The organism is Corynebacterium sp. H127, assembly GCF_037482665.1.
Lineage (GTDB): Bacteria > Actinomycetota > Actinomycetes > Mycobacteriales > Mycobacteriaceae > Corynebacterium.
Window position 1 is genome coordinate 1 of record NZ_JBBHKY010000013.1, and the last position, 40,902, is coordinate 40,902.

Here is a 40,902-nt window from a genome sequence, read left to right on the forward strand (position 1 = left end):
CCGACAAGGTCGACACCGAGGTGCCTTCCCCAGTAGCCGGCACCATCGTAGAGATCCTTTTCCAGGAAGACGACACCGTCGATGTCGGCGAAATCATCGTCCGCATCGGCGACGGCTCCGCACCAGCTGAAAAGCCAGCTGCCGCACCGGCTGCTAAGGAAGAAGCTCCACAGCAGGAAACACCGAAGGAAGAAGCTCCTAAGCAGGAGGCTCCACAGCAGGAAGTTGCAGCCAAGGTTGAGGCGCCAAAGGCTGACAATAGCGATGCTCCATATGTCACCCCGCTGGTACGCAAGTTGGCTGATAAGCACGGCGTCGACCTCTCCAAGGTTGAGGGCACCGGTGTCGGTGGCCGCATCCGCAAGCAAGACGTGCTCGCTGCAGCCGGCCAGGGCGACGCTCCTGCCGCTGAGGCACCTAAGGCTAACGTTTCCACCAAGTCCGTTGACCCTGAGAAGGCAAAGCTGCGTGGCACCACGGTTCGCGTGAACCGCATCCGCGAGATCACCGCTGTCAAGACCTTGGAGTCACTGCACGGCGCCGCTCAGCTCACCCAGCTGCACGAAGTTGATATGACCCGTGTTGCTGAACTGCGCAAGAGCAACAAGCCTGCGTTCCAGGAGAAGCACGGCCTGAATCTCACGTACCTGCCGTTCTTTGCTAAGGCAATCGTTGAGGCACTGGTTTCTCACCCGAACGTCAACGCGTCCTACAACTCCAAGACCAAGGAGATCACGTACCACCCAGCAGTGAACCTGGGTATTGCCGTCGATACGCCTGCCGGCCTGCTCTCCCCTGTCATTCACAACGCTCAGGACATGAGCCTGCCGGAGTTGGCTAAGGCCATCGTCGACATCGCAGACCGCGCACGCAACAACAAGCTCAAGCCAAACGATCTGATGGGCGGCACGTTCACCATCACGAACATCGGCTCTGAGGGTGCGCTTTCTGACACCCCTATTCTGGTTCCGCCACAGGCTGCCATGATCGGCACCGGTGCCATCGTCAAGCGACCTGTCGTAGTTACCGAGGACGGCAACGACGCCATCGCTATCCGCCAGATGGTGTACTTGCCGATGACCTACGATCACCAGCTGATCGACGGCGCAGACGCTGGTCGCTTCATGACCACGGTTCGCGATCGCCTGGAGAACGTAGACTTCACCGCTGATCTCGGCCTCTAAGAACGATTCTTCGCTCCCAACTTGAGCGCCCCGTTTTGCTTCGAAACCACAAATTCGAAAGTCAAAGCGGGGCGCTTTTGTGCGCGATAACAGGCATAAGTGTTGATTTTCTTAAAGCCCCAACTCGTGTCCGTTCGCGCATATACAGTGGGTTTTAGAACGGTTTCCGTTAACCCGTTGTCTATTGGAGAAAGTGCAGGAAGTTGCATGTCAGCGAACTGGAGTGATCCCACATTCGTCGAACGCCACCTCGGCCCCGATGAGGCAGAAGCACAGGTGATGCTGGACGCGCTCGGCTATGGCAGCCTAGCGGACCTCGTGTCAGCGGCCCTGCCCCACGGTCTGGCCTTCGCTGACACGCCTGAGCTGCCGGAGCCGATCAGTGAGCACGACGTGCAAGCACGCCTCCAGGAACTAGCGAGTCGCAATATCCAGCGCAGGAACTTCTACGGCCAGGGCTATAGCGACACCATCACCCCTCCTGTGATCCGCCGTGGGGTGCTGGAAGATGCCGGTTGGTACACCGCTTATACCCCCTACCAGCCGGAAATCTCCCAAGGGCGGCTCGAGGCATTGCTCAATTTCCAGACGATGATTGCAGACCTCACCGGCCTGCCCATCGCGAACGCATCGCTTCTCGACGAAGCAACGGCCGCCGCCGAAGCCGTCGGCCTGATGAGTCGCGCAGTGCGAAAGGGGCGTCGGGTGGTACTCGATGCACGACTGCACCCCCAGATCCTCGTCGTAGCCGCAGAACGCGCCCGCGCACTCGACCTCGAAGTGGAAGTGTCCGACCTGAGCCGGGGCCTCGTTGGTGAGGACCTCCTCGGCGTTGTGATCGCCTACCCAGGCACCGAGGGCGATGTCTTCGACCCCACCGAGATCATCGCGGATATCCACTCTCGCGGCGGATTGGCCACCGTTGTCGCTGACATCCTGGCACTCGTCGTTTTGAAGTCTCCTGGCATGTGTGGCGCAGACATCGCAGTTGGCTCTAGTCAACGCTTCGGCGTGCCGCTGTTTTATGGCGGCCCGCACGCAGCTTTTATGGCAGTGACGGACAAGCTGAAACGACAGATCCCCGGAAGAATCGTCGGTGTCTCCATCGATGCTGCCGGTGCTCCTGCGTACCGGCTGGCATTGCAGACTCGCGAGCAGCACATTCGACGTGAGAAGGCCACCTCGAATATCTGCACCGCACAGGCATTGCTTGCTGTCGTTGCATCGATGTACGCGGTCTACCACGGCCCGGCTGGATTATGGCGTATTGCTACCCGGGCCCATGATTTGGCATGTCAGCTTGCCCAGCTTCTCACCGAGGGCGGGGTTCGCGTCCTGCACAAGCAATTCTTTGACACGGTCACGGCGTATGTCCCCGATGCCGCTGCCGTTGTTTCCAGAGCAGATGATGCTGGCTACCTCATTCGCCGCATCGGTGCTGACAAAGTATCCATTTCCTTTGGTGAATCCGCCACCACGGACGATGTATTGGCGTTGGCCTCCTTTTTCGGGGTGCCCGCCCACCGGCTGCCTGAAGCAACCACGAGTCCGCTTGCGGGGCTGCGCAAAGAGGGCGAGCTGCTGAGTCATCCGATCTTCACTTCTGTCCACTCCGAGACCCAGATGATGCGGTATATCCGCAAATTGGGCGACAGAGATTTAGCCCTAGACCGCTCGATGATCCCGTTGGGCTCTTGCACCATGAAGCTCAATCCAACGGCTGGCATGGAGACTATTTCTTATCCCGGCTTTGCCAATATCCATCCCTTCGCGCCGGAGGATAATGCCACCGGTTGGAAGGAGCTCATCGCCGAGCTCGAGGAGTGGCTGGCCAAGCTCACCGGCTATGCAAAGGTATCTGTGCAACCGCCTTCCGGCGCGATGGGCGAGTTGGCCGGGCTGCTCGCTATCCGACGCTTCCATGTGTCGAACGGTGACGAGGGGCGCGACATCGTGCTGATCCCGCAGTCTGCGCATGGCACTAATGCTGCTTCTGCAACTCTCGCGGGTCTCCGCGTCGTTGTGGTTGGCACTGCCAACGATGGTTCGATCGACATGGCTGACCTGGATGCGAAGATTGCCCAGCATGGGGCATCGATTGCAGGCATCATGATCACTTATCCTTCCACCCACGGTGTCTTCGAAGATACGGTGCGGGAGGTGTGCCAGAAGGTCCACGAGGCGGGCGGACAAGTGTACATTGACGGCGCGAACATGAATGCTCTCACCGGTATCGCCGGCCCCGGTGAGTTTGGCGGGGATGTCTCGCACCTGAACTTGCACAAGACTTTCACCATCCCGCATGGCGGCGGTGGCCCTGGCGTCGGACCAGTGTGCGTGGCTGAGCATCTGGTGCCATTCTTGCCGGGCGACGCACTCGCCCACGATCCGCTCTCCCCAGTGGCAACCTCGGCTGGTATCCCGGTAGCGGGCGCAGTTCACGGCTCGGCTGGTGTGCTGCCCATTCCCTACGCTTACATCGCGATGATGGGGGTTGCAGGGCTGCGCCGGGCTACGGAGACCGCGATCCTTAACGCCAATTACATTTCACATCAACTGCGTGATGCATTCCCAACGCTGTACACCGGCGACAACGGGCTTGTCGCGCATGAGTGCATTCTTGACCTGCGCGAGCTGACGGAGAAATCCGGGGTGACGGCTGCGGACGTCGCCAAGCGCCTAGTGGACTATGGATTCCACGCCCCAACGCTCTCTTTCCCGGTGGCCGGCACCCTGATGGTGGAACCCACCGAGTCGGAGGACCTTGCTGAGCTTGATCGCTTCATTGAGGCGATGCGCAGTATTCGAGCTGAGATCGACGAAGTAATTTCCGGTGCGGTATCCCTCGAGGATTCAGTGCTGCGTAAGGCTCCATTTACTGCGGTGGCGATAGCCGCGGATGACTGGGATGAGAAGTTCACGCGCGAGCAGGCAGCTTTCCCGGTTCCGGGCCTCCGACAGACCAAGTACTACCCCGCTGTACGACGCATCGATGAGGCCTACGGCGACAGAAATCTCGCGTGCTCCTGCCCGCCGCCCGAGGCTTTCGACCTTTCGCAACAAGAAGGAGGCGAGTAATGCACAGCCCGCTGCATGCTGCACACGAGAAACTGGGAGCCATGTTCACCGACTTCGGTGGCTGGGAGATGCCCTTACGCTATGACAATGAACTAGCTGAGCACCGCGCGGTGCGTGAAAATGTTGGGCTCTTCGATCTCTCTCATATGGGAGAGATCCGTGTCACCGGAGACCAGGCTGGAGAATTCCTTGACTTTGCGTTGATTTCACAGCTCTCGGCCCTCGCTGTGGGCCGCGCGAAGTACACCATGATTGTCGCCGAAGATGGCGGCATTATCGACGACCTGATTGTGTATCGCCTGGGCGAGACGGAATACCTTGTTGTCCCCAACGCGGGCAACGCTGCAGCGGTTTCCGCAGCGCTGGCAGAACGCGCGACAGCTTTCGATGTCACGCTCAGCGATGAAACCTCCGGCACCGCCCTCATCGCAGTGCAAGGGCCGCGCGCTGCGGATTTGCTGGCAGGAATTGCAGATGAACCGGATACGCTGCGCCAGTTGAAGTACTATGCCGCGATGCCAGCTACAATTTCCGGCCATGAGGTGCTGCTGGCCCGCACGGGTTACACCGGAGAAGATGGATTCGAGCTCTTCATTCCGAACGCAGCTGCGCAGACTCTGTGGGAGGCCCTGCTCAAGGCTGGGGAGCCTTTGGACATGCTCCCCTGCGGCCTCGCGGCTCGCGATTCGCTCCGCTTGGAAGCTGGGATGCCCCTCTACGGTCACGAGCTGTCCAAGGACCTCCACCCTGCTGATGCCGGTTTGGGAGTCTTGGTGAGCAAGAAGAAGTCCCCGGACTTCTTCGCCGCAGACGCACTCCTGAACGCCCCGGAACCTGCGCGTGTGCTCATAGGGCTGCAGGGGACCGGTCGCCGCGCGGCGCGAGCTGACGCAGCCGTGTCAACCCCTGGTGGCGAGAGCATCGGTGTGATCACCTCCGGCCAGCTTTCCCCGACGCTCGGTTACCCGATCGCCTTGGCGTATGTGGATCGTGCATACGCTGCTGAGGGAACCCAGCTGGAAGCAGATATCCGCGGCAAAAAATACCCGTACACTGTGGTCAAGCTGCCATTTTATACCCGACGATAGTAACTCGAAAAAGGAGAACCCATGTCTAATCTGCCCGAGAATTTTTCTTACTCCGAGGACCACGAGTGGATTTCCGCGAGCGCTGACGCAGCTGCCGGCACCACTGTCAAGATGGGAATCACCGAATTCGCCGCCAAGGCACTCGGTGAGATTGTGTACGTGGACCTGCCAGCGGTAGGCGACACCGTCCAGATCGGCGAATCCTGTGGCGAAGTCGAATCCACCAAGTCTGTCTCCGACGTGTACTCCCCTGTCAACGGCACCGTCGTCTCGGTCAATGAGGCGCTCGCTGATGCTCCAGAGACCGTCAACTCCGATCCCTTCGATGCCGGTTGGCTCATTGAGGTGGAAGTCACCGAGGTAGGACCGATGATGACCGCTGCCGAATACGCGGCGAAGAACAAGATCTAAAGCTCGCCGGCAGGCCTAGATTCAACCAGTGGCCTGTCGGCGGCTCCTCACGGGGTTGTATTCTTGATATCCATGACAGCCCCGCGTGACCCCTTCACTCCAGCAGACATCTCGATTCGCCGCGATACCGCGCCCATTGACGTCGTTAAGCTGGGCTTGCAGGACTATGAAGAGATGTGGCACCGCCAAGCCGACATTGCTGCTCAGCGCGCGGCGGACGAGGTACCTGACCAGCTTCTCATGCTGGAGCACCCCTCGATTTACACCGCAGGCAAGCGCACCCAGCCAGAGGACCGCCCCACCAACGGGCTGCCGGTAATCGATGTGGACCGCGGTGGCCGGATCACCTGGCACGGCCCCGGCCAGCTGGTGTGCTACCCGATCATCAAACTACGCGACCCAGTGGATGTGGTGGACTATGTGCGAAGAGTCGAGGAGGCGTTGATCCAGGTAGTTCGCCAGCTCGGCGTTGTGAGCGCCGGGCGTATCGACGGCCGTTCCGGCGTGTGGGTCCCCGCAAACAACGGCAAACCCGACCGCAAAATTGCGGCGCTCGGGGTCCGGGTCACCCGCGGCGTCACCATGCATGGCCTCGCCTTGAACTGCGACAACACCCTGGAGTACTACGGTCATATTGTCCCATGCGGCATTTCCGATGCCGATGTGACAACCCTGTCTGAGGAATTAGGCCGCCAGGTGAGCGTCGCGGAATGCATCGCACCGCTTAGTACCGCGCTCATCGACGCCTTCGAAGGCCGACTCATTGTGGCAGACCACACCTTTGCCACTGCGCCTGATCCTTGTAAGGGCCTGGGCAAGCGCCAAAACTGAGGTGTTTGAACTTGCTCAACCATAAGTTGTAGGGTGGGCAACGTGACTGTTGCACCTGAGGGAAGAAAAATGCTCCGTGTCGAGGCCCGCAATGCCGAGACCCCGATCGAGAGCAAACCACGCTGGATTCGCACTGCTGTGAAGACTGGGCCGGAATACCAGGATATGAAGGAGCGAGTTTCCGGGGCCTCGCTACACACCGTCTGCCAGGAAGCCGGCTGCCCTAATATCCACGAGTGCTGGGAATCCCGCGAGGCTACCTTCCTCATCGGTGGCGACCAGTGCACGAGGCGCTGCGATTTCTGCCAAATCCACACCGGAAAACCAGGTCCGCTGGATCGTGACGAGCCACGACGCGTCGCCGAGTCCGTGCGCGAAATGGAATTGAACTACGCCACCATCACCGGCGTGACTCGCGATGACCTGGAAGACCAGGGTGCCTGGCTCTATGCAGAGGTTGTGCGCCAAGTTCATGCCTTGAATCCCAACACTGGTGTGGAAAACCTCGTACCCGATTTCTCTGGCAAGCCTGATCTGCTCCAAGAGGTTTTCGAGGCCCGCCCGGAGGTTTTCGCGCACAACATTGAAACCGTGCCCCGCATCTTCCGACGCATCCGTCCGGCGTTCCGCTACGAGCGTTCCCTGGACGTTATCCGTCAGGCCCGTGACTTCGGTCTGGTGACCAAGTCCAACCTCATCCTCGGCATGGGTGAAACCTCCGAAGAGATTCACGAAGCACTGCGCGATCTTCATTCCGCAGGCTGTGACATCATCACCATCACCCAGTACCTTCGCCCGGGCATCAAGTACCACCCGATCGACCGCTGGGTAAAACCAGAGGAATTCATCGAACACGCCGATTATGCCCGTGAACTCGGCTTCACTGGCGTCATGTCTGGCCCGTTGGTGCGCTCCTCCTACCGCGCAGGTCGCCTCTACGCGCAAACCATCAACGCCCGCGGCCTTGAGCTGCCGGAGAACCTAGCTCACCTGGCGGAGACCTCCGGTGGTTCCGCTGTCCAAGAGGCGTCCTCGCTTCTAGAAAAGTACGGCGCTTCCGAAGACACCCCGATACTCACCCGCTAATCTATTCGTCCTCGGAGCACAGATAGTCGGCCGTGCCGTGCGGATCGGCCATGAATTCGAGGTACCCCGCCACCAGGTCGCAGGAATCATAGTTGGCGGGCACAACCCCGCTGTCGGTGATCTGCCAGATCTCCGCACCAGGAACCGCCAGCACAATCGGTGAGTGCGTGGCGACGATGAACTGGGCTCCCATCTCCGCCAACACCGCAATCCGGGCCATGAGTTCCAGTTGGGATTCCGGAGAAAGCCCTGATTCTGGTTCGTCAAGGAGGTACAGCCCTCTGCCGTGGAAGCGCTCCCGCAGCAGCTTCAGGGTCATTTCCCCGTGTGAAATTGGCAGCAGCGGAGCGGTTCCGCCTACCTCTTTGTCTAGGTAGATAGCCAACCGGTAGGTGGATTCGCCGCGGAGGAAATAGCCGTCGCGCGGATTCCGAACCCGCTGCAGTGTCAACCATTGATGCAGCTCGGACACTGAATTCTCGGCGGAAAACAGGGTATCGCGGGATCCACCCTCGGCGTTGAAGCCCATCCCTACGGCCATGGCCTCGACGAGAGTAGATTTTCCCGAGCCGTTCTCCCCCACCAAGAAGGTCACCGGGCTTTTAAAGCGCAATGGCCCGGCGCGCAGCAATCCTTGTACCACGGGCAAGTCCGCTATGTAGGTATCGCTGCCTAGCTCCCGTAGTTCAATACCAGCGAGAAACCTCATCCTTGCCTCCGCACTTTTTCGATAGCGCACCGGACTCGCTCTGTCCGATGGGCGAAGAAGTCGGTAGTAGCGGTGACCAAGGGGTGGTCGTCGTAACGCACGCGTTCCAACCCGGCATCTAGGTGATAGATCTCCGCTCCCGGCACTGCAAGGAGTATCGGTGAGTGCGTGGCGATGATGAACTGCCCGCCACCCCGTGCGATGCGGGAGATATAGCCGAGTAACGCCATCTGGTGCACCGGGCTCAGACCAGCTTCGGGCTCATCCAGGATGAACAGCCACTTGTTGAAGAAGTACTCGTCAGCCACCGCCATGATCGACTGCCCATGAGACATTGCATGCACATGATCGCATACCTCATAGTGAGTCTCGGAACGCAGGAAGTATCCTCCGAGCAGTGGTTTCGATCCGGTCATGTACAGCCGCGAATGTAGCTTTGAGGTAGTCCACTCGGTACCGCGGGTGAAATCTGCCTGCGGCCCGCCGGCGGCGTTGAAGCCGAGTCGGCAGGCAATCGCCTCGATCAGAGTGGACTTGCCGGAGCCGTTCGCACCGGTGAGAAATGTGACCGGATGTTCCAGCCGCCACCCGTCAGCTAGGCTCAGCTGGCTGACGACTGGCAGGCTGGCCGAGTAGTCCCCCACTCCAGCTGGGACTGCCCGAATCGAATCAACGAACATACCCGCCTATTCTACGTACCCTTCACATTCAGTACCTGGCGCAGTTTGTGCCGTACCTTCACCAACGGGGCCGCATCCAGCATGACCTGATCGATGTTCTTGTAGGCATCCGGGATTTCGTCGACGAACTCTTCCCCCGAACGGTGCACAATATCTCCCATGCGCGCCTCCAAATCCGCTGCGGTGAAGGCCGCTCTGGCGGCAGTGCGCGACATTAGGCGGCCGGCACCGTGCGGCGCCGAACGCAGCGCATCCGCGTTCCCGAGCCCCTCGACCACATAGGAAGCGGTGCCCATCGAACCGGGGATAAGCGCCAACATGCCACGGTCGGCGCGAATCGCTCCCTTACGGGTCAGCCAGACGTTCTCACCGAAGTGCTCCTCCTGCACGGTGTAGTTGTGGTGGCAGTTGATCCGTTCTGCCTCCACTACGGGCGCACCCATCAGTTCACCCAACGCGTAGGCGAAACGGTCCATCATCTCTTCCCGATTGAGGTAGGCAAAGCGCTGTGCCCAGTTCAAGTCCCGAATGTAGGAATCGAACTCCGGGGTGCCTTCTGAGAGGTAGGCCAGGTTCGGATCAGATACCTCCCGGCGCCGGATCCGCATATCGGCCTTCGCTGCGCGGATATGCTTCTGCGCAATTTTGTTGCCCACACCGCGAGAACCGGAGTGCAGGAACATCCACACCCGGTCCACTTCATCCAGACACAGCTCGATGAAGTGATTTCCGCCGCCGAGCGAACCAAGCTGCACCTTCCACTTCGGCGAGTGCTCCAGGTTAACTCCGCCTTCCGCAGCCAGGTCCTCCAGTTCCCGCACGCGGTTCTTGGTGGCGGTGAAACGCACCTTGGTGTTGTAGTTACCCGGAGACAGCGGAATGATGCGCTCGATGTCGTCGCGAAGCTGGATGAGGTCTTTGCCGGCCAGATCCGCGGCGCTGAACTCAGTGCGCACGCCGATCATGCCACAACCAATATCCACGCCGACGGCTGCCGGGATGATCGCACCCTTCGTTCCGAAGACAGTGCCGATGCTCGATCCCATACCCACGTGTGCATCAGGCATCAACGCCACGTGCGGGTAGACGAACGGCAATTCAGCGGTGATCGCGGCCTGGCGCAGCGCCTCATCCTCCACGATCGATGCAAAGTTGATGACTTTGCCGGTACACATTGTGTGCCCTTTCTGTGTTGGGCGCCGCTTGTCGACGGCCACAGCCCCGCACCCCTAAAACACAAAAGTGCTGCTCTGTCCATCGACAGGCAGCACCGAAATGAAAAATTCCAGGACTAAATCCACCTGTCAGGGATCGAAAATTCGCCCTGTAGGTGCTTCTGGAGGGAAGACACGATGTAGCTCATGTACTTCTTCCTTTCTGATTGATAGTCCAATGGGAAATAGTTGCAGATTCTGCGTAGTTGCGCAATACCCCGAACTTTAAATGCCGAACTTCCCTGGATGTCACCCGTTTTCATTAACTGTGATCTGGGAAGTTCGGCAAAAGGAGTTCCGCATGAAGTCACTCCCCCAGCAACTCCGCCACAAACTCACCAGTATCACCAAGAAACTCCCTGGTGAGCTGGACATTCTCACACTCGTCGAAAGTCATCGCAGCAATCCCGGATTCAGATATCTGGTAGATCCTGGCATCCGGCACAGCGAGTAACACCGGAGAGTGAGGGGCGATGATGAACTGCGCTCCAGCTGCGGCCAATTCATGAATCCGGGCCAGCAATGCCAGCTGGCGCAGCGGGGACAGTCCAGCCTCTGGCTCGTCGAGGATGAACAGCCCGAAGCTGTGGAAGCGATGCTCAATGATTTGGAATACTGACTCCCCGTGGGACATGGCATGCAAGGACTTACCGCCGGGCGGTGGCATGCCACCTCGCGCATTGGCTTGGCGATCATATTCTGATGCGATGTTGTAGTGGGTTTCTGCACGGAAGAAGTAGCCATCCCGGGGTTTGCGTCTCCGGACAAGTTCCAGAGAGGAGTGCAGGTCCGATGCTGTGTTCACTGTGCCAAAGTTCATGTTCTTTGAGCCGCCTTCAGCATTGAAGCCCAGTGCTACCGCGATGGCTTCCACCAGAGTCGACTTGCCCGATCCGTTCTCGCCCACGATGAAGGTCACTGGGACGTCGAAAAGCATGGGCTCACCGGAGAGCAACGCCCGAGTTACGGGTAAGTCGCGAATATAGCTGTGGCCGGGATAGTCGCGGAGACGAATGCTGCGGAGAAACACACCCACCAAGTTTAGACATTGCTACAACGTGACCTAAAGTATTAGACATGGCAGACGCAAAGAAAGCTCAGTTGAAGGCCGCTGATAAGGAAGCAAAGGCCGCGAAGCGCGCACAGCGCAAGCAGAATTACTCCCAGATGTGGCAAGCATTCAACATGCAGCGCAAGAACGATAAGGCTCTTGTGCCGCTGATGCTCGCGTCGATTCTGGGCATTGGCCTGGTATTTTTCGGTATCGGACTGCTGATTAACGCCGAGTGGTGGATGCTGCCAATCGGCTTGGCGCTGGGTTTCATGCTCGCCATGTTCATCTTCACTAAGCGCGTAGAGAACTCGGTTTATGACCAAGCTTCTGATCAGCCTGGCGCTGCCGGCTGGGCGTTGGAGAACCTCAAGTCTGGTGTCGGCATGGCATGGCGGACGAAGACGGCGATCGCCGCGAACAACCACATGGATGCGGTACACCGCGTCATTGGTAATCCTGGCATCGTGTTGGTTGCTGAGGGAGATAAGTTCCGGGCTAAGCAGCTCATGGCGCAGGCTAAGCGCCGCACCGCCCGCGTGGCCGGAGACACCCCAATCTACGAAATGTACGCCGGGGAGGGTGAGGGCCAGATCCGCATTCGCGACCTCCAAAAGGAGCTCATGAAGCTGCCACGCAACTTCAAGAAGGATCAGGTTTACGCACTCGCGAACAAAATCGAGGCCATGGATGCTGCCGGCAACATGGGACAGCCTGGCCTGCCAAAGGGCCCCCTTCCGAAGGGTGCAAAGGTCTCCGGAATGAACCGCCGTGCGCGTCGTCAGTCAGAGCGTGGAAAGTAGCTTCAAAAGTGGCACTATAGAGATGTGCACATCCTCGTAGAAAATCAACTATTAGCCCTAGTCGTCATTATGGCGTTAGGGCTTTTGTTTGGCCGGATTCGGATCGGTTCTTTCAAACTAGGGGTGGCGGCGGTCCTCTTCGTGGGCCTAGCTTTCGCCACCGTCGAGCCGCAAATCACACTGCCGCCGATCGTCTACGTGGTGGGACTAGCGATCTTCGTGTACACCATTGGTCTTGAGGCGGGACCTGACTTCTTCAGCTCGCTGCGCACCACTGGTTTGAAGCACAATGCCTTCGCCCTTGGAGTAATCATCGCTACCACGGCGTTGGCCTATCTGATGGTCAAAATAGCGGGTATACACCCCGCCACCGCTACGGGACTCTTCACCGGCGCACTGACCAACACTCCGGCGATGGCCGCCGCGAAGGAGTCACTGCCTGCGCTTTTCGACGCCACCGAGCTCGCGCACATCACCGGACTGCCCGTCGTCGCATATTCCCTGGCCTACCCTCTTGGTGTGCTCATCGTGATCCTCGCTGTGGGCATCTGCGGGAAGCTGTTCCGGGTAGATCACCACGCCGAAGCGGTAGCCGCGGGCGTTGCAGTGCAGGAACTTGTTACCCAGCGCATCCGAGTAGAGAATCCAGATCTGCCGGCTATCACGAATATTCCTTATGTTCTCGAGTTGGCGGTGATCATCTCCCGGCGGGAACGTGGCGGTGATCTCCACATCCCAGATCTTGGCGATCGCGCGCGAGTAGGCGATGTGCTCAGCGTGGTGGGTACCGAAGAGGAAATCAAACGCGCCATAAAGCTCATCGGCACGCCGCTTCCTGGAGAACCCACGCACGATAACGGCCTTGACTATCGCCGCATCTTTGTTTCGAACCCAGATGTTGTGGGTATTCCGCTGGCTAAGCTGCGCCCTAAAATGTCTGACATGCTGATCACCCGCATCCGGCGCGGTGATGACGACATGGTGGCAACGCCTGACATGACGCTGCACTTGGGTGATCGTGTCAGAGTGGTCACCACCATCAGCAAGATGGACCGAGCGACCAAGCTCTTTGGCGATTCCTACAAAAACGTCTCCGACATCAACTTGATCCCGCTTCTTATCGGCATCACGCTGGGTGTGCTGGTTGGCATGATCGCGCTCCCGTTGCCCGGTGGAATGACGCTGAAGCTCGGCAACGCCGGTGGCCCCTTGTTGGTGGCACTCGTCCTCGGTGCGCTGGGACGCACTGGCCCTATTGTCTGGCAGGCCCCGTATTCTGCAATCCAGGCGCTCCAATCGCTGGGAATCACGCTGTTCTTGGCGGGCATCGGGACTACGGCAGGAGCGGGTTTTGCGGAGGCGATGTCTGACCCCGCCTCATTGCTGGTCATCGGACTCGGCGCGCTGCTCACCCTATTCGTGAGCGTGGCGACTCTCGTGGTGGGCCACAAGGTGCTGCGGATCCCCTTTGGCCAAACGGCAGGCATCTTGGCTGGTCTGCAAACCCATCCGGCTGTCCTGGGCTACGCCAGCGATCAGGCGAAGAACGAACTGCCTGCCATCGGTTACACCTCCGTGTACCCCTTGAGCATGGTGGCCAAGATCGTGGCCGCCCAAGTGCTCCTGTTTGCCTTAGTCTGAGGCAAGCTATCCCAGAATCACCGCAGTGCCAGTAGCGCGGTCGTGCAGGCCGCGGCCATCTGAGTCCACCATGATTGGGGGCAAGATGAACACCGTCAACGCAGCACGGATAAGGGCACGCCACAAGCCGACGCGCTCCTCGGCGTCGACACGCGCCACCCCCATCTTCATCATCGCTTGCCCTGGAGTGCGGGCGAAGAGCCACACGCTGATCACCGAGATGACGACAAAGATCACCAGGGTCAGTGTGGACACCCCACCAAAATCGGCTGTGTAGTTTCGGATGATTATGGCGATGAACATGGCAAAGAACCAGTCCAGGGTGATGCCACCGCATCGCCGGAGGACGGAAGCCAAAGCGCCGTTGCCCTTCTCAGGGAGCCCCAGTTTTTCCCCGGGCCACTTACCAGGGCCGAGTTCATCATAATCGCCAGGGATTTGAGGCCCCTCAATCCAACTGCGCTTGGGTTCAGACATACCTAGCAATCTATCCGTGAACGAAATGAGCGCGCAATTTCACCTAATTCTGTGGGAACTTTGTACACTGGATCTATGCGCCAGTGAATAATTTTCCGGCGCTTTAGCCTATGCATGCGTAGTTTGTGTGTAGTTCGATAATTACCAGCCCGGCCCGATGCGCGCGCCAACCGTCATCGGACCACACCCGCGAGGAGCACCACGTGGCATTTGAAAACGTCGCAGATGTAATCAAGTACATCAAGGACGAGAACGTCGAATTCCTTGATATTCGATTCACCGACGTCCCCGGCACGGAGCACCACCTCTCCATCCCGGCCTCCATGTTCGATGAAGAAGCAGCGGAAGCGGGACTGGCATTCGACGGATCGTCCATTCGAGGTTTCACCACCATCGAAGAATCCGACATGAATTTGCTGCCGGATGTGAAGACCGCGATGATTGATCCTTTCCGTGCGGCCAAGACGCTGAACATGAAGTTCTTCGTCCATGATCCGTTCACCCGCGAGCCGTTCTCCCGCGACCCACGCAACGTCGCCCGCAAGGCTGAAGAATACTTGGCATCTACGGGTATCGCTGACACCTGTTTCTTCGGTGCTGAGGCCGAGTTCTACCTCTTCGATTCCGTCCGCTACCACGCCGACACCAACGCAGCCTTTTATGAGTTGGATTCTGATGAAGGCTGGTGGAACCGCGGCGAGGAGTACAACCTCGATGGCTCCCGCAACCTGGGCTATAAGAACCGCATCAAGGGCGGCTACTTCCCCAACGCGCCTTACGACGGCGTCGTAGACCTGCGCGATGACATGGCTAAGCACCTGAAAAATGCTGGCTTTGAGGTCGAGCGCTTCCACCACGAGTGTGGTGCTGGCCAGCAGGAGATCAACTACAAGTTCAACACCATGCTGCACGCCGCGGATGATCTGCAGACCTTCAAATACATCATCAAGCAGACCGCACGCGCCGCCGGCAAGTCCGCCACCTTCATGCCAAAGCCACTGGCTGGCGATGCCGGCTCCGGCATGCACGCGCACCAGTCACTGTGGAAGGACGGCAAGCCGCTATTCCACGACGAAAACGGCTACGCAGGCCTGTCCGACCTAGCTCGCTACTACATCGGTGGCATCCTGCATCACGCAGGTGCTGTCCTTGCGTTCTCCAACGCTACGCTGAACTCTTACCACCGCCTGGTGCCAGGCTTCGAGGCTCCCATCAACCTGGTGTACTCCCAGCGCAATCGCTCCGCTGCGGTGCGTATCCCAATCACCGGCTCCAACCCGAAGGCTAAGCGCATTGAGTTCCGCGCTCCTGACTCCTCCGGCAACCCATACTTCGCGTTCGCAGCGATGATGATGGCCGGTCTCGACGGCATCAAGAACCGCATCGAGCCACACGCTCCCGTGGACAAGGACCTCTACGAGCTCCCACCAGAGGAAGCAGCAAGCATCCCGACCGCCCCGACCTCCCTCGAGGCTTCGCTGGCCGCGCTTGCCGACGACCATGAGTTCCTCACCGAAGGCGACGTTTTCACCGAGGACCTGATCGATACTTACATCAAGTACAAGTATGACCGCGAGATCACCCCGAATCGCATGACCCCAACCCCGTTGGAGTTCGAGCTGTACTACGACGTATAGGATTCGCCCCTTAACTTAAGGCCCCGCAGTTTGATTTGGATCACTAAAGATCCGCAAACTGCGGGGTTTTTCGCGCCGTGGCTACTATCATACGGGGGTATTTCTGGGACACGTCGTCTGATTGCAGCACTTTTATTAGCTCTTACCTAAAGAATCAGGTGAGTACCATTGCCATTATTGAAAGGAACACATGTCAATTCGAACCCCTCTCAGTCGCGGTGTAGCGCTTGTCGCAATCACGCTGGCCGGCCTATCCCTGACCGCCTGCGGAAAAGATGACGCGCCTGCAAAGCCTGTCAAGACTTCTACCCCGGCAGCCAGCAGCTCCGCTAAGCCAACCACTACCTCGGCTAAGCCAAGCGCATCTGAGACCGCACCAGATGCCGCAGGTGGCCAAGAGCCAGCTAATTCCAACACTGGCAACAGCAACGCCGGCGGGAATGCTCCAGCACCAGTGGCACCAGCTCCACAGCCGGCACCAGCAGGAGATGCAGCACCGGCACCAGCAGCGCCTGTTGGTGAAGCTCCAGCTCCAAACAATGGTGGCATACCTTCCCGTGAAGGTGTCCCTCCAGTAATTGGCGACGATGAAACTGCGACACCGGAAGCTCCCGCCCCAGAAGACAAGCCAGAAGACAAGCCTGCAGACAAGCCTGCAGAAACACCAGCACCACCGGCTGAGCAGGGCGAGAAGCCAGCACAGTAGTTTTTTAGCTTCAGAGCAGAACTTCTGCGTTTTTAATCCGGGTGCTCTTTCGCAATTTCAGCGAGAGGCATCCGGATTTTTTGATCCCAAAATCGACATGACTTCGGGCCAAACGGGGCCGAAAACTGCAGATTTTCTAATCGTGACCAACTGTTGATTTTTGCCACGCAAGGGCAAAAATTATTCAAATAAATTCCCTGCATCGCTCGAGAAACTGCAAAAGTCACAGAACCGTAACATTGGCGGTTTTTGCGCTTTCACAGCCGTGTGATCAGCACAAATTCGTGGCAAGCCGTGAGCCGAAATGGTTAACGTTGGAATCACCGACATCGGGAAGCACCGATTAGCCAAATGAAAGATCGCAACGGAAATCCGACAGGAAGACCGAGAGCGGAACGATGTCGGGAGAGACAAAGAAGATTCAACAACAGTACGAAAGAAAGGCACCGAAAGATGAATAACACTAAGAACATTCAGGACCTGTTCAACGCGACTGCTTATGACAACACCGGCGACAAGCTTGGCGATGTCAAGGAAATCTTCGTTGACGATAAGACCGGTCAGCCAACCTTCGTAGAGGTCGGCCACGGCCTGTTCGGCCTCGGCTCCTCCCTGGTTCCGCTGCGTGGCCACAACTTCTCCGGCAACGATCTGAAGCTGGCTTTTGCTAAGGACCGCATCAAGGACGCACCTGACATGGACGTCAACAACGCTCTCACCCCAGCTGATCAGGAGAAGATCTACCGCCACTACGGCCTGTCTGATGTTAAGGACGTAGAGACCTACGGTGGCTACAACCACTCCGATCGTGACCGCGAGCTGCACACCGAAGGCTACGAGCGCGACCGTGCGGGCGTTGCCGGTGCTGGCGTAGCCGGCGCGAATGTAGATCACGATCGTCGCGACCTCAACGCTGGCGACTCCGAATCTCTGGTCCGCTCCGAGGAGCGCCTGTCCGTAGATAAGGAAAAGGTCAACACCGGCGAGGCTCGCCTTCGCAAGTACGTGGTTCAGGACACCGAGACCGTTGAGGTTCCGGTTACCCGCGAAGAGGTCCGCGTCGAGCGCACCCCTGTTAATGGCACTGCACGCGAGGGCGGCATCTCCAACGCTGGCATCGGCGAGGAAGAAGCATCCGTCACCCTGCATGAGGAGCGCGTCACTGTAAACAAGGAGACCGTCCCGGTGGAAGAGGTTCGCCTGGAGAAGGATGTCGTACGCGACACCGAAACCGTTTCCGAGGACGTTCGCAAGGAAAAGATCGACGTTGATGGCGTAGACGTCAACAAGAATGGCCGCGACTTCAAGTAAGTCAAAAGCTAACCCTGCGCATTAACTAATGGGGTCGTAGTCTTAGGGCTACGGCCCCATTAGGCTTTCCTTCCATCGCCCTCCAGGAGCAAAACCATGAGCACCGAAAACAGTTCCGATCAAGTAACTCCCGCCCCTGCGGAGAAACCAGACGTAGAAGTGCAGCGCCATTTCGGACGCGAGCTCAAAGACGAAGTTAACTCGAGCGAGAATCCAGCTAGTGCTGCAGGCAGCGATACCGAAGTAGAACGTCACTTCGGCCGCGAAATTAAGTAACCACGGCAGGTGGCGGTCTAAGCTGGAATACCATGAGCCGGGACAAGATACGTCAGTTGGAGCAAAGATTCGGGTTGCAGTCAGCTCGGATCGCCGAGGAGTTCAACGGCGTCGCGCTGTACGCGTTTCGGCACAAGGTGCAGGACCGCTATGTGGTCACCGTGTGTACTGTCGGATCCGAGCAAGAATACAGTTGCACAGTTTTTGAGGCGGATCTCCCCGCTGCGGTAGCAACTTTACGCACGGTATTCCTCCGGACGGACGGCCCCTGGGTACCGGGGCGCGTCTGGCTGAACGATGTTCCTTTCCTCGCTGGCACTCGCATCCAGGGCATCGTAGTAGGCGAAGGCGTGCTAGCCCCGGTATTCGCACTTACAGAGCCAGAAGCCGTGCTGGTGGCTCGGGAATCCATCGCCGCCTTGACGATCACCCTAGGGCGCGACCCCTTCGCACTCTGCGACCTTGATAGGGAAAACGCATTAACCGACATCTCTGATGAAGAGCTAGCCGGCATCCAAGTGATCACAGCCAAGCTCGCCACTAGCGCTCCGCTGCGTCGGCTCGAATACACCACTTTCGGCAAATTCGTCGCCTTGACAGAGGAAGAACCCGCTGGGTACGCCGATGATCCGGACAATTTTGAGTTCCGCTCAGCACTTGAGCTACTCCCCCGCGTCCACGGCTCCCGCCTGTTTTTCCGCGCTCCGAAACCGGGAGAAACGCTTCGTTACAGCGTGCAGGGCTGGGAGTATTCGGTATCGTAGCTTCCTATGGAACGCATCACAATCACCGCAGTCGTTTTATGCGCAGCTCTCGCCCTCAGCTCATGTGGCGCCAAGGATGAGCTGGGGACTGCGGACGCACCGGAGACGTCGATAAGCAGCTCAAGCGCACTGCCCTCGGACAAACCTACCTCCACGGTCAATCAGGGACCTCCGCTGCAAACTAGCGGCAGCTTTGAGATGAATGGCCCGGCATCCGTCGTTGGGGCGACGTTCGATGAAATGCCGTATGAGCTTCCGCTGAACCCTGCCGGCCCGCAGGAAACAATGGTGCGCTGGGTGAAAGGGTGGGGTGTTAACCCTTCCCAAGCCGAACAGGGCACGATGTACGTCCTGGGGCACGCGTGGGGTCAGCAGAAACTGGTCTTCAACTCGATTTCAGAGGTAGTGACCGCAGACGTCGACCTGAATCAGCCAGCCGAGCAGGTCACTGCTGTTTCCGGAGGCACCGTGGGGCGCTACTCATCGGACGTTCTCAATGGCTCCCGTATCACCCTGTCTGATGCTGCTGGCAACCAGCGCGAATGGATCGTTGACAACGCCTGGCTCGTGGACAAATACGAGGCCATTGAGGATCAGGAGCTCATGGACGAGCACAAAGCCGGACGCATCGTCCTGATCGCATGCTCCGTGTCAGGAACGACGGATCTCGGTTACAACGTCATCGTCTCAGGTCACCTGGCATAGATGACTACTAGCGGCTTCGATCCCCGTAGCCAGCTCAGCCGAACCGCGCTCATCGTGTGGACCGCTGCAGTCCTGGTGTACGTCATGGCGATCACGGGTAGAACTTCCATGGGCGTAGCTGGCGTCGCCGCGGTGGATCACTTCCATATCAACGCTGCGCAGCTAGCGGTATTTACTTCAGTGCAGGTGGGCACCTATGCGCTGGTGCAGATTCCGATGGGTATTCTAATTGACCGGTTCGGAGCGCGGCGACTGCTATTTGCCGGGGCACTCATCATGGCGATCGGCCAGATCATCCTCGGGCTGACTACTTCCTACTCCGTCGCGATTTTCGCGCGCGTACTAGTCGGGGCCGGCGATGCCTCCGCTTTTCTCTCGGTCATGCGTATCCTGCCGTTTTGGTTTCCGCTCAAGCACACCCCGCTCTTCACCCAACTCACCGCCGCCGTCGGCCAGGCCGGCCAGTTTCTTTCTGCGGTGCCCTTCTTAGCGTTATTGGGCGCATCCGGTTGGCGACTGGCCTTCCTGTCCCTGGGCGGGATCGGGGTATTGGTGGCGCTGGCTGCCAACATCCTCATTCATGACAGCCCAACGGAAGTACGCACTAAGCGCACCGGCTCGCTTCTCGACGTCCTGCGCCTACCGGTGTGCTGGATGGGATTTTTCAACCACTTCACCATGCTGATGCCCCTCATCGTATTCAACCTGCTCTGGGGTATGCCAACGATGACGCTCGGTATGGGACTCGATGAATCTCAAGCAGCTTCTGTGCTTGTCATTAACACTATTGTGACGATTCTTGCAGGTCCGCTTCATGGCATCATCTCCGCACGCGCCGGTCGCAAGCGTGAACTGTTTTCCCTCGGATACACCGTGCTGCTGTTGGCATCGATGATCGCCTTCTTTATGAGCACCACACCGCGCGGCTTCCTAGCGATAGCGACCCTCGCCGGCCTACTCGGGCTGCTCGGCCCCGCAGCCAACTACGGCTTTGACACCGTGCGAGAGTCCTTACCGCATGCAGTGGTCACGACAGGAACTGGGTTGGCGAACATGGGCGGCTTTAGCGCCGCGATGATCTCCGCTCAGGGCATCGGCCTGTTGTTGGCGCACTATTCTGATGGAGTCTGGACCTGGGCGGATTTCCGCATCGCCTGGTGGGCGGTGTTCGTAGTTTGGATCATCGGCATCATTGGGCTAGTGCTGACCCGGGCCCTGGCGCTGCGCAGCCCAGGACCCGCCGTCGAGAGTTGATTCCCCCTGACGTTAGCCAGCGGTGGTCTCAGCTGGTGTTTCTAGTGCCGTGCCTTCGGCACCTTCCCGCTTGCCGCCGTGATGTCCACGCTCGCCACCTGGGGCACGATCGAGCCCCTTAACTTTGAGTGCCTGCGGGTCGAGCAGGCCGGCATCAAAAGCCTTCAGAACGGATTCCTTGTCCGCAGCAGTCAGCTTTCCTTCGGTGACAGCGGCATCAATGCGGCTGGACAGGTCCTCCCGGACCGCAGCCTGACGTTCGCTGTGCATCTCAGCCATCGCGGACGTCACCGTGGCCTTATCGATGCCTAAGGCGTCTGCCAGCGCCTGATCCCGATCCTGAGCATCAGACTGTCGAGCCGTATCCATCGCCTCATGTAGTTGCTCTTCGCTGACTCCGAGACGCTGCGCCAAACCGTCCTTCCCGTCTGGCTGTTGCTGGGTCGCGGGGGTATCGGGCTCGGCGGCGAAGGCAAACGCTGCAGTGCCAGTTAGGGCTGCAAGGCCAATTCCTCCGGCGGCAAGGATCTTTGCGGTCATTGAATTCGCGCGCATGGCGGTTCTCCTAGAAGTAATCTGCAAACAAGCACTGTTGGCGCACTCTGAGTTGGGGTGCGTGAAAGCGGTGAGAAGAGCTTTCCTTGTTGCTGGTTTCTACTTCACTCCCGGAAACTAAGACCAGGTTGCCAAGCGCATCTGAAGCAGCCATGAATGGCTGCCAGTTTACTGCGCAGTCTGAAAATTTAGCTCTTACGCTGCGAATTCTTTAGGATCAGCGAGTCAATTACATTACGGACGGCTTCCTCACCCAACACTTGTCGGACGGTGTCCCGCACGGCATCAGCTCCAGCAGAGATGTGCGGACCCGCCACCTCCTCGGCTTCAACTACTTCCGGACGGATGACTTCGCCCATGTCGATGGTGAGTTGCTCGGCGTCGACACGTACGACGGTGTCCATGCTGACTCCTGCAGCTTGGGCTGCGTCGACGAGCGCGGCGAGTTCAGCGAGTGTGGCACTGCCGAGGTCTAGTGACATCGAGATTCCCATGACTTGCTCCTTTGATCGTTGCCTGTACGCCCCAGGCTAACCCAAGTTAACGGTCCAAGGCAGGCTCGCCCCAGAACACCTCGTCCACCACGGCGCGAGCCCGGCGCGTGGTCTTGAGATAATGGTCAAGGAACTCCTGCGAGCGGGACCGCCCCCACCCCGCAGCACCAGCTACCGAGGCTAGGTGCGGGCCCGATGGTGGCAGTTCATCCGTGCGCCGCCCCCTCGTGAGCACCAGCGCGTTACGTGCGTTCGTCGCAGTCAGCCATGCCGTCCGGAGTGTTTCGACTTGCCAGGAGGCGATGATCTCATGCTTTTCGATCACATCGAGTGCCTCCAAGGTCGATGGGGTACGCAAGTCTGGGTACTCGTGGGAATGCAGCATCGTTAGCAGCTGCACGGTCCACTCGATGTCCGTCAGCGCGCCACGGCCGAGTTTGGTGTGCATGTTGCGATCCGCGCCGCGCGGCAACCGTTCATTATCTACCCGAGCCTTCATCCTGCGGACTTCCTGCACGGTCTTGGGCGAGGCGCCCCCCTTCGGGTAGCGGAATCGTTCGATCATCGCAATAAAGGCAGTGCCCAGGGGCTCATCACCGGCGATGAAGGCCGCTCGCAGCAAGGCCTGGATCTCCCAGGTCTCGCCCCATCGCTCGTAGTATTGCTCGTAGGATTCCATCGTTCTCGCCACCGCACCCGAGCGCCCTTCGGGACGAAGACCGAGGTCAACCTCAAGGGAAGGGTCCTGCGAAGGCTTAGCTAGTCGACGTCGAACATTGTCACACACACCGATGGCCCATTTGATGGCCTCGTTTTCTTCTGCACCAGCATGCGGCTGGCACACAAACATCACGTCTGCGTCCGAACCATAGCCCAGCTCTTGGCCACCAAGACGCCCCATACCAATTACGGCGATGCGGGCCAGAGGCTCCTCCCCTTCCGGAGTGGCTGCCGCTATCTCGGCATTGAACGCAGCCTCCAACACCGCATCCCACACTCGGGAAAGGCTGACGCACACTTCCTTCACATCCATCAGGCCCAACAAATCCGCCGCAGCGATCCGAGTGAGTTCCACTCGCCGCAGACTGCGGGCCACCTTTACCGCCTTTTCTGGATCCGGGTGGCGGGAGGCCGCGGCGACCAATGAGTTCGAAACGGTGTCAGGGTTGGACTGCAACAGGTTAGGACCATGGGCACCATCACGCAGCAGTTGTACCGCGTCGGGAGTAGCCAATAGCAACTCGGAAATATATGGCGATGTTCCCAGGATATGCATGAGACGCTGCCCCACAACTCCCTCATCTCGCAGCATCCGCAGGAACCACTGTTTCTCATGCGCAGCATCGGAAAGCTTCCGATAGTTCAACAATCCCGCATCCGGGTCTGCAGTATCGGCCAACCAGCCCATGAGCGTTGGCAGCAGCATCGCTTGGATCTTCGCCTTGCGCGAGTTTCCGGCTGCCAGAGCGGTCAGATGCTCGTAGGCACGCTCTGGGAAGTGGTAGTTCAAAGCAGCCAGCTGGCGTTTTGCAGCTTCCGAGGAAAGTCGTAGCGTGTCCACGGACAATGCGGCCACGGATTCCAGTAGCGGGCGATAAAACAGCTTGGAGTGCAGCGTGGAAATGTTCATCCGCACCCGGCGGAATTCCTCTGCCAGAATCTCCGCGCTCTTCCGGGCGCCCGTGCCCACCGTTCCAGTTGCCCTTGCTAACCAACGCAGGTTATCTTCGTCTTCTTCGGGCGGCATGGTGTGCGTCCGGCGCAGCCGCTGCAATTGCAGGCGGTGCTCCAGTAGCCGCAGATACTCGTAGTCCTCAATGAGGACGTGCCCGTCTTCGCGACCAACATAACCGGCGTCGATAAGCGCCTGCAACGCGTCGATTGTGGAGCGGACGCGGAGCGACTCGTCACTGCGGCCGTGCACCATTTGTAGCAATTGCACTGCAAACTCAACGTCGCGCAGCCCCCCGATGCCCAACTTTAACTCGCGTTCCCGCAGCTCCTGAGGCACATGCTCTATCACACGCCGACGCATCGCCTGCACATCCGCCACGAAGCTGTCTCGTTCGGAAGCCACCCACACCATCGGGTCGAGCTCTGCACGATACGCCTCGGCCAAGGGTAAGTATCCCGTCATCGGGCGGGCTTTGAGCAGCGCCTGAAACTCCCAGGTGTGCGCCCAACGCTTGTAGTACGTGACGTGGGATTCCAGGGTGCGCACCAACGCGCCGGATTTGCCCTCCGGGCGCAGGGCAGCGTCCACCTCAAAGAATGATTTCGACCCGATCCGGATCAGCTCTCCAGCTAGCCTCGTGGTTGCCTCGTCGGCAGGCTCCGCAATGAAGACCACGTCTACATCAGAGATGTAGTTCAGTTCGCGCGCACCGCACTTACCCATGGCCATCACCGCAAGCTGAGCCGGCACTTCTTCGCCATAAACTTTGCGTACTCCCACCGCCAACGTGGCTGTGAGTGCGGCGTCGGCCAGATCTGCCAACAGCCCCGAAATCACTGCAAAAGGAACTGGCGGTTGCCCCGGACGACGCGAATTAAAGGGGTATGTGCCAGCCACATCGTGAGCGGCAATGCGCATCAACAAACTACGGTAGGCGATTTTCAACGCGCGCTCTTGTTCGGCCGTGGCCGCGGCTGCCCGATAAGTACCCGGGGTGCTGCAATCAGCCTGGGCGCTATCCCCCGGAACCCCGGCAGGTTCTGCGGCCACACTAGCCAGCATCTGCTGCATCAGCTCCGCTGAGGTTGGCAATGGCAGCTGCAACAAGGTCCACAGTTCCGGATGCGCCACGAGGTGATCGCCCATAGCCCGAGAGGCCCCTAGTAGCGCGATCAGGCGCACCCGGAAGGCTAGATCATTACGTAAGGCGGTATCGAAAGCCTCCCATTGTCCCAGGGAAACCAAGCACTCCTGCAAGCGCACGATGTTATTGAGAGCAAGATCGCCGTCACCAGCTCCGGACAACGCCCACAGCACATCCAGGGACTCGGCGTTGTACCAGCCCAGCTGTTCTAAATCAGCAACTGCTGTAGCTGCCTGCAGGCTGAGCGCGCCCGGGGTGGGCAAACTGGACCGGGAGGAACGAGGGCTGGACATGTGACTCCTTGAATCGCGCTTGCGCGGCTTATTTCGAGATGAGTGCCGTACCGAATTAGTAACCGAGGTCTGTGCGTAGCTCCCACGGGGTAACCTGCGCCTGGTAGTCCTTCCACTCCCGCCACTTATTGCGCAGGAAGACTTCAAAGACGTGCTCGCCGAGTGAGTCGGCGACGAGTTCCGATTTTTCCATCAAGATCAGCGCCTGATCGAGGCTTTGTGGCAGATCTTCATATCCCATGGCGATGCGCTCACGACGGGTGAGCAGGGAAATATCGTCCTCTGCGGGATCGGGCAACTCATATCCCTCTTTGATCCCTTTCAGTCCGGCAGCCAACAAGACCGAGTACGCCAGGTAAGGGTTCGCAGAGGAATCCAGGTTTCGGATCTCGATGCGCCGGGAGTGCACTTTGCCTGGGCTGTACGTCGGCACGCGCACCAGCGCGGAGCGGTTGGAGATACCCCATGTCGCGGCGGTCGGGGCCTCATTGCCGAACATCAACCGTTTGTAGGAATTCACAAACTGATTGGTTACCGCCGAGATCTCTGGCGCATGGTTAAGGATGCCCGCGATGAACTGCTTCGCGGTACGGGACAGGTTGTACTCGTCGTCTGGATCATGGAAGGCATTGGTGTCCCCCTCGAACAGGGACATGTGCGAATGCATCGCTGATCCTGCATGCTCTTGATAAGGCTTAGGCATGAAGGTGGCATAAACGTTGTTTCGACGTGCCACCTCCTTAACCAGGTAGCGGAACGTCATGATGTTATCGGCCATGGTCAGCGCATCTGCGTAGCGCAGATCAATTTCTTGCTGACCGGGGCCGATCTCGTGGTGAGAGAATTCCACCGAAATGCCCATGGCTTCTAGTGCGGCGATGGCATCGCGTCGAAAATGCGGCGCCTCGTCATGCATGGCTTGATCGAAGTAGCTACCCGAGTCGGTGGGCTCCGGTGGCGAACCGTCTGCGGGGAGATCCTTCGTCAGGTAAAACTCGATCTCCGGGTGGATGAAGCAGGTGAAACCTTCATTCGCGGCTGCGTGAATGTTGCGGCGCAGTACCTGGCGCGGGTCCGCCCAGGATGGCTCTCCATCGGGCATCGTGATATCGCAGAACATGCGAGCAGAATGAGGTTCCGGGTCATCGTGCTCGAAGGGCAGCACCTGGAAGGTCGACGGGTCAGGACGCGCGACGGTGTCGGATTCGGAGACGCGGGAAAAGCCCTCGATCGCGGAGCCGTCGAAACCGATACCTTCCTCAAACGCTGCCTCAATCTCCGCAGGCACCACGGCCACGGATTTGAGGTATCCCAGGATGTCAGTAAACCAGAGGCGAATGTAGCGGATATCGCGCTCTTCTAGCGCCCGGAGCACAAATTCCTGTTGGCTATTCATAGCTACAACAGTACGTATTCTGCGCCTGCAGATGCGTAGAACTGCCAGGAGATACCGGGCGTGCGTTTTCTTCGATAAGCTTAAAGACGAACTCACCTGCGAGTTTTCTTTTGATTCGTGCTCGCAGTTCCGACGTTAGTGCAGGCAGGTACCCCCATGAGCGATTCAACCCAGTCCCTTTCCACTGCGATGGAAGTCGAAGTGAAGTACGCGGCATCGCAGACCACCGAGGTCCCCGAGCTCGCGCTTATCGACGGCATCGCTGCGGTCTCCAGCACCGCAGTGCACAACTTGTCCGCCCGCTATTTTGATACTGCGGATCTTCGCCTCACCCGGTCGAAGATCACCCTGCGGCGCCGCACAGGCGGCAAAGACGCTGGTTGGCATCTAAAGCTGCCTGCGGAGCACGGACGAATGGAAATCGCACTACCACTGGGTGCGGAGTCTGAGCAGGCCCCGGCCGAAATCCTCAACCCAATTCGGGCCATCGTGCGAGACCTGCCGCTGCAGGTCATTGCACAGGTAGATAACGAACGCCACGAGAGTGTGCTGGCAGATGACTCCGGTACTCCGCTCGCCGAGTTTTGCGATGATCACGTCACCGCTTGGTCTCTTTTGCCTGCTGGAACCAAGCAAATGTGGCGGGAATGGGAGCTGGAGTTGACGCAGGAAGCCTTAGAGCGCGAGGACACCTCCTTAAATGCGCAGCTGCTCCAGTCCGCGCACCAGGTGTTCCAGGAGGCGGGAGCGGTCGCTTCGGACAGCCCCTCCAAGCTCGTGGCGGCGCTGGGCAATTCCATCAACTACGCTCCCCTGCCCCCGGCTATGGCGGAACTCGATCCAGATACTGCGGCCCATGCCGTGGTCAACGCGTTGCGGATCAACCGTGACCGGTTGTTGGAAGTCGATCCAGCCGTGCGCCGTGATGACTATGATTCTGTGCACCAAATGCGAGTGGCTACTCGCGAGCTACGCAGCCTGATGCAGACCTTTGAAGGCATCCTCGTTGGCGAGGAATACCTGGAGCTAGAAGAAGAACTCAAGCTGCTCGCAGCCACCCTGGGTGTGGCACGAGACGCCGAGGTGGTGGCCGAGCGTTTCCAAATGCTCATCGGCTTGGACGACGACCACATCATCGATGAGGCTGCCAGCACACACTTGGAAAATGACATGCAGCGCAAATACGAACGCGCACATCGCACCATTGTCCGAGTGCTCAATTCCAAGCGCTACTTCGCCTTGCTCGCAGGTTTGGAAAACCTCATCGCGCATCCACCGCTGGCCAGTGCAGAGCAACGTTCTGAGGTCGAGGAAGATGTCACCAAGGAGCAGGTGAAGTTTGAGGAAGAATCCGCCCTATTCGAGCACCTAGACTCCGCCTACAAGAAATTGATGAAGCGCCACAACGTGGCGGTTTCTGAATGGGAAGAGACGGAAACCCCGCTGCGCGAGCGGGAAGAGAACTTCCACAACATGCGGAAGGCAGCGAAGAAGCTGCGTTATTCAGCTGATGCCGTAGGTCGTGCCACGGGACTCAAGACCAAAGATCTGTACGCCGCATGTAAGAAGATGCAGTCCGTCCTGGGCGATTTCCAAGATTCGGTGACTTCACGTGATGAGCTGCTCGCGCTGGCGACATCGGCACGCAAGCATGTGGAAGACACCTTCGCTTATGGTGTGTTGTACCAGCGGGAGCGCGAGTTGGGAGCGGAAGCGTTACGCGGATACGCCGAGGCGGCGCGTGACATCGAAAGCGCCTATAAGAAGTTGGCAAAGTCCAAGAAGCGGGAAGCCGCGCGGACTGCGGCCAAAGCCAAGAAGTCCGCGCGCTAACTCCTACTTGTCTTTGTCCCAGGCTGGGGTGACGCCCCAGTCGTCGTCCTTCTCGTCGTAGTTGTCGGCGGCCTTCGTGCGTTCGGCTGCCTTCGCTAGCGCTTGTTCAGCCTCTTGACGGGAAGCATAAGGCCCCATCCGGTCGTCCCAGGAAAGCTCCTGCCCCTGCGCCACCTGGCCACTCGATGGGCTGTAGTACCACTGCAGATCTGCGTCGTCCATGACAACTCCTTCAATCAATCGGGAAACGGGTGACCTCCACGGTACTTGTTTTTCGGCCTTCACAGGCTCTCGGCAGCGCCCTTCAGTAAAGTGGTAGCCACTTGTTAGTAACCACGTTTCATCTGAGCCAAGGAGCCTTGAAATCCATGCCGGTGTGGCCCTCCCCCGATTCAACGATTTCCGCGAGAATCTCTGAGCTGCATCAAGCGGCTTATGATGCCACCGCGCCAGAGGTCGCCACTGCGCCCGCCACGTGGACTCTTCTCGGTGAGCACACCGATCAATTTGGCGGCATCGTGATCAGTGCCGTCGCCGACCACCAGGTTGCCGTTGCTGCCAGCCCGCGTGACGACGACACCGTCATGGTCACCCTGCACGGGCATGATTGCACCGGCGAAGCACTGTCAGTCACGGGCGGTATCACCCTCGCGGAGATCGCCCAATACGCTGCTTCCCAACAGCACATCGATGGCATTGATACCCCGCCTCCGAGCCAGCTTCCCCTCGGTGGGATCGAAGTACGTCTTGCCGGTGTGGTGTGGTCCATGGTCAATCGCCAATACCTCAGTCGCGACACCAAGGGCTTTAATATCACCGTGCTGTCTGAAATCCCAGCCGGGGTGGGATTGGGCGATGACCTCGCCGCGGAGGTGGCGTTCGCGAAGATCCTCATTCAGGGCTCAGGCCACAAACTCGACCCGCCACTGTTGGCACGGTTGGCTGAGCTGTGCGCGTCCTCGGCAAGCACCTTTTCGACGTCCGCAGCGCCCCGCGCTCGATACACCACTGCGCTGCGGGGTGCCCCGAGTTCCTACAGCATCGTGGACTACGCGGATGATTCTGTAACTAAAGCACCGCTGCTCCGGGAGTCTGCTAAAGACTTCGGTGTCTTCTTGGTTGTGCCACCAATTGCTCCTTCCACCACAGCAAATATCACTGAGCGCTCCGCTTTTCTCGCCGCCGCAGCCGCAGCCTTTGGCGTCGATAATCTGCGTCGGCTACCGGATGCCGCGCAGCGCGTAGCGCAATGGCTCACCGCTGTACACCAGGCCTCGGGGCCAGACGGGTTGCCTGCCGTCACTGAGGCCTCAGGGTGGCTGAGCTTTTATGAGTCGGAGACTGCTCGGGCCGCGCAGGCAACGATGGCACTGCGGGCACGTAAAGTCCCAGAGGTACTACAGCTAGTCAATGATTCCCAAGCAGAGTTAAGCAGCTTGTACCATGCTGTTCCGGAGCAGGAAGCAGCGCTCGTTAAGTTGTGTAGAACTCGCGGAGCAGCCGCAGCCCGCAGCTCTTACGCTGGGGTGAGCAGCGCAGTCCTCGTTCACGCTGAGCAACGCAAATGCGAGAACCTCATCGCTGATCTTGCCGAGGACGGCCTGCTGGTCATCCGTCTCAGTAGCTGCTAGGCGGGCCAGGCAAAGGACACTGTTCGCGCAGCGATATCGGCGTCGACAAGCCGGACCTGAACCTCCGTCGCTTCTTCGGGGGTGCCAGCGCAGCCACACAGCATTGGTGGTTGTTCCAGGAAGATCCGGCACTTGCTCTGCTCGGGAGTAGTAGCCAGAACCACGGCGGTGAACGTATCTCCAACGTGTGGTTTGAGCACGGTTGCTTCCGTAAGCCGGAGGCAGGCGCGATCCACGTTGCCGGCCAAGGCCGTGGTACGTCGCATGGATTCCGCTACCTCCGGGAATTTAGCGCGCGCCCATTCCGGTACTTCCTCCCCCTTAGCGATGGCTAGGCAGGCCTCGGTGGCAAAGCGGTCTACTAGGCGGCGCAGCGGGGCAGTTACGTGCGCGTAGTATCCTCCTACGCCAGCATGGACATCCTCTGGTGCAGCCGGAGCACCAGCAATGACCTCGTAGTCCGCGCCGCGCAGCAGCTTTTGAGCTTCTCGCATTACAGCCATACCGGCGTTAGTAGTCACGTCAAGCCCGGCGATGAACTCTCCTACCGGTTGCTCTGGCGTGTAATCAAAGCCCAGGGCTTGCGCCTCCACTGCGAACTGACGCAGTGACTTCTTATCTGCTGGACCCAGGGTACGCAGGATACCAAGCTGAGCCTTGGCGATCATCTGCCCCGCGACCATCCCCGTAAGCAAGGAAATCTCGGAATTCCATTCCATCACATCCAACCGTGGTTCCAACTCAAGCTCATAACGGCCATCTTCACGACGGTCCACACGTTGGCTCGGCAGCCTGAGATTAACCGCGCTACGACGCAATGCGCTGGCTTGACGGAGTCTGCCTACCTCCGGAAGCAATCGGATCGAAGGGTGCATCTTGCCAGAATTGAAGTCTCGCTGCACACCGTCATAGTCCAATCGTGCACGACTGCGCACCAAGGCACGCTCCACATCCGTGTGAGTCACCTCGCCTTGTTTGTCCAGCTCAATAGTCCACAACACGGCCGAGCGATCCACCTCTGGCAACAAGCTGGCCGCGCCTTCTGAGATTTCCGCCGGGTGCAAACGTGCTGGCTCATCAGGGAGGTAAATGGTCTGCCCGCGCACAAATGATTCCCGTTCGAGCTCGCTGCCCGGAGCGATGAATGCCGCTACATCAGCGATCGCATAATAGACCCGGTATCCCTCACCAGCAGGCTCGATGCACACTGCCTGGTCTAGGTCCATCGATCCAACCGGATCAATCGTCACGAATTCTATATCCCGCTTGTCAGCTCGTTGCTCCGCGAAGCGATCCTGAGCTGCCGCAGCCTCAGCATGTTGCTCCGGGGAGAATTCTGTGGGGACGTTGAATTCTTCTGCAACTGGTCGGAAGTTGAGGGTGGCCGCATAAAGCTTCATGAGAAGCCATTGTTGCAGCTGCAGGCGAAAACCGCCACGAAACCGCAGGAATGAGGGCGAACGAGCCAACCTATGAGCCGGATTATGTTCCCTTTCGGGCGGTAATCATCTATCTGGACTAGCCGTTGCCGACTAGCCTCAAGCAGCTACCCGTGGACGTCAGACGAGCAGCCTGAAAATGCCCACGCAGCCACACTCAGAAAGTGCAGCCTCTTGCCTTGCTCCCAGTGGGGTTTACCTGGCCACTTCGGTCACCCGAAATGCCGGTGCGCTCTTACCGCACCCTTTCACCCTTACCCGGTTGCCCGGGCGGTTTACTTTCTGTTGCACTATTCCCTCAGGTCGCCCTGGGTTGCCGTTAGCAACCACCGTGCTCTGCGGAGTCCGGACTTTCCTCGACACCTGTCAAACGCCTTAAAAGGCCGCTACATGGCGCCGCGATTACCCGGTCGGCTCGTTCGCGTTTCGTAATTATACACCGGGAACTCAATGCCCCCGCTTGATCCATTCCTCTAGGTGCGGAGCCTCGGCTCCGACAGTGGTGTGATCACCGTGTCCGGTACGCACGATAGTTTCTGCCGGAAGCGTCAAGATGGACTTCTGAATGGAATCAATGATGGTGTCAAAGGAGCTATAGGAACGCCCGGTCGCCCCCGGTCCGCCCTGGAATAGGGTGTCTCCCGAGAAGAGTTCGCCTGCTTCCGGAAGATACAGGCAACAGGAGCCGGGGCTATGACCTGGGGTGTTGAGGACCTGCAGGTCAGTGCCTGCGATCTGAAACTTCTGGAGATTCACCAAATCTTCATGAGCCAACGCCCCGTGGGTTTCTTCCCACAACATTTGATCGCCAGGATGAACAAAAATGGGCGCATTGAGCTGTTCGGAGAGTTCGGGTGCCACGGTGATGTGGTCATTGTGAGCGTGCGTGCAGATGATGCCTTTGACCTTTCGGCCGGCTACGGCAGCAATAATCGGGTCAGCATCATGGGCGGCATCAATGACATAAACCTCGGAGTCATCGCCTACGACCCAGATGTTATTGTCCACTTCCCACTCGCCACCATCGAGCGCGAAAATTCCATGCGTTACTACGTGATCAATTCGAAGCGTCATAGCTACAGCACTACCACCGATCGCAGGACCTTGCCGGTCTTCATAGTCTCAAAGGCCTGCTCCACCTCGTCGAGGCCGACACGTTCGCTCACAAAGTCACCGAGTGGGAACTGTCCCTGCAGGTGCAGATCCACGTACATCGGGAAGTCACGCTCTGGCAAGCAGTCGCCGTACCAGGAAGACTTGAGGGAGCCTCCGCGGCCAAAGACGTCGATAGCCGGGACGTCGATACGAGCGGCAGGGCCTGGTACACCGACCATCACGACGGTGCCCGCCAAATCACGGGCGTAAAACGCCTGGTTCCAGGTCTCTGGGCGTCCGACTGCGTCGATTGCTACATCCACACCAAACCCGCCAGTGAGCTCGCGGATAGCGGCGACGGTAGAGTCTTCGTCCCCGGCTCCCGTGGCGCCCGAGGAGTTGATCGTGTGCGTCGCGCCGAACGTGCGAGCAAGTTCCAGCTTTTCCTCCGAAAGATCCACTGCGATGATCGTTGTCGCACCGGCAAGCTTTGCCCCTGCGATCGCAGCCATCCCGACGCCGCCCACTCCAAATACAGCTACGGAATCACCACGTCCGACATTGCCGGTGTTCACTGCCGCGCCAAGGCCCGCCATCACACCGCATCCCAGCAAGCCTGCTGCCGCGGGGTCTTCCTCCGGGTTGACCCGAGTGCACTGCCCCTCGTGAACCAGCGTCTTCTCCGCGAAGGCACCAATCCCCAAGGCCGGCTTCAGCACAGTGCCATCCTCCAATGTCATAGGGACGGAGGCATTATGCGTGTTGAAGCAGTATTTTGGTTCACCCTTCTTGCAGGCGCGGCATTCGCCACACACCGCACGCCAATTGAGGACTACAAAGTCCCCCTCGGAGACGTGAGAGACTGCCGAGCCAACGGATTCCACAATCCCCGCTGCCTCGTGCCCTAGCAGGAACGGGAAAGCATCTTCAATGTCCCCGTCGCGATAAGCCAAATCCGTATGGCACACACCACACGCCTGGATCTTCACCACCACGTCATTGGGTCCCGGATCAGGGATTACTACGTTCACCCGCTCAACCGGCGCACCCTGTTCCCGCGCAATGATTCCGGCAACTGTTTGAGACATGCTGAACTCCTTTTTAACTGGAAGATTGAGTGCCACCACCCTACCCGACCAGCACGTTCAGCGCTGAAGCATCCTAAAGGTGTGCCGTGTCATTGACCAGTCGCACGATGCTCGGACCATCGGCGTAGAACTCAGCAATGGACATCGACGCCAAATCCAAGTGGATCCGATGCACCACAGCTGCCGGCACGTCTAGCGCCATGCGCAGCACACACTTGATCGGAGTGACGTGCGAAACCAGGAGGATGTTCGCGGCGCCGTATTCCTCGGTCAGCGCCTCAACGCACTTCTTCACCCGGCGGGCTACTGCCTGCACGGATTCGCCGCCGGTCGGGGCAGCCTTAGTATCGGCAAGGAATGCTGCATGCGCAGCGGGGTCGCTCTCCATCACCTCAGAGAATGTGCGCCCTTCCCAGGTGCCAAAGTCCAGTTCGCGCAGCTCATCAACCACCCGCACCGGAACATCGAGGGCCTGAGCAATCGCAGCCGCAGTTTGGCGGGCCCGTTGTAGTGGCGAGCACACGATGGCATCAATGCCACCCCGGCGAGCCAGTCGCTGAGCGACGGCCGCCGCCTGCGCTTCCCCTTTCGCCGTGAGCGCGGGATCGCTCATCCCCGAATACTGCTTAGCCACCGACATCGCTGTCTCCCCATGTCTGATAAGGATGAAGCGTGTCGGACGCATGCTGGCCCCATGCCACGAGGGTGCTGCCGCGGGTTCGGGTTTAGTGGCAGCTGCTTTCTTTTCTGCGCCCAGGATTCCTACTGGTTTTCCGGCAGCGCAGGCATCCATCGCAACATTGGATAGTGCGTCGGCTTTCTTGTTTTTCTCGCGCGGAATCCAGTGGTAGTTCACCCGCTTGAACCCACGGGCGATCTTTTTAGCCGCCAGAGCCAGCTCTTTCATATCGGGGTGCTTGATTTTCCACTTGCCCGACATTTGTTCCACGACGAGCTTGGAGTCCATATACACATCCACCTCGGTAGCGCCAAGCTCAGCAGCGGCCTCGAGGCCACGCAGCATGCCGTGGTATTCCGCGACATTGTTGGATGCTTTGCCTACTACGTAGGCAATTTCTCGCAGTACCTTCCGGTCCGCGTCATAGACCACGGTTCCCGAGCCAGCGACTCCGGGATTACCCCGGGAGCCACCGTCAGATTCGATGATGAGCTTCATACACGCACCAAGAAGGTGCCACAGTCTGGGCAGCGTGGCATCTCAGTTGCGGAAGCATGTCGGATCTCGGATAGCGCTGCAGGTGGCAACACGATGTGGCAGCCACCGCAGGAGCGCCCGGAAAATGCCGCGGCACCGACCCCGAAAATGGAACGCTGATCGTCGTACTCCGCAAGGATGTCTGCGGAGAGCTGCCCACGCAGCTGCGCTACCCGCTCCGCGGAATCAGTAGCAGAGTGTGCTTCTTCGGCTGCCTCCGCAGCACGCGCAGCAGCGGCTACCTTCTGTTCCAGTTCATCGAGCAACGCGCCGTTTCGCTCCGCGTTGGCACGCATAGCGTTGACTTCGTCATGGGCTTCTTTGAGTTCCTGCTGCATGTCGGACAGACGACGCGACGTAGTAGCCAGGTCATGCTCCAGGTCACGGCGCTGTTGCGGGTCAACTGCGGCGCCTAGTCCCGCGGTATCGGCTTTGTAGCGGCGATTGAGCTTAGCTATGTCGTCTTGGATGCGCCGGATATCCAGCTCTACATCTGCAACGTTGAGCTGGTTGGCTGCTGCGAGCTCACGCTGGCGATCTCGCTGTGACTCCAGTTCCTGCAATTCTTGTTTTTCCTGAGATCCGGATTTCAGTCCGAGGTCCAGGGTTCGCTCCAAATTAGCTAGCTCCAGCAGGAGTCGCTGGTCAGCGCTAGTGATGTTCATGGTTTTCTCCTACTGGGCGTGTGCGGACACGGTCCACGGGTCGGTACGGATTTCAATGATCTCGGTGTCTATGCTGGCTACGCTGTCGATGTCACTGTCAGCGATCACCCCGGCGGCTTGCGCGCACCACGGGAATTCGCTCGCCCAGTGCGCGGTATCGATCACTGCTGGTCCCCCGGCGCGCAAGTACTCGTCCACCGGGTGATGTCGCAGGTCCGAGGTGACGTAAACATCAACCCCCAGCGTAGCCACAGTATCCAGGAAGCTATCACCTGCCCCCGAAGAAACAGCGACTTTCTTAATCATGGCCTCGGGATCGCCCGCGGCACGGACGCCCCACTCGGTCACTGGCAGGGCATCTGCTACCTGTTGGGTGAACTCTCGCAGCGTCATAGGTTCAGGAAGCTCGCCAATGCGCCCCAGGCCACAAGCAGTTTCCGGATCTTCAAAAGAGGCGATGGTCACGCAGTCAAAGGCCGGCTCTTCATAAGGGTGCGCGGACACCAGCGCTTCCTGGATTCGCTGCCTTAGGGTTACCGGGGCTACAAACTCCACGCGCAGCTCCGGTTCGTGATGTAGCTGTCCCTGCCTTCCGACGAAAGGATCTGCAGCGGCCTCTGGACGAAACTGTCCTTGACCTTCAAATTGGAAAGCGCACTCCGCGTAGTCGCCTAGCGCGCCAGCACCGGCGGCAAAGACCGCCGCTTTAAGTTGCTCTGCTGCCGCCACTGGCACCATCACGCCCCATTTATCAACCCCTGTTGCTGGCTTCGGAGCAATTGGCCGCCCCGGCACGATCCCAACCAGTTCCGCCAGGCGATCATTGACGCCAGGACGTGCAGAATCCGCATTGGTGTGGGCTGCGAACAGTGCTACGCCCCCGTTGAGCAAGGTGTGAATGACTTTACCTTTGGGAGTATTCGCTGCCACCGAGTTCACCCCACGGAGCAACAGCGGGTGGTGCACGATGAGGAGCTGCGCACCTATTTCTACTGCGCGCTCGGCCACTGCTTGCGTGCAGTCGAGGGCAAAAGCTATCTTGCTCACCTTCGCCTCGGGATCACCACAGATTAACCCGACATGGTCCCAGGACTCTGCGAGGTGCGGTGGGTAGGCGCGGTCCATGACCGCGCAGATTTCGCCAACTGTGCTCACCTATATCTCCTTCAAAAGTTCCGCGATCTGGTTCGCGGGACGTACCGCCAGCCGCCAATAGCTGTGGTCCAGCCCCGGGAATGTATCGCACCTCCGAATCGCAATGCCAGCGGCCTTGAGCTTGAGTCGCAGCTCCTCGGCTGCTGCAGCATCGGTGGCGGGTGGCCGAACCAGAACAAAGGGCGCTTGCGTTGCGGAAGCGATCTCGAATCCGGCGCGACCAAGCGCTTCCGTCATGGTAGCCCGCTCCGCTGCGATGATGCCGCGTTCCTTTTCTACATCGTCGACGGCTCCCAGCGCTATAGCCGCGATGGCCCGCAATTGTAGCGTCCCCAGCGGCCACTGAGCCCGCCCCCGCTCCAGCTTTGCGACGACCGCTGGATGCGCGATCGCATAGCCACAGCGCAACCCGGCGATCGCCCAAGTTTTGGTGAAACTGCGCAATACCAACAGGTCCGTACGAGAAGCAGCAGTCGCGCACAGCGACTCGGAGTCATCGGTGACATCCAGGAATGCCTCATCAACCACCAGAAACTTGCCCTGCGCCAGCGCAAGGAGGTCGTTCTTATCGTGCAGCACACCGGTGGGGTTGGTGGGGTTGCCCACCACCACCATGTCAGTATCACCGAGTTCGACTACGCCTTCGAGTTCGAAGGGCGGTGGCAAAATCACGTTGTGCACGGGGATATTCGCAGCCTCGAACACCACGTTTGGCTCTGTGAAGCCAGGGTGGATAAGCGCGACTGCTTGGGGACGAAGCTTAGGCAGTAGCGCAAACCCTTCGGCCGCCCCGGAAAGGAGCAGCACCGACTCTGGGGACACGCCGTGGAGCTGTGCGACGGCTTTCCGGGCCGCATTCTCATCGGAGGCATCCGGGTAGCTAGCTAGGTCGCCGATGGCGTCGATAAGCACGCGCTGCAGCCACTCCGGAGGCTTGGAGCCACGCACGTTGACGGCGAAATCGACGCGGGCGCCACGGGCCTCAACGTCGCCATGGAATCGGTAGGGATCAGGAACACTCACTCGTTCCACTCTATTGTCTGACACACTTGAGTGTGTGAATATCCTCCTTGTTGACGTTGACGGCACCCTCATCGATTCTTTCCCGGGCATCCGCGCTAGCTTTCTGCACGCACTGACGGAAATGAATTGGCCTATCCCGAGTGAAGAACGCATCTCTCAGATCGCCGGACCTCCCATGATTGATACGATGCTCGACCTCGGTATGGCCCCAGGCCAAGCCCAGCTAGCGCTTGCCCACTATCTAGATCACTACGGCCACACGGGGTGGAAGATGAGCTCGCCGTTCCCTGGAATGCACGAGTTTCTCAACTGGGCTCGGCTCCAAGGGTTCCTGCTGTGCACTGCCACCAGTAAGGGCGAATTCTTTGCCGAACAAGCACTGCGCGAACATGGGTTTTGGGAGTTGTTTGACTTCTTGGGAGCTGCGCAAGAAGACGGGGAACGTCGCTCTAAATCTGCGGTAATTGCGCACGTCTTGGACACGATGCAGCTTCGCGGACAGGAAAGCGCTATCCTCATGGTCGGTGACCGTATCCACGATATTGAAGGCGCGCGCAGTTTCGGGATTGAGACAGTCGCCGTCGCGTGGGGATACGGCAGTGAAAGTGAACGCAAGGAAGCAGCCTTCGAGGCTGCAACGCCAGTGGAGTTGGAGAGCATTGTCGATGAATGGGCACGCCAGCATTAACGGTTTTGATACCGAACGTACGGAAAGCCTCTACGTCGTTTTCGTATGTACCGGTAACATTTGCCGCTCCCCCATGGCAGAGATTATTTTCCGCGATGCCATCGAAGAAGCCGGCCTAACCCGATTTGTGCGGGTGCGTTCCTGTGGCATCGGCGGCTGGCATATTGGGCAGAGCGCTGATCGACGCGCCATCGCAGAGCTTCGCAACGCGGGCCACGACGGATCCCAGCACCGCGCATCACAGCTCTCCGACCAGCATCGTTCCGCGGATCTCTTCGTTGCCCTCGACGGCAATCATGTCCAAGACTTGATCAACCGCGACATCTACCCAGAACGCATCCGCTTGCTGCGTTCTTTTGATCCCGCGGCAACGGAAAACGCAGAAGTTGCGGACCCCTACTATGGCGAAGCCTCCGACTTCACTACCACCCGCGCTCAAATTGAGGCCGCAGTTCCGGGCATGCTCTCCTGGGTGAAGACGATGCTCGCGAGTGCTTCCGCCCGCTAATTGTTTTTCCTGCCCCGCGCATTAGACTGGGGAAATTATGAATGCCAAAGCATGGAAGACGTTCCTGCAGCCCGGATGGATCATCACCTTCCTCATCATCATCGCGTTTACCTACGCGGCATTCAGCCTGCTCGCCCCGTGGCAGCTCCACAAGAATGACGTGGTCAGTCACCGCAATGAGCTAATTTCCGAGCATTTTGATAAAGCCCCGGTGGCCTTCGACCAGGTATTCGGCCCCGACGGCGCATTGCCTGCCGACAACGAGTACCTGCGAGTCGCAATCACCGGCACCTATTTGCCGGAGCAGGAAGTAATCATGCGGGTGCGTCCAGTTGAGTCGGGACCGGCTTATCATGCTCTTACCCCCTTCAAGATGAACGACGGCACGGTTGTGTTGGTCAATCGCGGCTGGACCCGCCCGGAAAACGGGCACCTGCCAGCAAATTTCCCTAAGCCCCCCGCTGGGGAGCACACCATCGTCGGTTATGCCCGTATCGACGAGCCGTCCCCACAGATTGCCCCAACTATGGAAGACGGGCACCAGATGGTCACCGGCATCGACACCGAGGAGATTTCCCAGCTCACGAACCTAAACCTGGCCAAGGACTACGTACAGCTTGCCGAAGAGCAACCCGGCGTCCTCACCGCCTTCCCGCTTCCCAAACTGGACAACGGCCCTCACCTTTCCTACGGCATTCAATGGATCGCCTTCGGCCTGCTCGCGCCCATCGGGCTCGGCTACTTCGTATACGCGGAACTTCGGGAGCGTCGCCGCGAGCGCGAAGAGCAGAAGGAGCTCGCGGAGGAATCGCCGGCAGAAGCGCAAACACCCCTCACGGCACCGACACGGAGCCGCTACGGCACCACCAAGTCACACCAAGCTAACTGGCAGCGTGACGAGGAAGAACGCTTCTAAGTCTGATCACCCCGATGGCAACGAGCACTTGTGTTGCGCGCGCTAACCTGACGGCATCCCGGATGGTGCCAGTGCCTGGCTGTGGACCGCTTCCCAGCGTCGGCCGGTGTTCCACGCCGTAGGAGTAGTGAGTTTCCCCGCCCAACTGCACGCCCAAAGCAGCTGCCGCGGTCGCCTCTACTGGACCAGCGTTAGGACTAGGATGTTGCGGCGCGTCCTCGCGCCATGCGGTGATCGCTGCCGCTCCACGACGCCGGGTAGCCGCGAGTAGTACGTGCGTCGCCGCAGTAAGCCGCGCGGGCACAAAAGCGAGCACGTCATCGAGCTGCGCCGCTGCCCACCCATAGTTGCTATACCTATCGTTTCGATACCCCACCATCGCGTCGAGGGTATTCACACAGCGATGCAGCACCACTCCCGGAGCGCCGGCGATGGCCGCCCACACGATGGGAGCTATAGCAGCGTCAGAGGTGTTTTCCGCAATCGATTCCACCGCAGCGCGCGCCATGCCGGCCGCATCCAAAAGCTGCGGGTCACGGGAGCACAGCCATGGGATCCAAGCTCGAGCGGCGTCGAGATCGCCGCGCTCTAGGTCCGTAGCAAGCCGCACACCAGTCTCCTCAAGCGTGCGTCCGCCGAGAGCCGCCCACAACGCGAGGGCGGTGGTGAGCGCAGGGGCGCGTCGATAAGCAGCGCGCGTGACGACGACCATAGGTACCACTGTCGCAGCCACGAGCCCTACACCAGCCCACTTGCAATCCCGGTAGGTGCACTTTTCCACCGCACCCACAAACGAGCCGAAATAGGCCACTGGGTGATGACGTTGCGGATCGCCGAGAATCCGATCGAGAGCGAGTCCTGCGAAGATTGCTGTTGCGTGCACGAGTTCCATGCTAACCGGGAGCCCCTTCCGCGCACATGGTTTCATCAGCAATTCGCAATTGCGCCTAACCGGCTGGGTTTATGGATGGGCAGCTGCGCTGCGTTGGCCTGACACGCGAACCCCTTTTGCCGAACTTTCCAGGTGAGCAATATTCTGATTCAGCTGCATCCTGGGCGGTGTCAAGCTGTGAATGCACCATTGAGTGTTTTCATCAGTATCTCACGAGGAGTGCACCCACCCAGCACGATTCGCGGAGTGTCATTGAGCTCATCTTGCACAAACTGGACATGCTCGGCAGT

General features: G+C 59.1%; 38 protein-coding genes, 1 other RNA gene and 1 pseudogene. 20 read left to right on the top strand and 20 right to left on the bottom strand.

Annotated elements, in window-relative coordinates:
* The 6 genes from sucB to lipA form a co-directional block, all read left to right on the top strand.
* On the top strand, window positions 1-1,184 hold a 1,184-nt coding region (gene sucB / locus WG936_RS11365), incomplete at its 5' end, for a 2-oxoglutarate dehydrogenase, E2 component, dihydrolipoamide succinyltransferase (RefSeq protein ID WP_339572972.1).
* Between the two features lie 207 nt (window positions 1,185-1,391).
* The gene (gcvP, locus tag WG936_RS11370) at window positions 1,392-4,262 is read left to right on the top strand and encodes an aminomethyl-transferring glycine dehydrogenase (protein WP_339572973.1); all 2,871 of its coding nucleotides are present in this window, start codon (window positions 1,392-1,394) and stop codon (window positions 4,260-4,262) included.
* Window positions 4,262-5,350, top strand: a complete 1,089-nt coding sequence (gene gcvT, locus WG936_RS11375) for a glycine cleavage system aminomethyltransferase GcvT (RefSeq protein ID WP_339572974.1) — start codon at window positions 4,262-4,264, stop codon at window positions 5,348-5,350. Before gcvP ends, gcvT begins: the two co-directional genes overlap by 1 nt.
* Before the next feature lie 21 nt (window positions 5,351-5,371).
* Window positions 5,372-5,761: a glycine cleavage system protein GcvH gene (gcvH, locus tag WG936_RS11380; protein ID WP_339565375.1), complete on the top strand. Its 390-nt coding sequence runs from the start codon at window positions 5,372-5,374 to the stop codon at window positions 5,759-5,761.
* A gap of 72 nt (window positions 5,762-5,833) precedes the next feature.
* Window positions 5,834-6,592, top strand: coding sequence for a lipoyl(octanoyl) transferase LipB (lipB, locus tag WG936_RS11385; protein ID WP_339572975.1), 759 nt, complete (start codon window positions 5,834-5,836; stop codon window positions 6,590-6,592).
* 42 nt (window positions 6,593-6,634) lie between these two features.
* Complete coding sequence (gene lipA / locus WG936_RS11390) at window positions 6,635-7,678, top strand: lipoyl synthase (protein WP_339565377.1); 1,044 nt, start codon at window positions 6,635-6,637, stop codon at window positions 7,676-7,678.
* 1 nt (window position 7,679) lies between these two features.
* Here lipA and WG936_RS11395 read toward each other — a convergent pair whose 3' ends face one another.
* The 4 genes from WG936_RS11395 to WG936_RS11410 all read right to left on the bottom strand — a co-directional run bounded on the left by WG936_RS11395 (window position 7,680) and on the right by WG936_RS11410 (window position 11,311).
* Entirely contained in the window at window positions 7,680-8,387 is a 708-nt protein-coding gene (locus WG936_RS11395; protein WP_339572976.1) for an AAA family ATPase, read from the bottom strand.
* Window positions 8,384-9,067 (bottom strand): AAA family ATPase, encoded by a 684-nt coding sequence (locus WG936_RS11400; protein ID WP_339572977.1) that lies wholly within the window; start codon window positions 9,065-9,067, stop codon window positions 8,384-8,386. The genes WG936_RS11395 and WG936_RS11400 overlap by 4 nt, the downstream gene beginning before the upstream one ends.
* 11 nt (window positions 9,068-9,078) lie before the next feature.
* A complete protein-coding gene (locus WG936_RS11405; protein ID WP_339572978.1) occupies window positions 9,079-10,242 on the bottom strand; it encodes an RtcB family protein in 1,164 nt (387 codons plus the stop codon).
* Between the two features lie 346 nt (window positions 10,243-10,588).
* Window positions 10,589-11,311: an AAA family ATPase gene (locus WG936_RS11410; RefSeq protein ID WP_339572979.1), complete on the bottom strand. Its 723-nt coding sequence runs from the start codon at window positions 11,309-11,311 to the stop codon at window positions 10,589-10,591.
* A 47-nt stretch (window positions 11,312-11,358) separates the two neighbouring features.
* Here WG936_RS11410 and WG936_RS11415 point away from each other — a divergent pair, with 47 nt between their 5' ends.
* Window positions 11,359-12,135 (top strand): DUF4191 domain-containing protein, encoded by a 777-nt coding sequence (locus WG936_RS11415; protein ID WP_339565382.1) that lies wholly within the window; start codon window positions 11,359-11,361, stop codon window positions 12,133-12,135.
* 24 nt (window positions 12,136-12,159) lie between these two features.
* Complete coding sequence (locus WG936_RS11420) at window positions 12,160-13,776, top strand: aspartate:alanine exchanger family transporter (RefSeq protein WP_339565383.1); 1,617 nt, start codon at window positions 12,160-12,162, stop codon at window positions 13,774-13,776.
* A 6-nt stretch (window positions 13,777-13,782) separates the two neighbouring features.
* Here the strand turns inward: WG936_RS11420 and WG936_RS11425 are convergent, their stop codons facing one another.
* Complete coding sequence (locus tag WG936_RS11425) at window positions 13,783-14,253, bottom strand: RDD family protein (protein ID WP_339565384.1); 471 nt, start codon at window positions 14,251-14,253, stop codon at window positions 13,783-13,785.
* A gap of 203 nt (window positions 14,254-14,456) precedes the next feature.
* Between WG936_RS11425 and glnA the strand changes: the two genes are divergently transcribed.
* The 7 genes from glnA (at window position 14,457) to WG936_RS11460 (ending at window position 20,906) form a co-directional block, all read left to right on the top strand.
* Window positions 14,457-15,890, top strand: coding sequence for a type I glutamate--ammonia ligase (glnA, locus tag WG936_RS11430; protein ID WP_339565385.1), 1,434 nt, complete (start codon window positions 14,457-14,459; stop codon window positions 15,888-15,890).
* 190 nt (window positions 15,891-16,080) lie between these two features.
* The gene (locus WG936_RS11435; protein WP_339572980.1) at window positions 16,081-16,596 is read left to right on the top strand and encodes a hypothetical protein; all 516 of its coding nucleotides are present in this window, start codon (window positions 16,081-16,083) and stop codon (window positions 16,594-16,596) included.
* Window positions 16,597-17,049: 453 nt separating this feature from the next.
* A complete protein-coding gene (locus tag WG936_RS11440; protein WP_339572981.1) occupies window positions 17,050-17,907 on the top strand; it encodes a PRC and DUF2382 domain-containing protein in 858 nt (285 codons plus the stop codon).
* 96 nt (window positions 17,908-18,003) lie between these two features.
* On the top strand, window positions 18,004-18,183 hold the full coding sequence (locus tag WG936_RS11445; RefSeq protein ID WP_339565388.1) for a hypothetical protein: 180 nt from the start codon (window positions 18,004-18,006) through the stop codon (window positions 18,181-18,183).
* 32 nt (window positions 18,184-18,215) lie between these two features.
* A complete protein-coding gene (locus WG936_RS11450; protein WP_339572982.1) occupies window positions 18,216-18,947 on the top strand; it encodes a hypothetical protein in 732 nt (243 codons plus the stop codon).
* A gap of 6 nt (window positions 18,948-18,953) precedes the next feature.
* Complete coding sequence (locus WG936_RS11455) at window positions 18,954-19,652, top strand: sortase (protein WP_339572983.1); 699 nt, start codon at window positions 18,954-18,956, stop codon at window positions 19,650-19,652.
* Window positions 19,653-20,906 (top strand): MFS transporter, encoded by a 1,254-nt coding sequence (locus WG936_RS11460; RefSeq protein ID WP_339572984.1) that lies wholly within the window; start codon window positions 19,653-19,655, stop codon window positions 20,904-20,906.
* Between the two features lie 12 nt (window positions 20,907-20,918).
* On the opposite strand, the gene WG936_RS11465 is transcribed toward WG936_RS11460, so the two are convergent.
* From WG936_RS11465 to WG936_RS11480, 4 genes are all read right to left on the bottom strand, one after another.
* Complete coding sequence (locus tag WG936_RS11465) at window positions 20,919-21,461, bottom strand: hypothetical protein (protein WP_339572985.1); 543 nt, start codon at window positions 21,459-21,461, stop codon at window positions 20,919-20,921.
* A gap of 188 nt (window positions 21,462-21,649) precedes the next feature.
* Entirely contained in the window at window positions 21,650-21,955 is a 306-nt protein-coding gene (locus tag WG936_RS11470) for a hypothetical protein (protein WP_339572986.1), read from the bottom strand.
* 46 nt (window positions 21,956-22,001) lie between these two features.
* Entirely contained in the window at window positions 22,002-25,067 is a 3,066-nt protein-coding gene (locus tag WG936_RS11475) for a bifunctional [glutamine synthetase] adenylyltransferase/[glutamine synthetase]-adenylyl-L-tyrosine phosphorylase (protein WP_339572987.1), read from the bottom strand.
* Between the two features lie 55 nt (window positions 25,068-25,122).
* The gene (locus WG936_RS11480; protein WP_339565395.1) at window positions 25,123-26,463 is read right to left on the bottom strand and encodes a glutamine synthetase family protein; all 1,341 of its coding nucleotides are present in this window, start codon (window positions 26,461-26,463) and stop codon (window positions 25,123-25,125) included.
* A 156-nt stretch (window positions 26,464-26,619) separates the two neighbouring features.
* Here WG936_RS11480 and WG936_RS11485 point away from each other — a divergent pair, with 156 nt between their 5' ends.
* Window positions 26,620-28,296 carry a CYTH and CHAD domain-containing protein gene (locus WG936_RS11485; protein WP_339572988.1) on the top strand — a complete coding sequence of 559 codons (1,677 nt, stop codon included), beginning with the start codon at window positions 26,620-26,622 and terminating at the stop codon, window positions 28,294-28,296.
* Between the two features lie 3 nt (window positions 28,297-28,299).
* Here WG936_RS11485 and WG936_RS11490 read toward each other — a convergent pair whose 3' ends face one another.
* Entirely contained in the window at window positions 28,300-28,518 is a 219-nt protein-coding gene (locus WG936_RS11490; protein WP_339565397.1) for a hypothetical protein, read from the bottom strand.
* A gap of 146 nt (window positions 28,519-28,664) precedes the next feature.
* Between WG936_RS11490 and WG936_RS11495 the strand changes: the two genes are divergently transcribed.
* The gene (locus tag WG936_RS11495; protein WP_339572989.1) at window positions 28,665-29,927 is read left to right on the top strand and encodes a galactokinase family protein; all 1,263 of its coding nucleotides are present in this window, start codon (window positions 28,665-28,667) and stop codon (window positions 29,925-29,927) included.
* Here WG936_RS11495 and WG936_RS11500 read toward each other — a convergent pair.
* The 8 genes from WG936_RS11500 to cobC form a co-directional block, all read right to left on the bottom strand.
* Window positions 29,924-31,327: an RNB domain-containing ribonuclease gene (locus WG936_RS11500; RefSeq protein ID WP_339572990.1), complete on the bottom strand. Its 1,404-nt coding sequence runs from the start codon at window positions 31,325-31,327 to the stop codon at window positions 29,924-29,926. The two genes, WG936_RS11495 and WG936_RS11500, sit on opposite strands and share 4 nt — an antisense overlap.
* 57 nt (window positions 31,328-31,384) lie before the next feature.
* Window positions 31,385-31,784, bottom strand: an RNA gene (gene rnpB, locus WG936_RS11505) — RNase P RNA component class A.
* Window positions 31,785-31,813: 29 nt separating this feature from the next.
* Window positions 31,814-32,440 carry an MBL fold metallo-hydrolase gene (locus WG936_RS11510; protein WP_339565400.1) on the bottom strand — a complete coding sequence of 209 codons (627 nt, stop codon included), beginning with the start codon at window positions 32,438-32,440 and terminating at the stop codon, window positions 31,814-31,816.
* 2 nt (window positions 32,441-32,442) lie between these two features.
* On the bottom strand, window positions 32,443-33,549 hold the full coding sequence (locus tag WG936_RS11515; protein WP_339572991.1) for an S-(hydroxymethyl)mycothiol dehydrogenase: 1,107 nt from the start codon (window positions 33,547-33,549) through the stop codon (window positions 32,443-32,445).
* Between the two features lie 73 nt (window positions 33,550-33,622).
* A complete protein-coding gene (locus WG936_RS11520; protein ID WP_339565402.1) occupies window positions 33,623-34,726 on the bottom strand; it encodes a bifunctional RNase H/acid phosphatase in 1,104 nt (367 codons plus the stop codon).
* Window positions 34,723-35,430: a zinc ribbon domain-containing protein gene (locus tag WG936_RS11525; RefSeq protein ID WP_339565403.1), complete on the bottom strand. Its 708-nt coding sequence runs from the start codon at window positions 35,428-35,430 to the stop codon at window positions 34,723-34,725. Before WG936_RS11525 ends, WG936_RS11520 begins: the two co-directional genes overlap by 4 nt.
* Window positions 35,431-35,439: 9 nt before the next feature.
* Window positions 35,440-36,555, bottom strand: coding sequence for a Nif3-like dinuclear metal center hexameric protein (locus WG936_RS11530; RefSeq protein WP_445227963.1), 1,116 nt, complete (start codon window positions 36,553-36,555; stop codon window positions 35,440-35,442).
* Between the two features lie 30 nt (window positions 36,556-36,585).
* Window positions 36,586-37,608: an Rv2231c family pyridoxal phosphate-dependent protein CobC gene (cobC, locus tag WG936_RS11535; RefSeq protein WP_339572993.1), complete on the bottom strand. Its 1,023-nt coding sequence runs from the start codon at window positions 37,606-37,608 to the stop codon at window positions 36,586-36,588.
* Between the two features lie 34 nt (window positions 37,609-37,642).
* Here cobC and WG936_RS11540 point away from each other — a divergent pair, with 34 nt between their 5' ends.
* The 3 genes from WG936_RS11540 to WG936_RS11550 are packed head-to-tail and all read left to right on the top strand — an operon-like array spanning window position 37,643 to window position 39,720.
* The gene (locus WG936_RS11540; RefSeq protein WP_339565406.1) at window positions 37,643-38,296 is read left to right on the top strand and encodes an HAD-IA family hydrolase; all 654 of its coding nucleotides are present in this window, start codon (window positions 37,643-37,645) and stop codon (window positions 38,294-38,296) included.
* A complete protein-coding gene (locus WG936_RS11545; RefSeq protein WP_339565407.1) occupies window positions 38,274-38,804 on the top strand; it encodes a low molecular weight protein-tyrosine-phosphatase in 531 nt (176 codons plus the stop codon). Before WG936_RS11540 ends, WG936_RS11545 begins: the two co-directional genes overlap by 23 nt.
* Before the next feature lie 37 nt (window positions 38,805-38,841).
* A complete protein-coding gene (locus tag WG936_RS11550; RefSeq protein ID WP_339572994.1) occupies window positions 38,842-39,720 on the top strand; it encodes an SURF1 family cytochrome oxidase biogenesis protein in 879 nt (292 codons plus the stop codon).
* Here the strand turns inward: WG936_RS11550 and cbiB are convergent.
* Together cbiB and WG936_RS11560 are read right to left on the bottom strand one after the other, a co-directional pair.
* Window positions 39,686-40,612, bottom strand: a complete 927-nt coding sequence (cbiB, locus tag WG936_RS11555; RefSeq protein ID WP_339572995.1) for an adenosylcobinamide-phosphate synthase CbiB — start codon at window positions 40,610-40,612, stop codon at window positions 39,686-39,688. The genes WG936_RS11550 and cbiB overlap by 35 nt on opposite strands.
* 170 nt (window positions 40,613-40,782) lie before the next feature.
* Window positions 40,783-40,902 (bottom strand): annotated as a pseudogene (locus WG936_RS11560) (IS30 family transposase); the annotation flags it as partial.

What these genes read in the sequence shown, in the direction of transcription:
- WG936_RS11395 (WP_339572976.1), bottom strand. Translation starts at nt 8,387, where the DNA reads ATGAGGTTTCTCGCTGGTATTGAACTACGGGAGCTAGGCAGCGATACC.
- WG936_RS11545 (WP_339565407.1), top strand. Translation starts at nt 38,274, where the DNA reads ATGAATGGGCACGCCAGCATTAACGGTTTTGATACCGAACGTACGGAA.
- WG936_RS11450 (WP_339572982.1), top strand. Translation starts at nt 18,216, where the DNA reads ATGAGCCGGGACAAGATACGTCAGTTGGAGCAAAGATTCGGGTTGCAG.
- gcvP (WP_339572973.1), top strand. Translation starts at nt 1,392, where the DNA reads ATGTCAGCGAACTGGAGTGATCCCACATTCGTCGAACGCCACCTCGGC.
- WG936_RS11435 (WP_339572980.1), top strand. Translation starts at nt 16,081, where the DNA reads ATGTCAATTCGAACCCCTCTCAGTCGCGGTGTAGCGCTTGTCGCAATC.
- WG936_RS11530 (WP_445227963.1), bottom strand. Translation starts at nt 36,555, where the DNA reads ATGGACCGCGCCTACCCACCGCACCTCGCAGAGTCCTGGGACCATGTC.
- WG936_RS11490 (WP_339565397.1), bottom strand. Translation starts at nt 28,518, where the DNA reads ATGGACGACGCAGATCTGCAGTGGTACTACAGCCCATCGAGTGGCCAG.
- WG936_RS11400 (WP_339572977.1), bottom strand. Translation starts at nt 9,067, where the DNA reads ATGTTCGTTGATTCGATTCGGGCAGTCCCAGCTGGAGTGGGGGACTAC.
- WG936_RS11415 (WP_339565382.1), top strand. Translation starts at nt 11,359, where the DNA reads ATGGCAGACGCAAAGAAAGCTCAGTTGAAGGCCGCTGATAAGGAAGCA.
- WG936_RS11465 (WP_339572985.1), bottom strand. Translation starts at nt 21,461, where the DNA reads ATGCGCGCGAATTCAATGACCGCAAAGATCCTTGCCGCCGGAGGAATT.
- WG936_RS11510 (WP_339565400.1), bottom strand. Translation starts at nt 32,440, where the DNA reads ATGACGCTTCGAATTGATCACGTAGTAACGCATGGAATTTTCGCGCTC.
- cbiB (WP_339572995.1), bottom strand. Translation starts at nt 40,612, where the DNA reads ATGGAACTCGTGCACGCAACAGCAATCTTCGCAGGACTCGCTCTCGAT.
- WG936_RS11445 (WP_339565388.1), top strand. Translation starts at nt 18,004, where the DNA reads ATGAGCACCGAAAACAGTTCCGATCAAGTAACTCCCGCCCCTGCGGAG.
- WG936_RS11405 (WP_339572978.1), bottom strand. Translation starts at nt 10,242, where the DNA reads ATGTGTACCGGCAAAGTCATCAACTTTGCATCGATCGTGGAGGATGAG.
- gcvT (WP_339572974.1), top strand. Translation starts at nt 4,262, where the DNA reads ATGCACAGCCCGCTGCATGCTGCACACGAGAAACTGGGAGCCATGTTC.
- WG936_RS11485 (WP_339572988.1), top strand. Translation starts at nt 26,620, where the DNA reads ATGAGCGATTCAACCCAGTCCCTTTCCACTGCGATGGAAGTCGAAGTG.
- WG936_RS11460 (WP_339572984.1), top strand. Translation starts at nt 19,653, where the DNA reads ATGACTACTAGCGGCTTCGATCCCCGTAGCCAGCTCAGCCGAACCGCG.
- WG936_RS11500 (WP_339572990.1), bottom strand. Translation starts at nt 31,327, where the DNA reads ATGAAGCTTTATGCGGCCACCCTCAACTTCCGACCAGTTGCAGAAGAA.
- WG936_RS11550 (WP_339572994.1), top strand. Translation starts at nt 38,842, where the DNA reads ATGAATGCCAAAGCATGGAAGACGTTCCTGCAGCCCGGATGGATCATC.
- WG936_RS11425 (WP_339565384.1), bottom strand. Translation starts at nt 14,253, where the DNA reads ATGTCTGAACCCAAGCGCAGTTGGATTGAGGGGCCTCAAATCCCTGGC.
- WG936_RS11470 (WP_339572986.1), bottom strand. Translation starts at nt 21,955, where the DNA reads ATGGGAATCTCGATGTCACTAGACCTCGGCAGTGCCACACTCGCTGAA.
- WG936_RS11525 (WP_339565403.1), bottom strand. Translation starts at nt 35,430, where the DNA reads ATGAACATCACTAGCGCTGACCAGCGACTCCTGCTGGAGCTAGCTAAT.
- WG936_RS11455 (WP_339572983.1), top strand. Translation starts at nt 18,954, where the DNA reads ATGGAACGCATCACAATCACCGCAGTCGTTTTATGCGCAGCTCTCGCC.
- WG936_RS11440 (WP_339572981.1), top strand. Translation starts at nt 17,050, where the DNA reads ATGAATAACACTAAGAACATTCAGGACCTGTTCAACGCGACTGCTTAT.
- WG936_RS11495 (WP_339572989.1), top strand. Translation starts at nt 28,665, where the DNA reads ATGCCGGTGTGGCCCTCCCCCGATTCAACGATTTCCGCGAGAATCTCT.
- lipB (WP_339572975.1), top strand. Translation starts at nt 5,834, where the DNA reads ATGACAGCCCCGCGTGACCCCTTCACTCCAGCAGACATCTCGATTCGC.
- WG936_RS11480 (WP_339565395.1), bottom strand. Translation starts at nt 26,463, where the DNA reads ATGAATAGCCAACAGGAATTTGTGCTCCGGGCGCTAGAAGAGCGCGAT.
- gcvH (WP_339565375.1), top strand. Translation starts at nt 5,372, where the DNA reads ATGTCTAATCTGCCCGAGAATTTTTCTTACTCCGAGGACCACGAGTGG.
- WG936_RS11520 (WP_339565402.1), bottom strand. Translation starts at nt 34,726, where the DNA reads ATGAAGCTCATCATCGAATCTGACGGTGGCTCCCGGGGTAATCCCGGA.
- WG936_RS11515 (WP_339572991.1), bottom strand. Translation starts at nt 33,549, where the DNA reads ATGTCTCAAACAGTTGCCGGAATCATTGCGCGGGAACAGGGTGCGCCG.
- WG936_RS11475 (WP_339572987.1), bottom strand. Translation starts at nt 25,067, where the DNA reads ATGTCCAGCCCTCGTTCCTCCCGGTCCAGTTTGCCCACCCCGGGCGCG.